The organism is Marinitoga sp. 1154 (assembly GCF_013363285.1).
GTDB lineage: Bacteria > Thermotogota > Thermotogae > Petrotogales > Petrotogaceae > Marinitoga.
The window spans coordinates 57,672-102,198 of the sequence record NZ_LBFB01000008.1 but is presented as its reverse complement, the minus strand read 5'-3'; the positions used below and the strand labels follow the sequence as shown (position 1 = coordinate 102,198).

31 protein-coding genes and 1 riboswitch (1 of these 32 running past the window's edge) are annotated in these 44,527 nt (G+C 28.2%); of the genes, 17 read left to right on the top strand and 14 right to left on the bottom strand.

Annotation, left to right across the window (positions count from 1 at the left end):
- A partial coding sequence (locus tag XO12_RS05540) for a PD-(D/E)XK nuclease domain-containing protein (RefSeq protein WP_175419832.1) occupies positions 1-953 on the top strand: 953 nt, incomplete at its 5' end.
- Positions 954-1,018: 65 nt separating this feature from the next.
- Here XO12_RS05540 and XO12_RS05535 read toward each other — a convergent pair.
- From XO12_RS05535 to XO12_RS05525, 3 genes are read right to left on the bottom strand one after another with little or no spacing between them, the layout of a single operon-like run.
- Complete coding sequence (locus XO12_RS05535) at positions 1,019-2,149, bottom strand: hypothetical protein (protein ID WP_175419831.1); 1,131 nt, start codon at positions 2,147-2,149, stop codon at positions 1,019-1,021.
- Between the two features lie 9 nt (positions 2,150-2,158).
- A complete protein-coding gene (locus tag XO12_RS05530) occupies positions 2,159-2,995 on the bottom strand; it encodes a CoA-binding protein (protein WP_175419830.1) in 837 nt (278 codons plus the stop codon).
- Entirely contained in the window at positions 2,988-4,013 is a 1,026-nt protein-coding gene (locus XO12_RS05525; RefSeq protein ID WP_175419829.1) for an ATP-grasp domain-containing protein, read from the bottom strand. Before XO12_RS05525 ends, XO12_RS05530 begins: the two co-directional genes overlap by 8 nt.
- 53 nt (positions 4,014-4,066) lie before the next feature.
- Positions 4,067-4,242: riboswitch (cobalamin riboswitch) on the bottom strand.
- A gap of 474 nt (positions 4,243-4,716) precedes the next feature.
- Between XO12_RS05525 and XO12_RS11485 the strand changes: the two genes are divergently transcribed.
- Together XO12_RS11485 and lepA are read left to right on the top strand one after the other, a co-directional pair.
- The gene (locus XO12_RS11485) at positions 4,717-4,839 is read left to right on the top strand and encodes a hypothetical protein (protein ID WP_303048792.1); all 123 of its coding nucleotides are present in this window, start codon (positions 4,717-4,719) and stop codon (positions 4,837-4,839) included.
- Positions 4,840-4,934: 95 nt separating this feature from the next.
- On the top strand, positions 4,935-6,755 hold the full coding sequence (gene lepA / locus XO12_RS05520) for a translation elongation factor 4 (protein WP_047266317.1): 1,821 nt from the start codon (positions 4,935-4,937) through the stop codon (positions 6,753-6,755).
- Between the two features lie 35 nt (positions 6,756-6,790).
- On the opposite strand, the gene XO12_RS05515 is transcribed toward lepA, so the two are convergent.
- Together XO12_RS05515 and XO12_RS05510 are read right to left on the bottom strand one after the other, a co-directional pair.
- Positions 6,791-7,048 (bottom strand): hypothetical protein, encoded by a 258-nt coding sequence (locus tag XO12_RS05515; protein ID WP_047266318.1) that lies wholly within the window; start codon positions 7,046-7,048, stop codon positions 6,791-6,793.
- A 4-nt stretch (positions 7,049-7,052) separates the two neighbouring features.
- Positions 7,053-8,696, bottom strand: a complete 1,644-nt coding sequence (locus tag XO12_RS05510) for a radical SAM protein (RefSeq protein ID WP_047266319.1) — start codon at positions 8,694-8,696, stop codon at positions 7,053-7,055.
- Between the two features lie 69 nt (positions 8,697-8,765).
- Between XO12_RS05510 and XO12_RS05505 the strand changes: the two genes are divergently transcribed.
- A complete protein-coding gene (locus tag XO12_RS05505) occupies positions 8,766-11,150 on the top strand; it encodes a hypothetical protein (RefSeq protein WP_175419828.1) in 2,385 nt (794 codons plus the stop codon).
- 47 nt (positions 11,151-11,197) lie between these two features.
- Here XO12_RS05505 and XO12_RS05500 read toward each other — a convergent pair whose 3' ends face one another.
- The gene (locus XO12_RS05500) at positions 11,198-12,583 is read right to left on the bottom strand and encodes a pyruvate carboxylase subunit B (protein ID WP_175419827.1); all 1,386 of its coding nucleotides are present in this window, start codon (positions 12,581-12,583) and stop codon (positions 11,198-11,200) included.
- A 347-nt stretch (positions 12,584-12,930) separates the two neighbouring features.
- Here XO12_RS05500 and XO12_RS05495 point away from each other — a divergent pair, with 347 nt between their 5' ends.
- The 9 genes from XO12_RS05495 (at position 12,931) to XO12_RS05455 (ending at position 26,908) form a co-directional block, all read left to right on the top strand.
- Positions 12,931-15,399 (top strand): ATP-dependent Clp protease ATP-binding subunit, encoded by a 2,469-nt coding sequence (locus tag XO12_RS05495; protein ID WP_047266322.1) that lies wholly within the window; start codon positions 12,931-12,933, stop codon positions 15,397-15,399.
- Positions 15,400-15,991: 592 nt separating this feature from the next.
- The gene (locus tag XO12_RS05490; RefSeq protein WP_254867685.1) at positions 15,992-17,659 is read left to right on the top strand and encodes an AAA family ATPase; all 1,668 of its coding nucleotides are present in this window, start codon (positions 15,992-15,994) and stop codon (positions 17,657-17,659) included.
- Positions 17,660-17,701: 42 nt separating this feature from the next.
- Positions 17,702-18,922, top strand: a complete 1,221-nt coding sequence (locus XO12_RS05485; protein WP_175419825.1) for a M20 family metallo-hydrolase — start codon at positions 17,702-17,704, stop codon at positions 18,920-18,922.
- A gap of 12 nt (positions 18,923-18,934) precedes the next feature.
- Complete coding sequence (locus XO12_RS05480; protein WP_047266325.1) at positions 18,935-19,210, top strand: hypothetical protein; 276 nt, start codon at positions 18,935-18,937, stop codon at positions 19,208-19,210.
- Complete coding sequence (locus tag XO12_RS05475) at positions 19,204-20,862, top strand: LytS/YhcK type 5TM receptor domain-containing protein (RefSeq protein ID WP_047266326.1); 1,659 nt, start codon at positions 19,204-19,206, stop codon at positions 20,860-20,862. Before XO12_RS05480 ends, XO12_RS05475 begins: the two co-directional genes overlap by 7 nt.
- A complete protein-coding gene (locus XO12_RS05470) occupies positions 20,859-21,539 on the top strand; it encodes a LytTR family DNA-binding domain-containing protein (protein WP_175419824.1) in 681 nt (226 codons plus the stop codon). The genes XO12_RS05475 and XO12_RS05470 overlap by 4 nt, the downstream gene beginning before the upstream one ends.
- 144 nt (positions 21,540-21,683) lie before the next feature.
- A complete protein-coding gene (locus XO12_RS05465; RefSeq protein WP_175419823.1) occupies positions 21,684-23,369 on the top strand; it encodes a carbon starvation protein A in 1,686 nt (561 codons plus the stop codon).
- Between the two features lie 141 nt (positions 23,370-23,510).
- Positions 23,511-26,015 (top strand): adenosylcobalamin-dependent ribonucleoside-diphosphate reductase, encoded by a 2,505-nt coding sequence (locus XO12_RS05460; protein ID WP_217683651.1) that lies wholly within the window; start codon positions 23,511-23,513, stop codon positions 26,013-26,015.
- A 395-nt stretch (positions 26,016-26,410) separates the two neighbouring features.
- Positions 26,411-26,908 carry a hypothetical protein gene (locus XO12_RS05455; RefSeq protein WP_175419821.1) on the top strand — a complete coding sequence of 166 codons (498 nt, stop codon included), beginning with the start codon at positions 26,411-26,413 and terminating at the stop codon, positions 26,906-26,908.
- 56 nt (positions 26,909-26,964) lie between these two features.
- Here XO12_RS05455 and XO12_RS05450 read toward each other — a convergent pair whose 3' ends face one another.
- From XO12_RS05450 to XO12_RS05415, 8 genes are all read right to left on the bottom strand, one after another.
- Positions 26,965-28,647, bottom strand: a complete 1,683-nt coding sequence (locus XO12_RS05450; protein WP_175419820.1) for a Na+/H+ antiporter NhaC family protein — start codon at positions 28,645-28,647, stop codon at positions 26,965-26,967.
- A 520-nt stretch (positions 28,648-29,167) separates the two neighbouring features.
- Positions 29,168-30,124: a thioredoxin-disulfide reductase gene (gene trxB, locus XO12_RS05445; protein WP_047266331.1), complete on the bottom strand. Its 957-nt coding sequence runs from the start codon at positions 30,122-30,124 to the stop codon at positions 29,168-29,170.
- A gap of 2 nt (positions 30,125-30,126) precedes the next feature.
- A complete protein-coding gene (locus tag XO12_RS05440; RefSeq protein ID WP_175419819.1) occupies positions 30,127-30,804 on the bottom strand; it encodes a thioredoxin family protein in 678 nt (225 codons plus the stop codon).
- Positions 30,805-30,820: 16 nt separating this feature from the next.
- Positions 30,821-31,180, bottom strand: a complete 360-nt coding sequence (locus tag XO12_RS05435) for a PadR family transcriptional regulator (RefSeq protein ID WP_052913254.1) — start codon at positions 31,178-31,180, stop codon at positions 30,821-30,823.
- A gap of 140 nt (positions 31,181-31,320) precedes the next feature.
- On the bottom strand, positions 31,321-33,747 hold the full coding sequence (locus XO12_RS05430) for an HD domain-containing phosphohydrolase (RefSeq protein ID WP_175419818.1): 2,427 nt from the start codon (positions 33,745-33,747) through the stop codon (positions 31,321-31,323).
- A gap of 92 nt (positions 33,748-33,839) precedes the next feature.
- Complete coding sequence (locus XO12_RS05425; RefSeq protein WP_047266332.1) at positions 33,840-35,498, bottom strand: sensor domain-containing diguanylate cyclase; 1,659 nt, start codon at positions 35,496-35,498, stop codon at positions 33,840-33,842.
- Positions 35,499-35,516: 18 nt separating this feature from the next.
- Positions 35,517-36,539 carry an alpha/beta hydrolase gene (locus XO12_RS05420; protein ID WP_047266333.1) on the bottom strand — a complete coding sequence of 341 codons (1,023 nt, stop codon included), beginning with the start codon at positions 36,537-36,539 and terminating at the stop codon, positions 35,517-35,519.
- Positions 36,529-37,329 carry an alpha/beta hydrolase gene (locus tag XO12_RS05415; protein WP_156166176.1) on the bottom strand — a complete coding sequence of 267 codons (801 nt, stop codon included), beginning with the start codon at positions 37,327-37,329 and terminating at the stop codon, positions 36,529-36,531. Before XO12_RS05415 ends, XO12_RS05420 begins: the two co-directional genes overlap by 11 nt.
- A gap of 264 nt (positions 37,330-37,593) precedes the next feature.
- Between XO12_RS05415 and XO12_RS05410 the strand changes: the two genes are divergently transcribed.
- The 4 genes from XO12_RS05410 to XO12_RS05395 form a co-directional block, all read left to right on the top strand.
- Positions 37,594-38,586, top strand: coding sequence for a hypothetical protein (locus tag XO12_RS05410; RefSeq protein ID WP_047266334.1), 993 nt, complete (start codon positions 37,594-37,596; stop codon positions 38,584-38,586).
- Between the two features lie 261 nt (positions 38,587-38,847).
- On the top strand, positions 38,848-40,947 hold the full coding sequence (locus XO12_RS05405) for a hypothetical protein (RefSeq protein ID WP_047266335.1): 2,100 nt from the start codon (positions 38,848-38,850) through the stop codon (positions 40,945-40,947).
- 27 nt (positions 40,948-40,974) lie between these two features.
- Complete coding sequence (locus XO12_RS05400; protein ID WP_175419817.1) at positions 40,975-43,629, top strand: hypothetical protein; 2,655 nt, start codon at positions 40,975-40,977, stop codon at positions 43,627-43,629.
- Positions 43,626-44,527 carry the 5' portion of a mannose-1-phosphate guanylyltransferase gene (locus tag XO12_RS05395; RefSeq protein ID WP_047266337.1) on the top strand. 109 nt of this gene lie beyond the right edge of the window, so only the first 902 of its 1,011 coding nucleotides appear in the window; it begins with the start codon at positions 43,626-43,628; its stop codon lies off the right edge, out of view. The genes XO12_RS05400 and XO12_RS05395 overlap by 4 nt, the downstream gene beginning before the upstream one ends.

Below are 44,527 nucleotides of genomic sequence, written 5' to 3'. Positions count from 1 at the left end.
ATGGATATATATTCAACATAAACGCAAAAGAAAAAGTATATAATCCAGACATGGTATTTTATTTTATAACAGAATATTTTTCAGAAAAAAGACCACCAGAAAAAATAATAGATGACAACATAATGAGCGATTACAAAAAAGTACAAAATCTATTTAGCTTAGGAGAATTGCTTGGAGTAAAAATAGACAAAGACAACAAAAAAGAACTAACAGAAAAAGAAAAACAAGAAGCAAAAGAAAGTCCAAAAAAAATAATAGGTAAATTACTAAATGAAATACTATTAACAGGAAGAACAACATTACCAGAACTCACAACAATGTTCAACCCAGGAAAAAGGATAGAAATAAAAGATATAAAATCATTATTATTCTATCTGGGATTCATGACATTTGAAAAAGAAGGATTAAGGACATATTTAAAAATACCAAATTACTCAATGAAAAAAATATTCTCAGAATACTTCACAGAATACATAGAAGAAAGGCTAACAGAATACATAGACACAGATGAAATAGAAAATGCAATAATAACGATATTAGAAGATGGAAAAATAGAACCATTTGCAAAAGAAATAGAAAACCTATTGAGCAAAATGGACAACAGAATATTCATGGGATTAGATGAAAAATACATAAAAGCAATAATGTATAGTTATCTAATACTAACGCCATATGCAATGGTAAAAATGGAATATCCAGTAGAAAATGGGTATATAGACATAGCAATGTTCAAAAGATACGAAGAAGTACCATATGAAGCGATAATAGAAGTAAAATACATAAAACAAAAAGAATACACAGAAGAAAAATTAAAAAGGAAAATAAAAGAAGCAAAAGAACAAATAGAAAAATACAAGAAATCGTATGAATTAAATACAAAAAATGAAACGATGAAAAAGTATATAATTGTTTTTGTTGGAAAAGAAGCAAAGTATATTGAGGAAGTAAAATGATTTAGGAAAATTAAAAGAGAAAAGACTTTTGTTATAAAAACATAATAATAAAGTGAGGAGTATCCTCACTTTATTATTATCAATATTTTATTAAAAATGACCATGCAAATAAGAGCAAAGGGGTATGTAGCGCCATAGCCTACTGCAACCTCTTCAGAATCATTGGCGTCTATTGCTGCACCAAGCCCTGGAGTACTAGTCATTCCACCGCATATTGCTCCTGATAATATTATCCAATTAATTTTCAATATATATTTTCCAACTATTACTCCTACAATTATAGCAATTGAAGCTATAATAAAGGAAAATAACATTAAATATAGCGTTTCAATATTTAAATTGCTTAAGGTTTTATAGCCAGATCTTAATCCTACAGAAGAAAGAAACATTAATAAACCAAATTCCTGTAAATTTTTCAAAATCATTTTATTCATTTTAAAGTTAAATATCCATATTTTCCCTATTGTTCCTAATATAAGAGAAGATAATAATATTCCTCCTGTCATACCTAATTTAAAAGAAATTACTCCAAGATTAATATTAATATTTCCAAATAATATTCCAATAATTATTACCAGTGAGTAACTTAAAAAATCAAAATTTTTTGCATCTTCTTTTTTTATATTGATTTCTCCAAGTAATTTTTTCTTTTCATCGTTGATATTTATTTTTAATATATAAGGTAATAAATACATAGAAAATATTACAGCTAAAACTCCGGGAATATATCCAAAAGAATATCCGGATATTATATCTTTTTCAAAATTTGGAGCCGTTTCTAATGCTGTTGCCAAACCAGGAGAACTTGTTAATGCACCAGAAAATAGTCCTATAAATGTGTATTTATTATTTGAAGATAAAATAAGTGTTGTTAAGAATCCAGATAAAGTTATAACAAATGCCATAATAATAAATTTAAAGCCATATTTTTTTATTATATGTTTTAAATCTTTAGACGCAATCAATCCAACAGATGATATAAATAAAATTAAAGAGAAAAGGAAAAATTGTTTAAAATCCTTGTTCATGCTGTTTATTATTTCTGGATTATTAGAAAACTGGCTGGTGGTATACCAGCCAATTAATAATCCACTAAACAAGGTTCCAGAACTACCCAATTTAAAGTTTTTTATTCGTATTTTCCCAATGAAAATTCCAGATAATATAGTTAAAAAAAGTAATATATATGTATTCATACATCCTCCTCATACTAATTCCGGTATATTTTTAATTACTTTTACCCCTAATTCTTTTAATTTTTTTTCTTTATATTCAATACTACCTTCATAACCATCTAAAATAGCTCCAGCATGTCCCATTCTCTTTCCTTTTGGTGCTGTTCTGCCTGCAAAAAATACTTTTATATCACCATTATAACCTTTTTTTAATGCATATTCAACACCATTTACTTCCTCATTTCCTCCAATTTCACCAATTACTATAACCTTTTTAATATTTTTATTCATTATATATTCCATTGCCTCAGCTACTGATGTACCTATTATTGGATCACCACCTAAACCTATACCAATTTTAATACCCGTTGAATATTTAGAAAGATAATTTGAAATTTCATACATTAAAGTTCCACTTCTTGATATCACTGCGATATCTCCAGGTTTAAACGCTTTCTCTGGCATTATTCCAATTTTTGAAATTCCAGGTAATATTACACCAGGACAATTAGGCCCTATTATTCTAACATTATTGTCTTTAGCAATATGATATACATCAAGCATATCCTGTTGAGGTATGTGCTCTGTAATAATAATTATTTTCTTTATTCCTGCATTTATTGCTTCAAAAATCGCATTTTTCGCATATGGTGCAGGAACAAATACTACAGAAGTATCTACACGATATTTATTCACTGCATCATACATATTGTTTAAAACTTCCACTCCATGCAATTTTTTTATTATATAATTTTTTGACACTCCACAAACAATATTAGCTCCATAATTTAACATTTTTTCTGTATGTAATCTGCCATATTTTCCTGTTATTCCCTGGACACATATTTTTTCTTTTCCATTAATCATGAATTCTCACCATCCTTACTGCATCTAAAATCATAGAATACATGTCTTCATAATAGCTTAATTCATTTTCTTTCAGTATTTTTTTTGCATTTTCCTCATTTGTTCCAGTTAATCGTATAAACAAATTAATTTCTGGATTTTGTTTTTTAAATTCTACTAAACCATTTGCAATTTCATCACACTTTGTTATACCGCCAAAAATATTTAATATAATTCTTTTTATTCCATTATCCTTTAATAAATTTAAAGCCTGTATTGTAATTTCTTTTTCTGCTCCTCCTCCAAGATCCAGAAAATCTGCTGGTTCTCCACCAGCTAATTTTACAGCATCCATTGTAGCCATAACTATTCCTGCACCACAACCAATTATGCCTATATCTCCATTTAATTTGACAAAATGAAAAGGATATTTTTCTTCTAAAAATTCCTTTACCCATTCTTGTCTAAATATAGCATTATCATCAAGATGCATTACGATATCAAGAGCATATATTTCTCCTTTACTATCTTCAACTAATGGATTTATTTCCAACAACGTTAAATCCTTTTCTCTAAATAATTTTCTTAGATTTGGTATAATTTTTTGTATTTTTTCTGGTAAAAACTCTTCGTAATTTTCAAAATTTAATTTTTTTATGCTATCTTTATTTTCTTCAATATCAATACCGCCATTTTCAGAATATAATATAATAATATCTTTTTTTTCTCTATCTAATACAAGAGAAATATAATATTCTTTTTCAAAAGGTATCATTTCTTCGATGAGAACACCATACGGTTTTTCACCTTTAATTTCCTTTTTTAACAGGACATTTGCTTTAGATATAAATTCATTTTTGTCTTTGGCAAATAATACACCACCAGCCTTCATACGACCTCCAACTAACACCTGTGACTTTAAAACTGCTGGTAAGAACTGAATCCTAATGTCGTTTTCTGATCTTATCAGATATGACGCTGGTACTTTAATCCCATACTCCTTTAGAAAGTTTTTTCCTAAAAACTCCTGAACTTTCATACTGCCACCTCCTATAAAAATAAAAATTCTATCCCAATTGCCCTCGCAAATGGGATTGCTCTGGAATTAAAGGCAGGTCTCCCGACTTCTGGATCTTTCTACTTCCAGCGCCTTCCCGGTTTATACCAGTGGCTTTTGCTGGTTTCGTCCCCAGTTACGGTGGCGGGGCCGTGACGGATTTTCACCGTCTTCCCTATTAAGATTACTCACCTTTAATTCCGGAGGTATTTACTTTTCATTGTTATTGTATCATAGATGTACTACATTTTCAATTGTCAAAAATCCAGTATTTTTCATTATAAATTCGTAAATTCTGATGTGAGAATTAAAAGGCTTTCTTAAACTTTTAAATTCTAAAAATTTTAATACATTATAGACAGCCAAAAATTAAAATAAATAAACTATGTACTATTTGTGGTAAAATGAATACGTATTATTTAACAGGAAGATTTCCTGTGGTGAATGGAAATTATATTAGGCTGATAACAGTTCAAAATAAATTAGAAAATATTACAAAAACCTTCAGTTTTTGAATAATTTTACGATATAATAAAAATAAAAGGTGAAAAAATGAAATATTAAAGAATTAAAGCATTTGCAAAATTAATAGGCAAAACACTACAAACGTTAAAAGTATGAGATTAAAAAGGCATTTTTAAAACGGATCATATTTTTGAAGTTGTGCATAGATATTATTCTGAATATGGATGTATATAAAAGTGCAGGACCTGCAACATGTGCAATTGTTACTTTGGAAAGAAATAATTATGAAAAAATAAAAGAGATCATTGATATACCTGTTAATTTAATTGGTGAATACATATAAATTTTTAATATATTAAAAGCTTAAAGCTATTCATTCGTCATATTTTTTAAAGAAAATTTTGATATAATAAGTAAAAAGTGTTTGGAGGTGTTTTTGTGTATAATCCGGAGCTGATTAGAAATATAAGCATAATTGCTCATATAGATCACGGAAAAACCACTCTTGTTGATAGAATACTGGAACTTACAAAAAGCGTTGAAAAAAGAAAGATGCATGACCAATATCTTGATATGATGGATATTGAACAGGAACGAGGTATAACCATAAAATCTCAACCTGTTAAAATTATGTATGATGCTAAAGATGGCAATACTTATGAAATAAATATAATAGATACTCCCGGTCATGTTGACTTTACATATGAAGTTTCAAGAAGTCTTGCGGCTTGTGAAGGAGCTGTATTGCTTGTTGATGCGTCACAAGGCGTAGAGGCTCAAACTGTTGCTAACACGTATCTCGCAATAGAAAACGATTTAGAAATAATTCCTGCAGTAAATAAAATAGATTTACCAAACGCCAACATTGAGGAAACATTAGCAGAAATTGAGGATTTAATAGGAATTTCAGGAGAAGAAGCGTTAAAAATTTCAGGGAAAACAGGAGAAGGTGTTGAAAACTTATTAGAAGAAATTATAAAAAGAATTCCTGCACCAACAACCAAAGGAACACATAATGATAAATTAAAGGCTTTGATATTTGATGCGAAATATGACAAATATAGAGGGGTTATTATTTATACAAGAATATTCAGTGGAACCGTAAAACCAGGAGATAAAATAATGACAATGTCAAATAAAGAAAAATATGAAGTTGTTGAAGTTGGTATATTTCACCCTGAAATGCAAAAAACAGATTCTCTGTCTGCTGGTGAGGTTGGATATATAATAGCTGGTATTAAAGATGTTGAATTAGCTCGTGTTGGAGATACTGTTACAAGTGCCAGTGACCCTGTAGATGAACCTCTTCCGGGGTATAAAGAAGTAAAGCCCATGGTATATGCAGGAATTTATCCCGGAGTACCGGATTACTATGAAGAATTACGAAAAGCTCTTGAAAAACTCAAATTAAATGATGCAGCTTTAACTTTTGTGCCAGAACATTCACCAGCATTGGGTTTTGGATTCAGATGTGGTTTTTTAGGACTTTTACATATGGATGTTGTAAGGGAAAGAATAGAAAGGGAATTTGAGCTGGCTATAATATTAACAGCACCTAATGTTGTGTATAAAGTTAAAACTAAAAATGGTGAAGAAATGGAAATCCATGACCCAACACAATTTCCGGATCAGGATTTGTTAGAAGAAGTCTATGAACCTTATGTAAAATTAGATATAATAACTCCAACAGAATATATGGGAGGATTAATGGGAGTAGTACAGAATGAAAAAAGAGGAGAATTTATCTCTGTGTCAAATGCTGGTAAAGATAGAGTTGTTATGCACTTCGAAGTTCCGCTTGGTGAGATAATATTTGACTTTTTTGATAGAATGAAAGCTATTAGTCGTGGTTATGCATCTATGGATTACGAATTAATTGGATATAGAAAATCTGATTTAATAAAAGTAACAATCTTAGTAAATAGAGAACCAGTTGAAGCATTATCTTTTATTGTACACAAAAGTAAAATGTATGAAGTTTCTAAAAAAATGGTGGAAAAATTAAAAGATTTAATACCAAAACATCAATTTGAAATACCAATTCAAGCAAAAGGCGATGGAAGGATAATCGCAAGATCAACCATAAAGGCTTACAGAAAAGATGTACTTGCTAAATGTTATGGTGGCGATATTACAAGAAAAATGAAATTGCTTGAAAAACAAAAAGAAGGAAAAAAGAGAATGAGACAAATTGGTAGGGTAACAATACCTCAAAATGCTTTTCTGGCAATATTAAAAATCAATGAAGAAGACAAATAAGCATTAAAAAAGCAACCCATCAGGGTTGCTTTTTTTCAATATTCAAAATCCATTCTTTGAACTTTTATCCCTTCAATTTTTGACAATTTCTCTTCTAAATCTCCCCATAAACTTTCATTCCCTGCTAATTCTAAAAGTATCAAACCTCTGTCGCTGCAATCATCATCAAATGCATCATGTAAGCCTAATCTTGTTTTTATAATACAACCAAACCCAGTGAGAAGCCTTTGAACTTCACCGGCTTCTTTTTTTCGATCGTGAATAAAAATACCAAGTACCCTAATCTTACCCATAAAATCACCCCCTGTTGATGAAATTGAGTTTATTTAAAATAGGTTTTATATTATTGTTCAGATTTTTTAGATCATTTAAATTCTTTATTGGTCTCATCAAAATAATATTTTCTGCTGTTTTTTTCCCTATACCATTAATTGCTGATAACTCTTCAATAGTAGCTGTATTAATATCAAAAGGTAATTTTAAAGCCGTAATTGATCTTGAGCCGTGATCTATTACAACACCATTCAATTTTTGGAAAATATCATATTTCCCTATTACTCCTGTTTTTATAGGATATGTTCCCAGCTGCCTTCCAAATGAAACTTTTCCCTGTATATCTTCTATTATTAAATTTTTTAATATACTGCCCACCGGGAAAACTTTTTTAAGCATTTCATTATTATACTCTTCCATATATTTTTTAAATTTTATAAAATCTTTTTTATGTTGTTTTGGTTTAATATTATATAATAATGTTCCTGGAAATGCCATTACCTGGCGAATATTAATTCTTCTAACTAGCAAATCTTCTTGCATAATTTTTTCCATATATTTTCTATTTATCTCAAAAGTATTTTTCGTTTCACCTATCAATCCAAATAATAGGTTTATACCGGGCAATAATTTTGGGATTCCATTTTCATCTCGTACTTTTCCAATTTCATTTACTATTCTTATAGCTTCTATAGCTTCCTCAGGCATAATATCAATTTTATTTTTTAATATAACCTCTTTATCAAATGATTCTATACCAAAAGAGAGAATATCTCCTGCAGTATTATACTTAACTATAATTTCCAGTATTTTTTTAATGTTGTTTTTATGTTTGATAATATATGCAGGGTTTGCATTGTCAGTATGAATAATATCCGCAATTTTTGACATTTCACTATATAATTCGTCAAATAGATATATATTTGGTTCTCCATTATTTAATAACGAACCATAAGCAAGAAAGTCCGCAGCTCTTCCAAATCTAAAATTCTTAACTCCTATCTTTGAAATAGATATTGCCTCATCCAATAGATTTTTTAAAGATCGTTCCCTATATTTTCCATTTATTAACGGTTCTGTACAGAAAGAACAAAAACCATTGGTTCTTTCGCATCCTCGTGACACATCCATTTCAACTATAATATCTGGATACCTTGGATGTTTTTTTAATATTTCAGCACCAAGAGGCGCTATTTTTGAAATTAAATCATAGTCAGATTTGTCCTTTAAATTGAAGTCATCAGAAATGGGATATTTAAACAGGAATTTTTCAATGTCTCCTTCTACTATATAATCTATATTATCTGATGCTATTTTTACTGCTCTTCTTCCGCCTGTTAATGTGTAGCCTTTTACAATTGGTCCGCCTAATACTCTTAATGGCTCTTTGTTTAAAGAGAATAATCTATTTATTTCACTTAAAGAAATTGGGGTTCCGCCAAGATAATGTCCAGGTACCGTAACACCAGCAATGATTATTAAATATTCGTAATTATTAAATGATTGCCACATTGTGCCTTTTCTAACTTGATCTATGGTATAATAATCAACGTCAATACCATGATAATACAATGCACCAGCAGCATATCTTATATATGGGGAAACATAGGGTGGAACACCTAAAATTGCCGGTTCATCAACATAACCATCAATAATAACAGCTTTCATAGTATTGCTCCTTTAGATAAATATATTTAGCATATTTTTATTATAGCATATTTTATTGGAGGTGTAAATGTGAAAAAATTTTTAGTAGTATTTTTTATGTTTCTAATAGCTTTAATATCTTATGGAGAAATGATTTACAACTTCTCTCAGAAAGCTTATGAAAAGGAGACAAAATATTTTAAATTTGTATTTGAAAAGGATTTATATCTATATTATGATGAATTAAAAAATGTTTCCGATAAATTATATGAAGATTATTCGGGATTTTATGATACAAAACCCGGTAGTATTACAGTTTTTATTTTTGATGATGTTGATTTTGTAAACGCTTTTGCCGTTCCTCAGGTTAATATTATCAGATTATATATAAATCCCCCTCAAGCAAAAATGGGATTGAGCACAAATGTTGAAAATTGGATTCCTTTTGTATTTTCTCATGAGTTAAACCATATATTTTATGGAAATATGACAAATAAATATATATCGTGGATTCCAGATAATATAATAAAAAAAATATTGATATCTTCATGGGAACCCAGCTATTTACATGAAGGTTTATCCATATATATGGAGAGTAAATATTTTAAAGGAAGATTTCAAAATGATTTGTTTAACATGTATTTAAAAGCCGAAGTATTATCCAAGGAATACCCTCGATATAGTCTTGGAAGTGGAGCATCAAAAGATATCTGGAGTCCTGCGGGTTTTAATTATATGTATGGAGCTATTTTCACAAAAGAAATTTCTGAAAAATATGGTGAAGATAAATTAAGAGAAATAATAAAAGATATAAATTCACATTTATTTTTCAGTACAATAAGCACATCGTTTGAAAGAGTTACAGATGAAAAATGGAACGACTTTTTATTATATATAAAAGTAAAATATAAAAACGAATATCTAGAGCTATTAAACAAAGGATATGATAGCAATTATAAAGCTTTAGATGATTCATACCATTATACTTCGAACCTTAAAACAGATGGCAATTACTTATATTATTACAAGCAATCTCCAGGAAAAAGAAGTGGTGTATATAAAGGAAATAAATTAATATTACCTGATATAAGAAATTTTGATATTTCAGATGATGGGAAAATCACATATATCACTCAGATCGAAAACATGAATTTATTATATTTAAAATGCGGCTGCCCTATATCAGATACTTTAATTGATAAAAGAGTTAAAACATTTAAATTTATTGATAATAATCGTATAGTATATACAAAAATAAATAATGGTTTAACCGCAATATTTATATGGGATTTAAGAGATTCAAAAATACGAAAAGTATTAGACTGGGGAAAATATATAGTAAATGACTTTTATTACTCAAATAATAAAATATATTTTTCCGGGAATATAAACAATCAAAATGATATTTATTATATTGATTTAAATAATTATGATTTAATACAAGTTACAAACGACAAATATACAGAAATGAATATATTCATAAAAAACAACAAATTATATTATACCGCAAATTATGAAGACAATATTTTTAATATTTATTCGCTGAATTTAAAAACAAAAAAATTGACGAAATTAACAAACCACATATATGGAGCCTTTTACCCGGTTGTTCTGAATGAAAATTTATATTTTTTATATTATAATGAAGAGGGATATCATTTATCCAGAATTAAAAATTCTGATTTAGCAAAAGAATCTAAAATTTTTATTTATAAACCGAAAAAAAAAGAACTGGATAATTATAATAAAAATTTTGAAATAAATAATGTTAATAAATACAAGGAGGGATTAAAATATGGAATCTTATTTCCATATATTGAAAATGATGACGTAGGGGTTATTTATGCCGCTATTAGCGAAGGTGTTAATTATGGAATAGGTGGAGGAATATTAACAGATTTTAATGAGATCATACCTGTTGTAGGAGTTTATCTTGACTATTATACTCAGAATTTCGCAAAATTCAAATATCAAAATAATAATATATATTCTGAAATAAATATATCAAAAAATTTCGAATTTTATTTGAAAAAGAAGAATTATTTAAATATTAATACTTTTTTCCAACTTGAAAACTCTAAATTTTTATCAAAAGATATTCAAATTAGTTTGACAAAAAACCCATATACAATAAATAATCAGAATTACTATGAGAATAACATATTATTTGGATATAGAGATAATAATTATTATATACAAACATCGACAGCATTTGATATAAAAACTCTAAAAATTGAACCTTATGTATATTATGATACAATAGGCAATATGATTTTAGGGACAAATATATCAAAAAAATTATGGAATCAATATTTTTCAATATTAGACGGGAAATATGGCTTTGATGGAATTAGAGTTTCTGGTGGTTATAGTTATAATTTAAGCAGTAAACAATCTCTATGGAAACTCTCTATAATTATGGACTTTACAGCATTATATTGGTTGAATATACCTGTTCCTATATTTAATAAATAAATACATAAATTTATGTATAAAAAGAGGCTGCTATTAACAGCCTCTTTTTATACAGGATATACACTTTCATCTTCTGAAAATTCTTCATTTTCTTCAACGAGGTCAAAATCAACCTGAATTTCTTTCTCGTATTTTTTCTTTAGATAATTTTTTCCAACTTCGCCAAATAAAATATAGGTTAATAAATCTTCATCATTCTCGGCTAATGCGCATATTTCTTCACGAGCTTTATTAATTTCAGGTTCCAGTAAATCTGCAGGTCGGCAGGTAATAGGTGTTTCGTTACCTAAAGCTTTTTTTAATAAATCTTCATTAACTGGGGCAGGTGGTTTTCCATACATTCCTTTTAAATAATTTTTTACTTCTTTTGTTATGGACTTATATCGTTCTTTATACATAACATTTAAAACAGCCTGAACGCCAACTATCTGACTTGTTGGGGTTACAAGAGGTGGATAACCAAGATCCTTTCTAACTTTTGGCACTTCTTTCAAAACATCATCTAATAAATGTATCATTTTTTGTGATTTTAATTGCGAAACGAGATTTGAGAACATTCCTCCAGGGATTTGCGCTTTTAATATTCTCGAATCTATAGAAACCATTCTCATATCGTTTTCAACATGATTATCTCTAACGTTCCAGAAATGATGAGCTAAATCATATAATAAATCTGAATTCAAAGGTTCTCCAAGAGCAAAATTAAAAGGCTCCACCGCTGGTTGAGAACTCGCATTTGCAAACGGGCTTAAAGCGGTATCAATGAAATCAACACCAGCGTCAATAGCTGCCTGATATGCAATTGATGCCATTCCGGCGGTGTTATGAGAATGCAATTCAATAGGTACATTAAACTTCTTTTTTAATTCTGAAACCAATTGATAGGACATTTTTGGAGTTAAGAGACCTGCCATGTCTTTGATAACAATTGAATCTACGCCTTTGTCTATCAATTCTTTAGCAAAATTCAAATAAAATTCCAGATTATGAACAGGACTTATTGTATAGGAAATAGCTCCCTGAACATGTATCTTTCTTTTTTTTGCAATTTCAATACTTTTTTCCAAATTCCTTATATCATTTAATGCATCGAATACCCTTATTATATCCATTCCGTAATCTGCAACTTTATTTATAAATAATTCCACCACATCATCAGCATAATTTCTATACCCAACAATATTCTGACCCCTTAAAAGCATTTGTATTCGTGTATTTTTTAACTTTTCTCTAATGATTTTCAATCTATTCCATGGATCTTCGTCTAAATATCTGATGCAGGAATCATAAGTAGCTCCACCCCATACTTCCATTGAATGAAATCCGATTTCGTCGAATTTATTTAAAACTGGCTCAAATTCATCTGTTCTCATTCTTGTGGCAATAATAGATTGTTGTCCGTCCCTTAAAGTGGTATCTACAAATTTTGTCATTTTTCCACCTCCAAAATAATTAAAACATTATTATTTTAAAAAACAGTTAAGAGTTGATTTTTAAAATATGTTAATTATGCTAATTAAAAATTCATTCCCATTTCTAATTGTTATTATTTATCACTGTTTTTTATTTTTGTTAATATACACGAAACATTTAAGATGTAAAATTATCTTAGCAAATATATATTAAGATTGCTTAAAAATATCTCGTGTTTGAACTTTTTTAAAAAATTCAAGTCTAAAAGAAGCGGAGTTTGCGGAAAATTATTTTTTTAAAAAGTCTTTAGCAAATATAAGTTACGATTGCTAAAAATAAAATTTAAAAATATATGGAGGTGAATGAAATGATGAATCCAAAAAATTTCACAGAAAAGGCACTGGAAATAATAGAAAACGCCAGAACTCTTGCAAATGGTTATGGCACAAACATAGTAACTCCGGAACATATAACTCTTTCTATACTCGATAGCGATGATGAATATGTAAAAAGAATATTTGAGACTATAAACGTTGAAGCTATTCGGGAGAATATTGAAAATGAATTAGAGGAAAATGTTCAATATTCATATGGGGGAATGAGAGATAACAGAGTATATATTTCCCCAACATTGGAAAGAATATTTGAAATAGCCAAAAGCGAATCAAGAAAAACAAAACACAAATTAATAACAACATTGCATTTATTACTGGCTATTATGCTTGAAGGAACATCTTATTCTGCAAAATTATTTTCAAAATATGGATTAACAACAAATGAAATATATGAAGAACTCAAGAATATAAAAGTCACAAAAGAGGGAACGGAAGAGAATGTAGCTGATGTTTTAGCTCAATTTACAATTGATTTGACAAAAATGGCTGAAGAAAAAAAATTAATGCCTGTAATTGGTAGAGATCTTGAAATTCAAAGAACTATAGAAATATTAAGCAGAAAAACAAAAAACAATCCTGTTTTAGTTGGTGATCCGGGTGTTGGTAAAACAGCCATTGTAGAAGGTTTGGCGCAAAGAATTATAAAAGGAGCTGTTCCTGATGCGTTAATAGAAAAAAGAATATTACAACTTGATATGGGAAGATTATTAGCAGGTGCAAAATTTAGAGGAGAATTTGAAGAAAGATTAAAAAATGTTATAGATGAAGTTAAAAAACAGGGAGATAAAATTATCCTTTTTATAGATGAATTACATACAATAATTGGAGCGGGAAAAGCTGAAGGTAATTCGATGGATGCAGCAAATATGTTAAAACCAGATTTAGCTCGTGGTGAATTACGTGTTATAGGAGCTACAACGCTTGATGAATATAGGCAATATATAGAAAAAGATAAGGCATTAGCCAGAAGGTTTCAACCAGTACAGGTAGATGAGCCAAATGAGGAAGATGCTATTGCAATTTTAAGAGGATTAAAGGAAACTTTTGAAAAACATCATAATGTTGTTATAGATGATAGCGCAGTAGTTGCGGCGGTAAAATTATCTCATAGATATATAACAGATAGATTCTTGCCAGACAAAGCTATAGATTTGATAGATGAAGCATCTGCTAAAGCAAGGCTGGAAAAAAGTTCAAAGTTATCTAACATAAAAAAATTAGAATATGAAATTAAAGAATTAGAAGAAGAAATTAATGAATTAACTGTTAAAGGTGAGTACGAAAAGGCAGCATTAAAAAAGAAGGATTTATTCGAATTAGAAAAACAGATAGAAGAGTTGAAAAAACAATATGAAACTGAAAAAGATAAAGAAGATGAAGAGGTTATTGTTGATGAGGATAGAATAGCAGAAGTTATAGAAAAATGGACAGGTATTCCTGCAAAAAAGATGCTCGAAGAAGAAAGAGAAAAACTTCTAAATCTCGAAAAAGAATTACACAAACGGGTTGTAGGTCAAGAAGAAGCTATTATCAAAGTTTCACAACATGTAAGAAAAGCAAGAGCTGGATTAAAAGACCCAACAAGACCTATAGGCTCTTTCTTATTTCTTGGACCAACAGGTGTTGGTAAAACAGAACTTGCCAAATCTTTAGCAGAAGTATTATTTGATACAGAGGAAGCATTAATTAGAATTGATATGTCTGAATATATGGAAAAACATGCTGTTTCAAGACTAATAGGCTCACCTCCGGGATATGTAGGATATGAACAGGGAGGTCAATTAACAGAAGCAGTAAGAAGAAAACCATATTCTGTAATTCTCATTGATGAAATAGAAAAAGCTCATCCTGATGTTTTCAATATTCTATTACAAGTACTTGATGACGGAAGGCTAACAGATGGAAAAGGTAATACAGTAGATTTTAGAAATACCATTATTATTATGACAAGTAATATTGGTTCAGAAAATATATTAAATAAATTAGAAAATAGAGGGAAGTTAGGATTCGTAAATGAGGAAGAAAGGTTAAACGAAGAAAAGGATATGGAAAAAATTGTCAGAGAAGAATTAAAGAAATATTTTAGACCAGAATTCTTAAACAGATTAGATGAAATAGTTGTATTTAAACCTCTATCTGTTGATGAAGTTAAAGAAATTGTTGGTATAATGATGAGAAGATTGGAAGAAAGACTGAAAGAAAAGGATTTAGAATTAATGATAACAGAAAATGCAAAAGAGTATATTGCCAGAAAAGGTTATGATAGAATATTTGGAGCAAGACCTTTGAGAAGGGTAATCGAAAGGGAAATCGAAATGGAATTAGCGAATATGATTATTGCAGGAAAGATTCCTCCAAAGAGTAAGGTGATAATAGATCTGGACAAAGATAAATTAAATATAAGAGTTGGAAAAGGTGAAATAAAAACCAAAAAAGATTAAGGGATGCGCAAGCATCCCTTAATTTTTTTGTAGCCATTTTTAAGCATAGATAATTGTTTAAAATGATATCAGATTAAATGTTAAAATTATAAACTTCCTATCATATTTAGATATTCTAGGCTGTCTAAAAAGTCTCAAATGAAACGAAGACTCGAAGATTGCCCTTACACGCTTACAGCGGGTAATTGGAAAAATAATTTTTATTATATAATTATAAATTATTATATAATTATAAATCCTTTTCCCTTAGATTTTTTATACCTAAAAAATCTAAGCGTAAATGAAAGCCGTCAAAATTACATGGAAGTAATTTTGAGCGAAACAATACACGATGTATTGTTTGAGCGACGGCTGAGAATGAATAATTTTAAGGATTAGCAATCAAGCTGTCTGAGTGAATTTGACTTTTTAGACAATCTATTTAGATATTCTAATTATATTAATTTTTTAGAAGTGTTTTAGGGATAGCCTAAGTGGGTGTATTAGCGTTCCTTTTTTTATGGTATAATGTTTTTGAAGAAAAAATATAATAAAGACACTAATACTTTATATAAGAATCGGATAAATAATTACAAAGTATGGAGGTGAAATGATGAAATTGAAACGCTTACCAATAGGAGACAGTGATTTTAAAACAGTAATAGAAGATAATGCATACTATATAGATAAAAGCATGTTAATAAAAGAAATAATAACAGGAGGCAGAGTAATACTAATAACCAGACCAAGGAGATTTGGAAAAACATTAAATATGAGCATGTTGGAGTATTTTTTTAAAAATGATGAAGATAATAAACATCTATTTGAAAACTTAAAAATATATGAAGAAAAAGAGATAATAGAAAAGTATTTAAATAAATATCCTGTAATTTATTTAACATTTAAGGATTTAAAAGAAAAAAATTATACAGAGATGATAAGTACATTAAGGAAAAAAATAAGTGATTTATACAGAGAATACGTATATTTAATAGAAAGTGAAAGGCTGAATAAATGGGAAAAAGAAGATATAAAAGAGATATTAGGGAGAAAAGGAGAAAACACATTATATGAAAACAGCATATTGGATCTATCAAAATATCTCTACAAACATCACGGCAAAAAAGCGATATTATTAATAGACGAATACGACACACCAATACAACAATCATATTTAAAAGGGTATTATGAAAAATTCATAACGTTTATAGGTAATATATTAGGTAATGCATTAAAAGACAATAAATATCTTGAAAAAGCGGTATTAACAGGAATAACAAGAGTAGCAAAAGAAAGTATATTCACAGGAGTAAATAATCTTGACATATCAACAGTAGTAAATGAACTATACAATGACAAATTTGGAGTAACAAAAGAAGAATTAGAAGAAATATTAAAATATTATGGAATAGAATATGAAGAAGAAAAAATAATAGAATGGTATAACGGCTTTAACTTTGGAGGAAAAGAAGTATATAATCCATACTCAATAATAAACTATGTAAGATCAAAAGAAATAAGAAATTACTGGATAAACAGCAGTGGAAACACATTAATAAAAGAATTAATAAGAAAAGGAACAGAAGAAATAAAAATAAAAATAGGAGAGTTAATAGAAGGAAAAACAATAGAAAGCACAATAAATGAAAACTTAGTATATGGAGACTTAAATGAAAATCTTGAAGAAAGTGTATGGACATTATTTCTATTCACCGGATATCTAACATGGAAAGACAAAAAAGGAGAAGGAAATAGTGCGATATACAGATTGAAAATACCAAACAAAGAAGCAAAAGAATTCTATGAAATGACAGTAGTGAATATACTAAAAGAAAGCAGTATAGAATACAACAAAATAATAAGATTACTAATAAATGGAGAAAAAATAGAATTCACAAAAGAGTTTAAAGAAATAGTAGAAAATACACTGAGTTATTTTGACGTAACAGAAAAAGAACCAGAAAGATTCTATCATGGATTAATATTAGGAATGAGTGTAGGATTAGAAAAGGATTATATAATAAAAAGTAACAGAGAGGCGGGATATGGAAGAGCAGATTTAATATTAATCCCTAAAAACAAAACAAAACCAGGAATAATATTTGAATTCAAAAAATACAGCAGAGATTTTGATAAAAATCTAAAAGACAGCGCAGAAAGAGGAATAAAACAGATAGAAGAAAAAGGATATGAAAAAGAAATAAAAAGTTACGGAATAGAAAAAGTAATAAAAGTTGCTATTGCCTTTGATAAAAAAGATGTTGAAATAATTGTAAAATAAAAAATGAAAAGCTTATAGTAAATTTTTTACGGGGGTGTAAAAATGGATATTATTAATCATGTAGAAAATCTTAAAGAAGATATAATCGAAGGATTAAAAAAATTTATTTCTATTAATTCTGTAAATCCAAGAGGTGGAGGGCCTGGAGAAAAAGAGGTTGCAGAATATCTTGAATCATATATGAAAACTATGAAATTCGATGAAATAAAACGTTACGATGCTCCAGATGATGCTGTAAAATATGGTTTTAGACCTAATATTATTGCGTTATATAAAGGAAAAAATCCAAAAAGAACCATCTGGTTCATTACTCATATGGATAAAGTTCCAGCCGGAGATCTCTCTTTATGGGAAACAGACCCTTTTACACCAGTAGTAAAAGATGGTAAAATTTTTGGAAGAGGAGCAGAAGACAATGGAAGTTCTTTAATAGCAACACTTTTTGGTTTAAAAACTATTATGGACTTAAATATAAGACCAGAAAATAATATTGGTTTAGTATTTGTATCTGATGAAGAAACTGGAAGTGATTATGGCATAAAATATCTGTTAAAACAAGGAATTTTCAATGAAAATGACTGGTATTACGTGCCTGATTCTGGAAACGATGAAGGTTCATTTATTGAAATAGCAGAGAAATCCATATTATGGTTAAAAATCATAACTGAAGGAAAGCAGGCTCATGCAGCTACGCCAAATGTAGCCAGAAATGCTCATAGAGCTGCGATATATTTTGCGAAGGAGTTGGATGAATTTTTACATGAAAAATATAAAGCTATAGATAAAATGTTTGGGAGAGTTCCTATTTCAACCTTTGAACCAACAAAAAAAGAATATAATGTTGATAATATAAATACAATTCCAGGAACAGATATACTCTATTTTGATTGCAGAATACTTCCCCAATATGATTTAAGTGAAATACTCGATGATATCAATAAAATCAAAGAAAAATATGAAATTAAATTCGATGTTAAAATAAATATTGAAACGCCTCAAATTGAAAAAGCCCCTGCACCCACACCACCAGATCATCCAATGGTTATAAAATTAAAAGAAAGTTTAAAAGAATTAAGAAATATTGATGCATTTGTCGGAGGGATTGGTGGTGGTACATGCGCTGCAATATTAAGACACGAAAACCTTCCAGCTGTTGTATGGGGAACAATGGATCACACAGCGCATCAACCAAATGAATATATAAAAATAGCGCATTTAATTTCAGACACAAAAGTTTATGCGCATTTGATGAGAAATTTATAGGAGGTAATAGAGATGAAAACACTTATTTTATATGGATTTGGTCTTGGAGTTGTTGACATTAGAAGTATAAAAAAAGTGATTCACAATTATGACAAAATAATTGTATACATATCAAAATCTCCTCAGGGAAAAGCTATTGAAATGCTTAAAGATTTAGAAAATATAGAAATAAACGAAACCTTGAATTTTTATAAAGAAGCAAAAAAGAAACGTAAAGAAATTAAAGATTCTGAATTAAAAGACCTCGGAGATTTTGGAGATAGGGCGATGATGAGAGACCCATGTTAGAAAATATCAGTCTCATATTACTTGAAAGAGTATCCTTAATACTGGTAATTACATATATAATCTTTCAAACATATTTTATAAAAAATATATTTGGCAAAACATTAGTTGCCAAAAATAAGATTATGCTTGGTATTATAGGTGGACTATTGGGAATTTTAGGAACAATATTTGGCATTGAATACAATGGTGCGATAGTTAATTACAGAGATATTGGTGTAATTCTGGCAGGTATGACAGGCGGGATCACATCCGGCTTAATCGCCGCAGGAATCTCATCAATATTCAGGCTATCCATTGGAGGAATAACTGCATTCCCGTGTTTTTTGGGAACCGTAACAGCTGGAGTATTAAGTGGACTTATATCCCAGCATTTTGGAAGAAAACATTTTACTTTTTTTAATACATTATTTTATACGACAATTATTGAAATAATACATCTGACCTATGTATTAATTATGGTAAAACCTTTTAGTCTTGCGTATGATATAACTTTCAATATATTATTTCCTATGGTTGTAACAAATGCTCTGGGGGTTTCTTTTTTGAATTTTATGATAAAAAATCTGGAAGAAAACCTTGAACTTACAGCTGAGAGTGCTATGACTTCAATATTTATTATTATGGAAAATAGTTTAAATACAATAGAACTTGGTTTTAACGAAAAAAGCGCAAATATTATAGCCAAGACCATTTTGGAGAATAGTACCTTTGATGCTGTAGCATTAACGGATAAAAGAAAAATATTATCTCATGTTGGTATAGGAAGCGATCATCATGTTTCTGGATTAAAAATAAAGACTGGAGCAACAAAAAAAGTTATAAAAAGCGAAAAAGGTTTAAAGATTATTGGAAAAAGTGGAATAAGCTGTGAAAAAAAAGATTGCCCATTACACTCGGCAATAATATTGCCATTAAAAGATTTAAATAATAACTTAATAGGTACCTTAAAACTATATTATTCAAAAAATAAAACCATAAAAAATACAGATATTGTTTTTGGAAAAAAGTTATCTCAAACGTTATCTTTGATAATATCTATATCAAAAATGAATGAAGCTTTAAAACTTGCTACAGAAGAAAAATTAAGAGAATTAATGGCAAATTTGAGCCCACATTTTTTATTCAATACTTTAAATGCCATCAAATATATATCAAAAAAAGAACCTGATAATGTAAACAAATTTATAGATAATCTCTCTAATTTACTACGGTATACATTATATGAAAATGCAAAACTTGTTACTATAAAAGAAGAAATAGATTTTACAAAAAATTATTTAGAATTAATGAAATTAAGATTCAAAGACAAGCTGGATTATGAAATAAAATGCAACAAAAATACAGAAAGTAAAGAAATTCCTCCATTTATTCTCCAACCACTTATAGAAAATTCCATAAAACATGGTATGAAAGACAGTAAACTTCTCATAAGTTTAACAATAAAAGAAAATAATGATTCCATTTCTATTGTGGTAGAAGATAATGGAAAAGGTTTTTTAGGAAATAAACCTAAAGGAAAAGGTCTGGAATTGATAAAAAACAGATTAAATGCAATATATAATGAAAATTATGAATTAAACATAAAGTCTGGAATATTTGGCGGAGCAATTGTTGAAATAAAAATAAAAAATAGAGTTGGTGAATTAGTATGATAAAGGTTGTAATTATAGATGACGAATATTACGCAAGAGAAAGTCTGAAAGAATTAATAAAAGAAATGAGTTCTTTTGAAATATTAGGTTGTTTTGAAAGTGTTGAAAATTTTCTGAAAAGCAAAATAAAAAATGATACTGATGTAATCTTTCTTGATATAGAATTACCAAAAATAACGGGAATAAAAGCTTCAAAATATTTAGAAAAATATAAAGTTGTTTTTGTTACCGCTTATTCTGAATATGCAGTGGATGCTTTTGAAGTACATGCATTGGACTATTTGACAAAACCAGTCTCGGAAATAAGATTTATAGAAACAATTAATAGAATAGAAAAAGAATTCAAAAATACAAAACTCAACAAATTAGCTGTAGAAAATAATAAAGAAATAATATTTTTAGATTTTGAGGAAATATATTATTTTGAATATTTCAACAAAAAAATACTGGCAATTACAAAAAATGGTGAATATACACTCAAACACTTTAAAAATTTAAATAAATTTGAAAAAGAAATTCCTTACACTTTTTTAAGAGTACATAAATCCTATATAATAAATCTCGAATATGTTGATAAATTTATCAAAGATCCCAATTCACTTGAAATGAAAAATGGGAAAATTATTCCTATAGGAAAAACTCATATAAAAAACATTAAAAATATTTTGAATATTTAATTTATTTTTGTCAAGAAAATTTAATATCGTTTATTCTAAAAAAATGACCGTTCAGGTCATTTTTTTTCATGTTTAAGTATTAAGGAATAATTCTTATGATATAGTAAAAATTGCATATTAAAATTCTGAAAGGGGGAACTTTTGATGAACTCATTGCTTTTAGCAATATTAACATTTGTTGGATATTGGATAGCCTATAACACTTATGGTAAATGGATATCAAAAAAGATTTTTAAACTGGATGATAAAAATCCTGTACCTTCAAAAGAATTTGAAGACGGTGTTGACTATGTTCCTACTAAAAAACATATATTATTTGGTCATCATTTTACAACCATAGCTGGTACCGGACCTATAGTTGGTCCTGCGATTGGTGTAATATGGGGTTGGGTTCCTGCATTTATATGGGTATTTTTAGGATCTATATTCATGGGAGCAGTTCATGATTTTACATCTCTCATAGTATCTGCAAGAAATCAGGGGAAGACTATAGGTGAATTAACAGGAAATTTAATAAATGAAAGAACAGCTAAAATATTCCTTGTATTAATACAATTCCTATTATGGATAGTATTAGCTGTATTTGGATTAATTGTTGCCTTATTATTTAACATGTATCCACAATCTGTATTTCCTGTATGGATGGAAATACCAATAGCAATGTGGCTAAGTTATATGATATATAATAAAGGAAAAAATGATACAGTATATTCCATTATAGCCGTTATTTTAATGTATGTAACAATTGCAATAGGAGTAATCTTTCCAATAAAAGGTATTTCTGTTGTTACATGGATTTATATATTAATGGCATATGTATTTTTTGCTTCAACATTACCTGTTCATAAGTTACTACAACCAAGAGATTACATAAATTCGCATGAGCTATTGATAGCCATTGCATTATTGGTTTTTGGTATTATAGTTGGTCATCCTAAAATAGTTGCTCCAGCATTTCAAACAGTACCTGATGCTCCGCCAATATTCCCTATATTATTTATAACAATAGCTTGTGGCGCTATTTCTGGATTCCATAGTTTAGCTGCTTCTGGAACGACTGTTAAACAATTGGAAAAGGAAACAGATGCACATGCAATAGGTTATGGTGGAATGATAATGGAAGGTGTTTTGGCAACAATAGTAATAATTGCAGTTACTGCTGGTTTAGGGATGAATGGAGGTGGAGCTGAAGCATTTACATCTCATTATGCATCATGGGCAACAGCAAGTGGTTTGGGCGCAAAATTATCTGCTGTAATTAATGGTTCAGCGAACTTAATGAATTCATATGGTATTCCTCTTGATCTTGCAAAAACAATAATGGCTGTATTCATTGTTTCATTCGCTGGAACAACCATGGATTCATCAGCAAGAATTCAAAGATTTGCATTACAGGAATTATTTACAAATAAAGAAAAAGAAATAGTTATAAAGCCTTTAAAAAACAGATTTATTTCTACAGCAGTAGTTATATTGGCAGCAATGGCATTGGCATTATCAGCTGATGGAGGTAAAGGTGCATTAATTTTATGGCCTGTATTTGGTGCATTAAACCAGCTTTTAGCAGGTTTGGCATTATTAATAGGAACAGTATATCTTGCTAAAAAGAAAAAACCTATATGGATTACAGGATTACCCATGTTATTTATGATGATTATTACATTATATGCAACAACTTTGAACTTAAAGAAATTCATTGCGGCAAATAATGGTCTTCTTATCTTTGTAACTGTGGTTACCCTTATAATTGCTTTCTGGATTTTAATAGAAGGATTTATTGCAATAGCAAGAGCAAACAAAGAACCTGAAGTAGTAGAAGAGGAAATTTAATAATAAAAAATAGCAGCTCTTTTGAGCTGCTATTTTTTATTATTAAATCAAAATTAACATATATGTTGTGTAACAAAATCAAAAACACACAATATATTGTGGTATAATAACATCTGGAGAAAGAATATGGGGGTGATATATATGATAAAACTTGAAGAATTTCTGGATATTTATAGCGATATAAAACCATCAGAGAATGCTGAAAGAATATTACGAGACAGATATCTATTAAAAGATGGTGAAGGGAATTACATAGAACACACATGGAAAGATATAGCAAAAAGGGTATCGAGATACATAGCAAGTGTTGAAACATTATATACTAATGATCTGGAATCCATAAAAAATACTGAAATAAAATTTTTTAAATTACTAAATAGCAGAGTTTTTTTGCCAAATAGTCCAACATTATTCAATGCAGGAAAAACTTTGCCAAATAATTTATTTTCAAAAAAAATAGATGAAATGATATTTGAAGATTATAAAAAAATATATAATTCAAGAACAAGACATAATATGTTATCAGCATGTTTTGTAATTCCGCTTGAAGACTCGATGGATGGCATTTTTGAAGCTGTAAAAAATGCTGCTTTAATTCAAAAATATGGTGGAGGTGTGGGTTATGATTTTTCAGTATTAAGGCCAAAAGACAGTTCGATTGCAGGTACAGGTGGAAAATCATCGGGTCCCATAAGTTTTATGCATGTATTTAACACTACAGCCTCAACTATAGAACAGGGAGGCGCAAGGCGTGGCGCTCAGATGGCAGTAATGCGTTATGATCATCCGGATATTATTGATTTTATAAACTCGAAAAAAAATAATGATGGAAAGTCTGTATTAAATTATTTTAATATCTCGGTTAATTTTGATGATCCTGAAGAATTTTTAAAAAAATTAGAAAATGATGAAGAAATAGAATTATCTCATCCTAATTCAAATATAAAAAAGACAATTAAAGCAAGAGAATTATTTGATTTAATTGCTGATAATGCGTGGAAATCTGGCGATCCTGGAATGTTATTTTTAGGGCGGCATAATAAATATTATGCTTTAGAGGATGTTACACCTGTAAGTGCTACTAATCCCTGTGGAGAAGAACCTTTGCCGCCATATGGAAGCTGTAATTTGGGTTCTATCGATATATCAAAGGTTGTAGATTATGTAGAAACTGGCAATCCTGATGACAATAATAAAGAATTATTTAAAGAATTAATATACTGGACTGTAAGGTTTCTGGATAATGTTATCGATATAAATGTATATCCTCTAAAACAAATAGATAAAGTATCAAAAGAACAGAGATTTATAGGACTTGGAATAATGGGACTTGCTGATGCTATGTACAAAAAAGAACTGCCATATAATTCTGATGAAGGTAGAAAATTTATGGCGGAAACCTTAGCACAATTTGCATATTATTCTCATCTTGCAAGTGCAGAATTAGCCAGAGAAAGAGGGAATTTTCCATTATTTGAAAAATCAAAATATAAAAATGGATTTATACCATTTCCTATGTTACCAGATAAATACTCTGAAAATATCAGAACCTGGAATTCACTTATAAAAGAACATTTTTATGGAGAATCAAAAAAATATAAAAGAAATGTTCAGGTAAATACAATAGCTCCAACTGGATCAATTTCTAACTTAGCCGATACATCAAGTGGAATAGAGCCGAATTTTATGCTCGCTTACATTAGATATATGACTGATAAAGAAGGAAATAGAGTTCCATTATCCTACATGAATAAAATATTGAGAAAAAGGTTAGATGGGGTATTAACAGAAGAATTAGAAGCCGAAATAATAGAAAAAGGATCTATTCAAAATATAGAAAATATACCATCAAGTATCAAAAAAATATTTGTAACTGCAATGGATATAACAGGTATGGATCATTTGCTGGCTCAAAATGTTATACAGAGTTATTTAGATGCATCATGTTCAAAAACAATAAATTTACCCAAAGAAGCCAGTGTTGAAGATATAAAAAAGATTTATAAAAGAGCCATGGAATTAAATTTAAAAGGAATTACAATATACAGAGATGGCTCATTGGAAACACAGGTTTTAACCAGAACAAAAAAAGAAGATAAAAAAGTAACATTTTTTGTACTTGATGAAAAACACAAATTACGCGCAAGACCAAGGAAAGAAACATTAAAAAGTGTAACAAGAAAATACAAAACAAAGTCTGGAACGGTTTATATTACCGTATCTTTTGATGATAATAATGAAGCCATAGAAATTTTCTTATCTGATGGAACAGAAACAGCAGAAATAATAGGAAGATTATCTTCAATAGCATTAAGGTCAGGTGTTTCTGTAGATGAAATATTGGAACAACTTTCAAAAGTAAAAGGGACATATTGTAAAGGAATTTCAAAAGAAATAAGACTTGCGCTTAAAGATTTTGAAGAACTTTGGAAAGACAATGAAATTGAAATTTTTCATATTGGCAAACCTTTGAGTAGAGAAGAAGTTGAGAAATTTGTTCATGTAAATAAACTTGAATATACAAAAGGCTATTATATAGATAATGAGGGAAATACTTACTGTCCAACATGCTTGAGTAAAAATTCATTATTAATGGCAGAAGGATGTATTTCATGTAAAACATGTGGATGGTCAAAATGTTCATAAAAAGATATTTTTATTTTAAATTTACGATGTCCAAAAAGTAAAGTCGCTCAAACCTTGATTGTTAATCCTCAAAAATAGCTCATTCTTGCCGGTCGTATCAGACTCACATCCGTGTTCGGCTTCACTCAATTTTGCATCCGTGCAAAATTGACCGGCTTCATTCGCTATTTTTTCGGACAATCTGCGAGTTTTCGCTTGCTTTACTAATTGGACACCCTAATTTTAAATTTAAAGTATATAATTATTTATAGATACTTTAAAAAGTTTTAATAAAATTTATAAAACTATAACTTGCCGTAGGCGTGTAACACCATAGGCGAGCGATAGCTCAATAATGTAAAATATTATTGTCCGATAGCCCACCGCAGGAGAGCCAAGATTGAGAGGTGAAATAAATGGCAAAATGTAAAAATTATCATGAAGCAGCTATAGAAGGAGCAAATGATGGAATATTTCATGGTGATCATATTCATCCAACAGTTATGATATGGGCTTCATTAAATGGCGAAAAAATAAAAAAATTAGTAGAAAAAGTGGCAGAATATGATGCGGATTATGCAGATGATTTAAAAGAAATGCTTGAAGAATATGATACTGATGTAGAGGATATTCCTATTCCCTTTCCTTTTTCATTTGCAACAGAGAAAGAGTTTGAAGATGCTGAAGTATTATTAAAAGATGTAGCAACAATAACAGAAGCGAAAGCATATTCTTTCATTGTTGAAGCAATGAGTGTAGAAGATGAAGAAGACACTGTGCCTTCAGTATTTACAGAATGTAGAGAAGGGAAAATATATTTAACTTTATTTAATTGGGAATATAACAAACTCGATGAAGAAGAATATGAAAATACAGATGAAGATATTCAAAGTTTTAGATTAAAAATATTATAAACAAAAAACCGGGGGAATCCCGGTTTTTTGTTTTTTTTTTAAATTTATGTTATTATTTAGGCTTTTAAATCCTCTAATTTTGTAGATTTTCCGTAGAATCTTAAAACAGCCCAGAGAGAAACTACACCTAAAATCAAAGAAATCCATACAGGCATTCCCAGACCAACAGGAATATACCCAACTATTGCAGCAATAAGTGCGGCTGTTAAAGCATAAGGCAACTGCGTTTTTACGTGATCAATATGATCAGCAGATGATGCCATTGATGACATAATAGTTGTGTCTGAAATTGGAGAACAATGGTCTCCAAATGTTGCTCCTGTTAATACAGCTCCTAATGTTGCATAGATTAATGGAGTCAATTCATTGCCAGTATAATGTGCTGCTAAAGGAATTGCTATTGGTAACATTATAGCCATAGTTCCCCATGAGGTGCCTGTTGCAAATGCAACTATTGCAGATAAAATAAATACTAAAACAGGAATTGCCCACCCTGGTAATGTATTTGAAACAATCTGAACCAGATACTCAGCTGTTCCTAAATCTGTTGCTATAGAACCAATTGACCATGCGAGTATTAATATAATTGTGGTAATTATTAGGGATTTGGCTCCTTCAACCCAAGCTTCTATTGCTTTTTTCAATGTCATAATTCCCTGTGACACTGCCATAACAATAGCAACAATACTAGCCAAGGCTGAAGCCCATATTAATGCTGCTGAAGCATCGGCATCACCAAAAGCGTCTCTGATACCATCCCATGTAAAAGGTTTATCAAGTCCACCACCAGAATACCATAATCCAACAAAAGCAAAAATAATCAAAGTAAGAATTGGGACCAATGCATTTGAAACTCTTAAAGGTATATTATCTTTTTCAAGATCTTTTTCAAAATCTGTTGATAACATAGGTTCTGCGCCATCTGCTAAAACCTTTCCTGTTAATCTTGCCCTTTTTTCTGCTTCATACATTGGTCCGAAATCCCTCATCATAAAACCAACCATAAACACCATAACTAAGGCAAATAATCCATACATTCTATAAGGTATTGATTGGAAAAATACAGAATATGGATTAACATCTACGTTTATTGCTTTAAATGCGTCACCAATTAAACCAAGTTCATATCCTATCCATGTGGAAATAGCTGCCATAGTTGCAACAGGTGCGGCTGTAGAATCAACAATATAAGATAACTTTTCCCTTGAAACCTTTAATTTATCTGTTAATGGTCTCATTGTAGGTCCAACAATTAAAGTATTGGCATAGTCATCAAAAAAGACGACAACACCCATTAAAGCTGTAGCTAATTGTGCGCTTTTCGCTGTTCTAGCCTTTTTAGCAAGAGCATTTGCTATTGCTCTCGTTCCTCCCATTTTAGCTATAACACCAACCATGCCTCCAATGGTTAATGTAAAGATAATAATTCCAGCATGCCATCCATCAGCTAAAGCATTTACAGGATATTCAAATGTTTTAGTATAACTTTCCACTAATTTCATAAAAAATCCTGAAGTAGAATTAGCAAAAACACTAATCAATGCTCCTGAAAAAACACCTAACAATAATGACAATATAACCTCTTTAGTAATAAAAGCCAAAACAATAGCTAATAGAGGTGGAATTAACGACCAGAATCCATAAACTACTTCTGCCGCTTCTCCGCCATCAGCAAAAGCCAGGGTCGCCATTAAGATGACCACCGCCATAATGAAAAAAACAATAAGTTTTTTCTTCATAGACTCCCTCCTTTAATAGATTTTTAATTATTATATCATATTCAAGCCTATTTTGTCAAAGAATATTAACATATTGCTATTTATAATAATGTCAACGTGTTTGAGAGTTACACTAAATTTAAAAATATGTCAAAAAAAATGAAATAATTAAAAATTTGAAATTCATCAATGCTCACTTACGGTGATACACGCTGCCGCGAGCATCGGTTAAAAACTTTTTGTATAAATGTAAAATCTGTACGTTTTTTATCAAGCGATACGTTGTCCAAAAAGTAAAGCCGCTCAAACCTTAATTGCTAATCTTCAAAAATAGCATATTTTCGCCGGTCGTATCAGACTCACATCCATGTTAGGCTTCACTCAATTTTGCATCCGTGCAAAATTGTCCGACTTCATATGCTATTTTTTCAGGCAATTTTCGAGTTTTCGCTTACTTTACTAATTGGACACCCTAATCAAGCGAGATAAAAAAATAAAAAGGGGTTTTAACCCCTTTTTATTTTTTTGAATTTATCAAATTTTAATTAAAATATTCTCTTACTGCAAACGATGCTGCGATTGCTCCATCAGCAGCTGCAGTTATGATTTGTCTTAATTCTTTTTGTATAACATCTCCTGCAGCAAAAACACCTTTTACATTTGTTTCTCTATGTTCGTCTACTATTATATATCCATAATCATCCAATTTTATTTTATCTTTAAATAATTGAGTTACAGGCAATAAACCCACAAACACAAATACACCATCAACATCAAAATTTGTTACTTCACCATTTTCTCTGTTTTCAAGTACTAATTGATTTACCTTTTTATCCCCTTTAATTTCTTTAACAACAGAATTCCATATGAATTTGATGTTTGCTGTATTGAAAGCTTTATCCTGGTAGATTTTATCAGCTCTTAATTTATCTCTTCTATGGATAATATAAACTTCTTTGGCTATTTTTGAAAGATATAGAGCTTCCTCTACTGCGGTATTTCCTCCACCAATTACAGCAACTTTCTGATTTTTGAAAAAATGTCCATCACAAGTTGCACAGTAAGAAACTCCACGACCTGCAAATTCTTTCTCACCTGGTACGTTTAATTTTCTTGGTGTTGCGCCAGTAGCAATAACTACTGTTTTTGTTTTTACAATATTCCCATCATCAAGAGAAATTATTTTTTCCTCTTTCTCAAAATTTACATTAATAACTTCACCATAATGAAATTCAACACCAAACTTTTTAGCATGTTCTCCCATTTTTTCTGCTAATTCTTCACCGGTAATTGATGAAAAACCAGGATAATTTTCAACATATTCGGTTAAATTAATCTGACCACCATCTAAATCCTTTTCTATTATCAACGGTTTAATTCCACCCTGAACAGCATATATGCCAGCTGCAACACCGGCAGGACCTCCACCTATAATAATCATATCATAATATTCTTTTAGATTACTTTTACTTTTAGAGGTTCCCAAGTCAAAAAACATGTTTACCCCTCCACAGCTTTTAATACTTCTTCAACAAAGTTTGGTTCAGGATATGCACCTATAAATTCGCCTTTTACTACCCATTCACCATCTTCAAACACTTCTATAACAGTATGTGGGACAGAACTTACATTATGTTTTGATGATATTTCGAAAAATTCATTTGCTTCAACCATTTCACCATTGATGTTTTCATTTATCATTGCAGCCTGTTGTGCTGATAATACCGCTCTTGGGCAGTATGGACATGTTGGAGTAACAAAAACTCTTAATCTCATTTTTTTATTTATATTTTTTAATTTTGCTACAGCATCTTCAGATAATTCTACTTCACCATTTTTGGATAATAATATCAAATCCTGTAATAATGTGCTGAATTCGTGTCCGGATGGTATACCATAAAATCTTATACCTAAATCTGAACCATTTGAGGCTAATATAACTGTAGCTGGAGCTAAAGTTTTATCTATTTCATATTCTTCAGCAATAGGTGAATTTATATCATAAATATCCAAATCTACGTTTTCCACACCTTCTTTTAATTCTGTGTATAACTGTTTTGTTACATCACAATATTCGCAATTTTCCTTTTCAAATAATATTATTTTTACTCTACCTTTCATTTCTGATAATAATTCCCTAACTTGTTCTAATGTTTTTTCATCTAATAATTTTTCCACAAAAAACACCTCCGCGTTATATATTTTCTTTTGCTTTTTTAATAAAATTCTTCAATACTACAATTTGTTCTTCCATCTCTATGATGAAATTATTTATTCTTTCTTTTCCTTTTTTAGTGATCTTATATATTTTTCTTGGTGGACTTGAAGTAGTATCCCAATCAAATTCTATTTCTTTTCTTTTTTCTAATTCAGATAATGCTCTGTATACCCTTCCTTTTTGACCAATTCCTTCTGGTATGGTTATTCCCATCTCGCATAGTCTGTTCGATAATTCATAACCATAACTTGCTTTCTCTGCTATTAGTATCAACAAAAGATCACATATTAATTTTCCACTTTTATTAAAGACCTTACATTTACTCATAGATTCCATTTCTTCCCTCCAAATATAACAAAAAAAGTCTGATATCATCAATCATATTATATACAAAATGTATATATTTGTCAACAAAAAAAGATAACAATACTGTATTTGTTATATTTAAAAAGAGTTACAAAATTAATTTAGTATTATTAATCCGAAAATGAATTATATATCTCCTTAATTTCATTGGAATATTTTCTGAAAATATTTAAAATTTCCGGATTAAAATCTTCAGGAGAAGTTCTATCATCACCTTCTAATATAATATTCATAGCAGATTCATGCGATAATGCTTCTTTATATGGTCTTTTTGAACGAAGTGCGTCATAAACATCTACTATTGAAACTATCTGTGCCTCTATCGGTATTTTTTCGCTTTTTAAATTAAAAGGATAACCCCCGCCATTATATTTTTCATGATGATATATAGCTATTTTTAAGGCGGTATCAAAATAAGGATCGTCACCCAATAGTCGCTCAGCATAAATTGTATGTTTCTTCATAATCTCATATTCTTCATCTGTTAGTCTGCTTTTTTTATTTAATATTTCAAGTGGAATAAAAATTTTTCCTATATCATGCAACGGAGCAAATTCCCGCATTTCAAGAATTCTTTCAGCAGGCAAATTTAATTTTTTTGCAATGAAAGATGCTAATTCTCCTACTCTATATATATGCTGTCCAGTTATATCATCATGTGCCTCCGCTATTAATGCCAATTTGCTTGCAAAATTAAGATATGCATTTTTTACCTGATCTATATTTAATTTGGAAGATAGTGCAGTCTTTGCAATATTAATAAATGCTTGAAATATCATTTTATCAGTATCATTAAAGGTTTTTTTGCTATTTTTTGTTGTTTCCAGAGAAAAACTCAACGTTTTATCCTTACTAATATTTATAGTAGCAATCATTATTTCATTAATTGGTTTAGCAGTTTTTAAAAATTCCTGTCTTATTTTTTTATTATCAAACACTTTTTTATTATATTGCTCTAAATCTTTGCCTTTCATTACTTTTAGTTTTTCGCCTGTTTTTATCATATATTTACTTTTAAGTGGTAAATTTCTTAATTTTTCAATATCATAACCTACAGCAGAAATAAATTTCCAGTGTTCTCCATCAGAAATGGAAATACTACCATAATCTGCTGTTTCAGAAAGTTCTATAGCAAATTTTAATAAATAATTGAAGTAACTACGAAGATCAATTTCCTTATTACCGAGATATTGTATTAAATCTATTATTTTAAATAATTTTTGATTTAACAATTGTAATTCTGCATTTGTAATTTCTAGATTTTTTTGATGATTAATATTTTCTGTTATATCAACCCATAAAACCAAAAGACCATTTTCTTTGTTTGGTAAAGTGATTGCTGTTTTATAATCTTTAAAGTAAAGCTTTTTATTATTTATATTCAACATAAAAATATCAATAAACCCTTTTCTTTTTGAAGATAGAATATCAATGTCTTCTATTATTGATTCTTCTAAAAGGCTTTTGTTTGTACTGTTAAATAAATCCAATAACGATTTACCTATAATATTTTCTTTTTTTAGTCCCAGTAAATTTGCAAAAGCATTATTTACAAATACAATTTCCTGTTCTATGTTTTTGATGTATATTGGATTAGGAGATAAATTTACAATTTCTTCTATAAGCTTTTTTGAACTATTCAATTCTATAACCTTATTTTCTAATTCTAAAAGTGTTTTTTTCAATGCAGTGGTTCTATTTTCTACTCTTTTTTTTAATATTTTTGAATGCATATAAAATATTGCGATTATCAATATTGCGATTGTTAAACCAAAAAGAATCATGTATTTTAACCAGTCTGGTATTTTTTCTCTAATAATCGGTTCAAAGTATTTATCAAAAATTCTATAATAAAATGAATTATTATCCTCTTTTAATTTTTTTAATTGTTTATCAATCAAATCAAAAATATTTTTTAAATTACTATCCTTATACATAATATATCCGCCAATTGGCTTAAATATTATAGAAGTCTTCTTTACATTATATTTCTTTTCCTGATCAAGGCCAAAAAATCTTGGAACAACACCAGCATCAATTTTTTTTCTATCCAACATTTTAAATATATCTTCATATGTATCAAATTCAACAAATTTAGCCTTAATATTAAAACCTTTTAATAAATCTTTTATTCCATCCTTGCCTTCATAGAAGATATCTGTTTTCATTACACCAATTTTTTTATTTTTTAAATCAAGAATAGATGAAAGATTAAGATTTTTTCTTGTATAAATAACAGCCCATTCAAAAAATACAGCCTCTTGATTAAAATGAAAAAATTGAGACCTTTCTGGCGTAAAAGCCAATGGTGCAACACCATCGATTTTGCCACTTTTAAGTTTTTCTATCAAATTTTGTTGTGAGTCAATAATTATGTTCAATTCTATGCTATTATTATCTGCAATAAATTCAAGAATATCATTTAAAAAACCATTATTTTCATCAATAACAACAGGTGGAGCTTTATACAAACCTATTGTTATTGAAAAGGAAAAAATGTTTATTATTATAATAATTATAAAAAATATTTTTTTCATATTAAAATCACCTTACTATTGTATTATGGTATATTCTATAATATCATTTTAAAGTAAATTTTCAGGTTGTCAAGAGGTTAAAAATTTTAACATTAACATATTATCTTATTTTTTCCTTTGTTTTTAGCCCTATAAGCTTTTTTATCAGCTGCTTTTATCAGTTTTAAAATAGAAGTTTTTTTGTTATCTTCAATTCCAACACTAAATTTCACATGAACTTTTAAAAGCTTTTTTCTTATTCTTTTTAGAATATTACGAGCGGTAAATTTGTCTACATCTTCAAAAATAATTACAAATTCATCTCCACCATACCTATAAGCTTTATCCTTCTCTCTGATAGAAACTTTTATAATATCGGAAATCTCTTTTAAAATCATATCTCCTTTTAGATGCCCATATTTATCATTAATATATTTAAAATTATCTAAATCTATAAAGGCTAAAGCTATTAATTTTTCTCTTTTTTCATATATTTCTAAATCTTTTCTTAATTTAGATGAATTATATAACCCGGTTAAATGATCTATTTCGCTTAATTTCTTTATTTCAGTAAAATAATTTCCATGAATAAGTATCATAGATACTATTTTTGCCAATACAGATAATGTTTGCATATCTTCTGTTGTTGGTCTTAAACCATCTTCCGGAGTGTCGCATGAGATATATCCAATTATTTCATCATTCTTATTTCTCAGTGTAAGTGCCAGCAAATCTTTTTCATTCCATAAATAATCTTTATCATAAATATTTGCTGTTATATTTTGCTCAAAAATAAAATAGTTATTTTCGTTTATATTTTCTGCAAAATTAGGTATAAAATATACCTCACCATATCTATACTCATTTTTAAATACATTCTCAATAATTTCTGACGCTCTTACTTTTCTTTTTCTTAATTTTTCAAAGTCTTCTTTTGAAAAACCTGCATATACAACTCTTTTAATTTCATCGTTTTGATAATCGATCTCTGAAATTAGTACATATTTGTATTGAAATTTCTCATTAAGAAGTTTTGCAACTTCTCTTAATATGACTTCTTTTGGCGCTTTAATAGAATATGCATGTAATAAATTAGAGAATTCCAGCATAATTTCATTAAATTTTTTTAATCTTTTATTTTTAACCCGTTCTTCTTCTTTTTCATAAAGATATTTGGTTATGAAAAAATATATACCTAAAAATAACAAATTTTGAAGTAAAAAATAATGTCTTACTAAAAGATTTCTGGATATCAAATATAAATATATACTTGGTAATGTGGCAATAAAAAATATATATTCTATAAAAAACATATTCAATTTAAAGTTTTTGATATCAACAAAAATAGTATTTAATATTTTAGCAATAGTAACAAACAAAAATAATTCGAAATAAATGTTTAAATTAAATTCAAGCTTTTCAACAATTATATACGAACCATAATACATTATAAAATATACAAAGAATTTTCTAATTCTCTGTATAAGACTAACTTTATTATCTATTCTTAATATAGTAATTGCAGCAGAATATAGTATATATTGTGGTCCTAATAAAAATGCAATTAAAAATCCTGGAATATTTGATACAAGACGCTTCTCATTTCTCCATTTCACATTGATATTATCTGATATAAATGTTATTAATAAAACACCAAAAAGTTTGTGTAAATCAAAGTTAAAATCAAAAGGAAAATAAATTAAAAGAAAAAAACTAAATATTCCTTCAAAAATTATTTTTTTCGTATACCCCCAATTAATCTTTTTATTCATCATGTCCCCCCACTGTTTTTATTTTTTTAATATTTCATCATCGAGAACTTCATCGATTTCATCGAATCCATAAAGTCTGGCTTTTATTCTCAAATCATCGATGTTTAGCAAGTTCATGATATTTTTAGCCAGTAAAAATTCAAAGGGCAACCACGTTACATGTCCCGTTGGGATTATATAATATCTTGCCTCTTTAAATTCGCCTGCTAACATCCTTCTGCTTTTTTTTGAAAGTGTTTTATCAAAAATTGCTTCAACAAACGTAACCTTTTTAGAATCAATTAAGTGCGCATACGACAGCGGATCAACCTTAAATAAAGGGTGAATATTATCTGATTCAATTAATTCTTTTAAAGACATTTTTCTTACAAATCCAAACTGTTTTTTATAAATTTCAAAAATTTTTTCAGGATTATGCAGATCACAATCTTCTCTAAAACCCTTTTCTATCAATCTTTTTACAAATTTTGTTGCAGGAGAATTATATAATATCTCCGGTAAATTTCCCCCTGTTGTCATAAGTAAAAGATGTTTTAATTGAGGATTTAAAGCTTCAACAATAGTTCCAACCATTCCACCAAGACAATATCCTATAAGAATATTTTCTTTTTTCCATACACCTTCCTGTTTTAAAAAATCAATTGTAGATAATGCATCGACAACACCATGTTCCCAAAATTGATACATTATTTTTATATTCGGCCACAAATAATTTCTTCCACTGACAGAATTTTTATCTACTCTTGTATAATTTCCCGGCAAAATTAAAATAGATGTATTTATCCCCACACTTGCAAGTCTTCTTGCCATCCATAACATATATTTAACATTTGCACTACCGAGTCCATGTAAAATTAAAGCAGATGCATATGTTTTGTCTTTTGGCATAAAATTATATATTTCAACAATTTCTGTGCCTTTAGCTGGATTTTTATAAAGTGTATTGAATCTGATATAATTGCATCTATAGTGCTTTCCTTTAAAAATAAAACCGGAAATATAATCAATTTTTTTCTTTTCATATGAAAAATCAATCTTCATTTTTCATCAATCCCCTTATAAACTTTACCGTTTCATTTAATATCTTTATAGTCTGAATATCATTATTTTCAAATTCAAAGGCGTGATCTCCATTTTTATGGACCAATATTTTAGTCTGTATACCTTTTTCTCTTAATTTCTTTAACAGCTCAATTGAAGATGAAAATGGGACGGTTTTATCCTCTTTTCCATGAACTAGCAACACAGGTTTCATATTTTCATTAATCCAGAAAATTGGTGAATAATATAAATATTCCCCTTCTTTAGATGGAGTTGGAAGTCCTTTTAATGTAGTTACTGTTGCAACCTTTGCAAAAATAGATTTTACTTCTTTATCGAATAAATGTTTTAAATTAGCAGGAGTATAATACAGAATAACCCCTTTTATACCTTCAACATGTTGTATATTCTTTACAAATGTATTGTATGCGTAGTATAATAATGTAAGATGGCCTCCAGCAGACAACCCCATTAAGAGAATATTATTTTTATCTAAATATAAATTCTTTGAGTTATTTTTTATATAATTCAGAGCATCTGTATAATCAGATAATATTTCATTCATAGTATGTGAAATACCAAGCCTATAATCAATAGAAACAACGGCAAATCCTCTGGATGCTAAAAATTTACACCATGATACATTGTTTTTTTGATTTCTAAAACCGGAAACCCATCCTCCACCATGTGCAAAAAAGATTATCGGATACATTTCTTTTTTCTCTTCTGGATAATATATATCCAGCTTCAATTCTTTATTTTTAATCTTTTTATATACATAAGTTTTCACAATACCAGAGTATTTTGTATCTATAGGTAGTTTCCTAAACAACAAATTTGAAATATATATAATAGACCATAAAACAAATCCATATATTAAGACAATTCCTCCCCATGAGCATGAGAGAATTATAATAAATATTGTGTATACCTTTTTTAGTTTTTCTTTATTCAAAATAATCACCTGTAATCATTTAAATCTTAATAGATTTCTTATTTTTTAACATCCTGATAATCTAATTATACAATAAAAAATCAAAAGGAGCAAATAGATATGAGTTTTGGTAAGATATTAAAAATAATAGAAGAAAAAGATTTTTCTATTCATAATCAAAACACAAGAAGAGAAATATCAAAGATAAACAAATGGTTATTAAAGCCACGAGAATTAACACATAGAAAATTACTATCCATACTTAAATTTTTAAGCAAAAATGCTGAAAGGAAAATATTGAACAAACATTTAAATGATTTGCAATTTTTACTGATTCATATAGTAGAAAAACCAAAAGAAAACAGAATAAACGATTTGAAAAAATATTACAATCTATTAGAAGAAGATATTGAAACAATAAAATTTCTGATGTATCCAGAAAAATTTCCGCCGGGAGGTTATGAAAAAAAATTAAAAAAATATGGTATAGAATTATATTCTCCAAAAGTAATCTTTAAAAAATTACCTTTTAAAGATTATATTGATTTATATGCCTTGATGACATATGTGCCTCTCGATGAAAAAAATCCATTCATTCAAAATCTGCTTGATGAAATCCTGAATCTTGACTTTCTTGAGGATAAAAAAGCATATTTTAAAAAACTTATGGATATTTATAAAAGTCTTAATGATTTTGAACAACATATTTTAAATATACAATTAAAAAATTTTTCTTATTATCATTATAAATTATTCAATACAAATTCCGTAAAAGGTATTGTTATTGATGGAAGCAATGTAATTAGACATGAAAACAAAAATTCAATTCAACAATTAATAGAAATACTTGACAACATGTTTCTTGGAAAAATTGTATTTTTCCCGGTTCATATAGTTTTTGATAATAATATAGAATATTTTCTAAATGAAGAGGATAGGAAAACTTTAAAAAGATTAGCTGAAAAGAAAAGAGTATATTTTAATTCGCCTGCCGATGAAATGATAATATATATCTCCAGAAAATTTGACTATTATATACTTTCCAATGATAGATTTAAAGAATATAAAGTTGATGAAAATAAATTATTGAAAATAGAAAAATTTAAACTTTAATATTAACTATATTTATAGTGTCATCAATAATGTGTGCACATTATATGGACTGAAAGAAGGTTGTTTATCAGGTGAAGAATAATATAAGAGTTAATAGGGGAAATATATTATTTTCGCACCTTTTAATGTTAAAGTTTAGTTAAAAGAGGTCGAATATAAATAAAGAATATATCAAAATACAGATATCTATGATAAAATTATAGAGAATATTATTTATTATATGATGTCCAAAAATAAAATTTTATACTCGGGGGTGTTATTGTGAAAAAGTTTGGGATTTCACTATTTTTGCTATTTTCTTTATTGGTATTTTCAGTAAATTCTCCAAAGCAACCTATATTGTTTTTTAATGTTGATGATTCAGTTAAAGGATTACCGACAAATTTGCAGAATCTAATAAATATTGCTTTATATGAAAATCTTGACTCTGAAACAAATTTTCCAGTATTTGACTCAAGATTTTCATATAATTTTTATCCACAGGATAATGTATATACAGTAGAAGTTGCTGTTTCTGCAGCTAGAATTCTGGGATTAGAAAATCAAATATTAAAAAAGTATCCACTTTCTTCACCAACATTTGAAGATATAAAATCCGATTTAGAAAAAATTTATATTCAAAACGGTTATGATTTTTCAAGAAACTTTGGATATATGGAATATATTAATGAATACTTTAAAAACAAACTTGGAGTACCTCTTTTTGATTCTTTTATTCCATTAAAAAAAATAGATAAATCTGATGCAATAAAATATATTTTAAAAATATTTACACTATATGCTTTGGAAAACAACTGGAATTTTGGCTATTATATTCCAATGACAAATACGAAAAACATGGTTACCTATGCAGAAGAATTAAATTATAGACTCGGTGCAGGGATAAGTTCTCCTGATGATATTGGTTATATTTCAGTATTTGAAAAATACTTTTTTATAAAATATGATGGTAAGATTATACCTGTTATAAAACTGCCTTATTTTCAGGAAAATAACACATTTAAAGGTGACAGTTTGATCAATAGAGCGCAGTTTTATTCTTTAATTAGTGTAATTTTTGGAAATATTCCAAAGCAGATAGATAAAGATGAATTAATTCCTGTAAGAACTTTAAATAATATGATATCTTATTTACCAAAAACAACTTTAACAGGAGAACCTATATTGTTTGAAATCAAATCAACTTCCAGTTCTATAGTAAAATATATAGAACCATATAAATTTTCCAATGACGTTGTAAAATTCAAGACCAAAGATGGCGAATTGATAACACTCGATAATTCTAAAATTACAGTAAAAACAAATTATTATATTGAAAATATTGTAGAAAATACATCACACACAAAAACATTAAAAAGGCAAAAAGAAGATTATTATAATGGTAAATCCTTTGCTATGAATTATAAATATCTTGATGAAAAAGATGAAAATACAGCTAAATTCGAATTTTTAAGTTCAGGTACAATAAAAAGAGATGAAAATGGAATCTGGATAGTAAACACAACACACGATTATAACAGGAAAATAAAAATACCGAATAATTTAGTTTTATCCAAAAAATTTAAAATAGATGGAAATAATATAAAAATAAAATGGTATTCTGTTGATGTTGAAACACTATCTGAAATGAAAAAGATTGCTACAAAGAGAATTCCCGGTATTCCGGAAAAATACATAAAATTGCACAGAGAAGTGAAAGCTGAAGATATACCAGATAATATAGGAATACTTTTTAAAACAGAAGTAAAATATAATTATAGAAAGAAAATCATAAAATCAGACTATCAAAATTCAACTGTAAATTATTTCAAAGTAAAAGATAGGCTAAATGCAAAAAGAGAATATGCAACTTTAAGTTCTTTAAACGAATTTTTGAGTTATTATAATAATTTTGAAAAAATAGATTCTGAAGAAAATTATTCATTTGTAAATTACTGGAAAGATATTTCAAAAAAATTAAATGAGTTAAAAACTGCTGAAAAAGCTCGTTTTGTTCCTGAAATGAAAATAAATATAGATTTAGTTGAAGAAACGTTCTACCAAAAACCTAAAGATATGGCAATATATTTCTGGACATTTTATGGTGGGAAACTTGTATCCTTTGAACCTGCAACATATAGACTATTCACGCAAAAATTTGTAGCTCCACTAAAATACAATCCTAATGCATATTTATATGTAAAATATAAGGATGGAACAACAAAAAGTGGAAAAATAAGAGAAATTGGTAAGAAATTGCTATATAATGATACACAAGAATATTTAAGAGATATGCTTCTGTGGTTTCAGGTTGCTTTAAAAGTTGATAAATATGGAAACAGATACCTCGAAATAGTATATATTATTGCAGAAGAAATTTAATAAAGGTGGCTCTCTCTGGAGGTAAATATGAAAAAAAAATACATATTCTTTATTGTTATACCGTTAATATTATTGGTTTTAATATTTAAACCAATAAAAGTGGTTTTAAACTTAAATACACCATTTGAAAATATGACTTACACAATAAAAATCGATAATAAAACATATGATATATCGAAAGATATATGGATGTTTCCAGGAAAGCACAAAATTGAAATTAACTTAAGTAAAAATATATTAAAAAAAGAAATTAAAGTACCTTATTTTTCTTTTTCAAAGCAGTATTATAACATAGTTTTAAAAGAACCTATTATAAATGTCTCTTATGAAAGAAAAGACTATAATAAAATATTACTTTATCTTAATTCAAAAAACTATATTCTGGATTATTGGAAAATTTCATACAATGATAGAGAATACCAAACAACATTATCAACATATAATATCTTTATATCTCCATATGTAAACACTTCCTTAAAAGTAAAAGGCTATATTCAAAACAAAAAGATATATGAAAAAATATTTGACATAAAGGCTCCTCTATCTGAAATTATAGATTATAATATAAAGATAGATAATTATATAAATCTATCATTTGAATTAAATAATAAGATGATAAATCCTATTAAATATGACATTTATAAAAATGGTGAATTTATTGAAACTATAAAAAATAATAGTTATAAAGACAAATTCACATATGACGTAGTAAAATATGAAATTATTCCAATTTATCCTTCAGGGTATAGAGGAAAAAAATATAAAATTATAAAACCAGCTTTACCAGAAATACCGGATGAAATTAGTAAAAAAGAATTGAATCTGAATTACGACGAAATAACCCTAAACGGTAAAAAATATTCAAAAGAAAACTTTGTGGAAGGTAAAAACGCATTAATAATTAAGATAAATAAAAATATAACGTGGTATAAAACAATTACACTTGATACAACTCCACCAAAAATAGAAAAAGTAACATTAAAATACAATGGTAAATATAAAATCAGTATTATCTCTGATGAAAGGGCAAAATTTGAATTAATCACAAAAGAAAATACATATACATTTGAAAGCGACGAATTTGAATTTAAATCAACTGGGAAAGATGCAACTTTACTGGCATATGACGAATTAAGCAATAGGACAAAACCTTTTATTATTAATTTAAATCCGTTTCCGGAATATAGAATAAATGTTCAGAACAACTTGATTTCTTTTAAATTTAAAAAAAATAATATTTCTGAATACTGTGAATTAAAGATTCTTGATGAAGAAAATAATTTAATCACTAGAATAGACATAAAAAAATTAAATGACTTTACATTTTCAAATTTATCTCCAGGAAAAGAGTATAAATTCATCTTGTATATTGATAATACTTTTAAAAAAACAATATATACAAAAATCACAAAACCACCAGAATTACAAATAAAGAAGTTTGAGAATATAAAAATAGGAACATTTTATATTGAGCTTTTAAATGATTATAAATATAATTATTATTCAATTGAACTTGAAGATTATTCCAAAACAGGCAATTTTTCTGGAAACTTTTTCAATTTAGAAATTCCACTTGAAAAATTAACCAGCGAAGGTACTTTAACTTTATGGAGAGAATTTAAAAATTTAAAAACAAAAAAAATTAAATTAAAATTAAAAGATAATTTTTTATACAAAAAAAAGATATATAAAAAACTTCCAGATATTTTAAAGGAAGAAGATGCTCCATATATTGTCTCTGAAGATCAAAATTTTAAAAACATAAAAATAAAAGGAAGAGTAGAAATATTAATGTTTCCAGATAAAAAAATCGTAGTAAATGGAATAGTTTTTAATGATAAAAGTTCCAAATTAATAATAAAACCTATTAAAGAGAGTTTTAAAGGTATTGAATTAAATTCTGGAATATTAAAAAATACAGAAATATACAATGCTTATACTGGCATCACTATAAATAAAAAGTTTGATTTATATAACCTTATTATAAAAAATTGTAAAACGGGCATTTATGGAAAAGATGCAACTGGTACAGCGTATAATATATTATTATACGATAATAATATAGGTGTTAATCTTATTAAAAGTTCTGTTGAAATAAAAAATTCCTTGTTTTTTGACAATGCAACTGCTTTTAGTTTTTATGATTCAGATATATATCTATACAATCTCTCTATTGCGGATTCAAAACTTGATATTGATTTATATAGCTCCAATTTAAAAATTAAAAGTTCGGATTTTTTAAACAGCATCAACTCAATCAAGAGTAATTTCAGCAATATATATATAATTTCATCTACATTTAGAAATAATAATAAAACTATTAAATCACTTAAAGATGAAAAATTGAAAATAGAAAAATCTAGATTTATAAACAATAATATTTCTCTGGATATATTTGAAACGCCTTTTAATATATATCTTTCAAGTTTTTTAAATAATGAAGTGGCTGTCAAAGTTTTCAATCCAAACAGTAATAAAAAGATAAATATAGAAAAATTTACAATAGAAAATTCTACATTTAAAAATAATAAAATGGATATATATATTGCTGGAAGCAATAATATATATTTAAAAAATACTTACATAAAAAATTATCTGGATGGAACTATATCACCAACATGGGTGGACGAAAGAGGAAAAATTCTAAACAGAGGAATTATAATTAGTGGAGGTGCGAAGTGAAAGCGATAATATTAGCCGGTGGTTCAGGAGAAAGGTTCTGGCCATTGAGCACATCAAAAAAACCAAAACAATTTTTAAAAATTTTTTCCAACAAATCATTAATTCGAGAGACCTTTGAACGATTAAATTACAGATTGCATTCAGAAGATATATACATAGTTACTGCTGAAAAATATAAAAATGAAACATTAAAAGAATTGCCTGAATTAGATGAAAAAAATATATTGCTGGAACCCGTTGCGAGAAATACTGCTCCGGCTTGTTTTCTTGGAACATTGGTTGCGGATGATAATGAAGTTGTATTTATACTACCAGCAGACCATTATATACCAGATAAAGAAAGGTTTTGGGAAACTGTAGAAAAGGGTGTATATGCTGCTGAGAAATATAATGGATTAATTACAATGGGGATATCCCCTACAAGGCCAGAAACTGGTTATGGATATATAGAGGTTGAAAAAGAAATAGAAAAAAAAATATTAAAAGTTTCCAGTTTTAAGGAAAAACCAGATTTAGAAACAGCATTAAAATATTTAAAAGATGGGAATTATTATTGGAATAGCGGTATGTTTTTTTGGAAAAAATCAATATTTTTAGAGGAAATGAAGAAATACAATGAAGATATATATAACTCATTAATAAAATTAAATCCTTTTAATATAGACCAATTGAATCAAGTATACCCAGATTTAAGGAAAATTAGTATAGATTATGCATTAATGGAAAAATCAAGTATAGTATATACAGTAAAAGCTGAATACGAATGGTCAGACGTAGGAAATTGGGTATCAGTAAGGGATATGGAAGGATTTTCTGATGAAAAAGATAATGTATATCTCATAGACAGTAAAAATGTATTTGTAAAATCTGAAAAAAATGTTGGTATTATAGGTCTTGA

What these genes read in the sequence shown, in the direction of transcription:
- XO12_RS05460 (WP_217683651.1), top strand. Translation starts at nt 23,511, where the DNA reads ATGATAAAACTTGAAGAATTTCTGGATATTTATAGCGATATAAAACCA.
- XO12_RS05515 (WP_047266318.1), bottom strand. Translation starts at nt 7,048, where the DNA reads ATGGGTAAGATTAGGGTACTTGGTATTTTTATTCACGATCGAAAAAAA.
- XO12_RS05470 (WP_175419824.1), top strand. Translation starts at nt 20,859, where the DNA reads ATGATAAAGGTTGTAATTATAGATGACGAATATTACGCAAGAGAAAGT.
- XO12_RS05420 (WP_047266333.1), bottom strand. Translation starts at nt 36,539, where the DNA reads ATGAAGATTGATTTTTCATATGAAAAGAAAAAAATTGATTATATTTCC.
- XO12_RS05455 (WP_175419821.1), top strand. Translation starts at nt 26,411, where the DNA reads ATGGCAAAATGTAAAAATTATCATGAAGCAGCTATAGAAGGAGCAAAT.
- XO12_RS05450 (WP_175419820.1), bottom strand. Translation starts at nt 28,647, where the DNA reads ATGAAGAAAAAACTTATTGTTTTTTTCATTATGGCGGTGGTCATCTTA.
- XO12_RS05510 (WP_047266319.1), bottom strand. Translation starts at nt 8,696, where the DNA reads ATGAAAGCTGTTATTATTGATGGTTATGTTGATGAACCGGCAATTTTA.
- trxB (WP_047266331.1), bottom strand. Translation starts at nt 30,124, where the DNA reads ATGTTTTTTGACTTGGGAACCTCTAAAAGTAAAAGTAATCTAAAAGAA.
- XO12_RS05425 (WP_047266332.1), bottom strand. Translation starts at nt 35,498, where the DNA reads ATGAATAAAAAGATTAATTGGGGGTATACGAAAAAAATAATTTTTGAA.
- XO12_RS05480 (WP_047266325.1), top strand. Translation starts at nt 18,935, where the DNA reads ATGAAAACACTTATTTTATATGGATTTGGTCTTGGAGTTGTTGACATT.
- XO12_RS05410 (WP_047266334.1), top strand. Translation starts at nt 37,594, where the DNA reads ATGAGTTTTGGTAAGATATTAAAAATAATAGAAGAAAAAGATTTTTCT.
- XO12_RS05525 (WP_175419829.1), bottom strand. Translation starts at nt 4,013, where the DNA reads ATGAAAGTTCAGGAGTTTTTAGGAAAAAACTTTCTAAAGGAGTATGGG.
- XO12_RS05475 (WP_047266326.1), top strand. Translation starts at nt 19,204, where the DNA reads ATGTTAGAAAATATCAGTCTCATATTACTTGAAAGAGTATCCTTAATA.
- XO12_RS05535 (WP_175419831.1), bottom strand. Translation starts at nt 2,149, where the DNA reads ATGAATACATATATATTACTTTTTTTAACTATATTATCTGGAATTTTC.
- XO12_RS05495 (WP_047266322.1), top strand. Translation starts at nt 12,931, where the DNA reads ATGATGAATCCAAAAAATTTCACAGAAAAGGCACTGGAAATAATAGAA.
- XO12_RS05490 (WP_254867685.1), top strand. Translation starts at nt 15,992, where the DNA reads ATGAAATTGAAACGCTTACCAATAGGAGACAGTGATTTTAAAACAGTA.
- XO12_RS05530 (WP_175419830.1), bottom strand. Translation starts at nt 2,995, where the DNA reads ATGATTAATGGAAAAGAAAAAATATGTGTCCAGGGAATAACAGGAAAA.
- XO12_RS05400 (WP_175419817.1), top strand. Translation starts at nt 40,975, where the DNA reads ATGAAAAAAAAATACATATTCTTTATTGTTATACCGTTAATATTATTG.
- XO12_RS05485 (WP_175419825.1), top strand. Translation starts at nt 17,702, where the DNA reads ATGGATATTATTAATCATGTAGAAAATCTTAAAGAAGATATAATCGAA.
- XO12_RS05465 (WP_175419823.1), top strand. Translation starts at nt 21,684, where the DNA reads ATGAACTCATTGCTTTTAGCAATATTAACATTTGTTGGATATTGGATA.
- XO12_RS05435 (WP_052913254.1), bottom strand. Translation starts at nt 31,180, where the DNA reads ATGGAATCTATGAGTAAATGTAAGGTCTTTAATAAAAGTGGAAAATTA.
- XO12_RS11485 (WP_303048792.1), top strand. Translation starts at nt 4,717, where the DNA reads ATGGATGTATATAAAAGTGCAGGACCTGCAACATGTGCAATTGTTACT.
- XO12_RS05430 (WP_175419818.1), bottom strand. Translation starts at nt 33,747, where the DNA reads ATGAAAAAAATATTTTTTATAATTATTATAATAATAAACATTTTTTCC.
- XO12_RS05500 (WP_175419827.1), bottom strand. Translation starts at nt 12,583, where the DNA reads ATGACAAAATTTGTAGATACCACTTTAAGGGACGGACAACAATCTATT.